This is a genomic window from Rhizobium sp. P1_E1 (assembly GCF_056406015.1).
Genome location: NZ_JBFUAY010000050.1, coordinates 1 through 53603 on the forward strand (window position 1 = coordinate 1; position 53603 = coordinate 53603).

At 60.8% G+C, this 53603-nt stretch carries 60 protein-coding genes and 1 tRNA gene (1 of these 61 running past the window's edge); 32 read left to right on the forward strand and 29 right to left on the reverse strand.

All coding sequences use genetic code 11. The features are described 5' to 3' along the window. The first annotated feature begins 14 nt into the window (after nt 1-14). The 8 genes from AC1D1Z_RS17945 (at nt 15) to AC1D1Z_RS17980 (ending at nt 7708) form a co-directional block, all read left to right on the forward strand. Nucleotides 15-638 carry a TadE/TadG family type IV pilus assembly protein gene (locus AC1D1Z_RS17945; protein ID WP_047621478.1) on the forward strand — a complete coding sequence of 208 codons (624 nt, stop codon included), beginning with the start codon at nt 15-17 and terminating at the stop codon, nt 636-638. Between the two features lie 28 nt (nt 639-666). Next, nucleotides 667-1809, forward strand: a complete 1143-nt coding sequence (locus AC1D1Z_RS17950) for a pilus assembly protein (protein WP_047621479.1) — start codon at nt 667-669, stop codon at nt 1807-1809. Next, on the forward strand, nt 1806-2378 hold the full coding sequence (locus AC1D1Z_RS17955; protein WP_047621480.1) for a L,D-transpeptidase: 573 nt from the start codon (nt 1806-1808) through the stop codon (nt 2376-2378). Before AC1D1Z_RS17950 ends, AC1D1Z_RS17955 begins: the two co-directional genes overlap by 4 nt. Nucleotides 2379-2397: 19 nt before the next feature. Further along, complete coding sequence (locus tag AC1D1Z_RS17960) at nt 2398-3846, forward strand: TadA family conjugal transfer-associated ATPase (protein ID WP_047621481.1); 1449 nt, start codon at nt 2398-2400, stop codon at nt 3844-3846. After that, nucleotides 3843-4796: a type II secretion system F family protein gene (locus tag AC1D1Z_RS17965; protein WP_047621482.1), complete on the forward strand. Its 954-nt coding sequence runs from the start codon at nt 3843-3845 to the stop codon at nt 4794-4796. Before AC1D1Z_RS17960 ends, AC1D1Z_RS17965 begins: the two co-directional genes overlap by 4 nt. A 7-nt stretch (nt 4797-4803) precedes the next feature. Next, on the forward strand, nt 4804-5748 hold the full coding sequence (locus tag AC1D1Z_RS17970) for a type II secretion system F family protein (protein WP_047621483.1): 945 nt from the start codon (nt 4804-4806) through the stop codon (nt 5746-5748). A gap of 15 nt (nt 5749-5763) precedes the next feature. After that, nucleotides 5764-7068, forward strand: a complete 1305-nt coding sequence (locus tag AC1D1Z_RS17975) for an ATP-binding protein (protein ID WP_047621484.1) — start codon at nt 5764-5766, stop codon at nt 7066-7068. Nucleotides 7069-7147: 79 nt separating this feature from the next. Beyond that, complete coding sequence (locus AC1D1Z_RS17980; RefSeq protein ID WP_018241353.1) at nt 7148-7708, forward strand: hypothetical protein; 561 nt, start codon at nt 7148-7150, stop codon at nt 7706-7708. Between the two features lie 118 nt (nt 7709-7826). On the opposite strand, the gene AC1D1Z_RS17985 is transcribed toward AC1D1Z_RS17980, so the two are convergent. Continuing rightward, the gene (locus tag AC1D1Z_RS17985; RefSeq protein WP_028734305.1) at nt 7827-8348 is read right to left on the reverse strand and encodes a tetratricopeptide repeat protein; all 522 of its coding nucleotides are present in this window, start codon (nt 8346-8348) and stop codon (nt 7827-7829) included. A gap of 261 nt (nt 8349-8609) precedes the next feature. On the opposite strand from AC1D1Z_RS17985, the gene AC1D1Z_RS17990 reads away from it, so the two are divergent. Together AC1D1Z_RS17990 and AC1D1Z_RS17995 are read left to right on the forward strand one after the other, a co-directional pair. Next, nucleotides 8610-9110 (forward strand): hypothetical protein, encoded by a 501-nt coding sequence (locus AC1D1Z_RS17990; RefSeq protein ID WP_018241355.1) that lies wholly within the window; start codon nt 8610-8612, stop codon nt 9108-9110. A 266-nt stretch (nt 9111-9376) separates the two neighbouring features. Further along, on the forward strand, nt 9377-10744 hold the full coding sequence (locus AC1D1Z_RS17995; protein ID WP_026188333.1) for an aspartate aminotransferase family protein: 1368 nt from the start codon (nt 9377-9379) through the stop codon (nt 10742-10744). 5 nt (nt 10745-10749) lie between these two features. On the opposite strand, the gene AC1D1Z_RS18000 is transcribed toward AC1D1Z_RS17995, so the two are convergent. The 4 genes from AC1D1Z_RS18000 to AC1D1Z_RS18015 all read right to left on the reverse strand — a co-directional run bounded on the left by AC1D1Z_RS18000 (nt 10750) and on the right by AC1D1Z_RS18015 (nt 16398). Next, complete coding sequence (locus AC1D1Z_RS18000) at nt 10750-12237, reverse strand: ArnT family glycosyltransferase (protein ID WP_477851431.1); 1488 nt, start codon at nt 12235-12237, stop codon at nt 10750-10752. Between the two features lies 1 nt (nt 12238). Further along, nucleotides 12239-13738, reverse strand: a complete 1500-nt coding sequence (locus AC1D1Z_RS18005) for a glycosyltransferase family 39 protein (protein ID WP_477851433.1) — start codon at nt 13736-13738, stop codon at nt 12239-12241. A gap of 12 nt (nt 13739-13750) precedes the next feature. Then, nucleotides 13751-14767, reverse strand: a complete 1017-nt coding sequence (locus AC1D1Z_RS18010) for a glycosyltransferase family 2 protein (protein WP_018241359.1) — start codon at nt 14765-14767, stop codon at nt 13751-13753. Nucleotides 14768-14904: 137 nt separating this feature from the next. Then, nucleotides 14905-16398: an ArnT family glycosyltransferase gene (locus tag AC1D1Z_RS18015; protein WP_446983270.1), complete on the reverse strand. Its 1494-nt coding sequence runs from the start codon at nt 16396-16398 to the stop codon at nt 14905-14907. Nucleotides 16399-16578: 180 nt separating this feature from the next. Here AC1D1Z_RS18015 and AC1D1Z_RS18020 point away from each other — a divergent pair, with 180 nt between their 5' ends. Next, entirely contained in the window at nt 16579-17541 is a 963-nt protein-coding gene (locus AC1D1Z_RS18020; protein ID WP_446952706.1) for a lysylphosphatidylglycerol synthase domain-containing protein, read from the forward strand. Here the strand turns inward: AC1D1Z_RS18020 and AC1D1Z_RS18025 are convergent. Genes AC1D1Z_RS18025 through AC1D1Z_RS18040 form a run of 4 tightly spaced genes read right to left on the reverse strand, consistent with a single transcriptional unit; the run spans nt 17509 to nt 19852 of the window. Then, nucleotides 17509-18750, reverse strand: coding sequence for an RNA polymerase sigma factor (locus tag AC1D1Z_RS18025; protein ID WP_477851437.1), 1242 nt, complete (start codon nt 18748-18750; stop codon nt 17509-17511). The genes AC1D1Z_RS18020 and AC1D1Z_RS18025 overlap by 33 nt on opposite strands. A 9-nt stretch (nt 18751-18759) precedes the next feature. Next, complete coding sequence (locus tag AC1D1Z_RS18030; RefSeq protein WP_018447350.1) at nt 18760-19119, reverse strand: YciI family protein; 360 nt, start codon at nt 19117-19119, stop codon at nt 18760-18762. 3 nt (nt 19120-19122) lie between these two features. After that, nucleotides 19123-19482: a YciI family protein gene (locus AC1D1Z_RS18035; RefSeq protein ID WP_018447351.1), complete on the reverse strand. Its 360-nt coding sequence runs from the start codon at nt 19480-19482 to the stop codon at nt 19123-19125. 10 nt (nt 19483-19492) lie between these two features. Beyond that, nucleotides 19493-19852, reverse strand: coding sequence for a YciI family protein (locus tag AC1D1Z_RS18040; protein ID WP_018447352.1), 360 nt, complete (start codon nt 19850-19852; stop codon nt 19493-19495). Nucleotides 19853-20007: 155 nt separating this feature from the next. On the opposite strand from AC1D1Z_RS18040, the gene AC1D1Z_RS18045 reads away from it, so the two are divergent. Next, the gene (locus AC1D1Z_RS18045; RefSeq protein ID WP_245268222.1) at nt 20008-20223 is read left to right on the forward strand and encodes a hypothetical protein; all 216 of its coding nucleotides are present in this window, start codon (nt 20008-20010) and stop codon (nt 20221-20223) included. Nucleotides 20224-20232: 9 nt separating this feature from the next. On the opposite strand, the gene AC1D1Z_RS18050 is transcribed toward AC1D1Z_RS18045, so the two are convergent. The 3 genes from AC1D1Z_RS18050 to AC1D1Z_RS18060 form a co-directional block, all read right to left on the reverse strand. Next, nucleotides 20233-21735 (reverse strand): AMP nucleosidase, encoded by a 1503-nt coding sequence (locus AC1D1Z_RS18050; RefSeq protein ID WP_026230822.1) that lies wholly within the window; start codon nt 21733-21735, stop codon nt 20233-20235. Between the two features lie 87 nt (nt 21736-21822). After that, the gene (locus AC1D1Z_RS18055; protein WP_018241368.1) at nt 21823-22002 is read right to left on the reverse strand and encodes a hypothetical protein; all 180 of its coding nucleotides are present in this window, start codon (nt 22000-22002) and stop codon (nt 21823-21825) included. A gap of 269 nt (nt 22003-22271) precedes the next feature. Further along, a complete protein-coding gene (locus AC1D1Z_RS18060) occupies nt 22272-22565 on the reverse strand; it encodes a DUF2147 domain-containing protein (protein WP_477851441.1) in 294 nt (97 codons plus the stop codon). A 111-nt stretch (nt 22566-22676) separates the two neighbouring features. On the opposite strand from AC1D1Z_RS18060, the gene AC1D1Z_RS18065 reads away from it, so the two are divergent. Continuing rightward, nucleotides 22677-22943, forward strand: a complete 267-nt coding sequence (locus tag AC1D1Z_RS18065) for an SEL1-like repeat protein (protein ID WP_018241371.1) — start codon at nt 22677-22679, stop codon at nt 22941-22943. Nucleotides 22944-23065: 122 nt separating this feature from the next. Here AC1D1Z_RS18065 and AC1D1Z_RS18070 read toward each other — a convergent pair whose 3' ends face one another. From AC1D1Z_RS18070 to AC1D1Z_RS18080, 3 genes are all read right to left on the reverse strand, one after another. Then, on the reverse strand, nt 23066-24181 hold the full coding sequence (locus AC1D1Z_RS18070) for a pyridoxal phosphate-dependent aminotransferase (protein ID WP_446983272.1): 1116 nt from the start codon (nt 24179-24181) through the stop codon (nt 23066-23068). Nucleotides 24182-24276: 95 nt separating this feature from the next. Continuing rightward, complete coding sequence (locus AC1D1Z_RS18075; RefSeq protein WP_477851444.1) at nt 24277-24678, reverse strand: PilZ domain-containing protein; 402 nt, start codon at nt 24676-24678, stop codon at nt 24277-24279. A 234-nt stretch (nt 24679-24912) separates the two neighbouring features. Next, a complete protein-coding gene (locus AC1D1Z_RS18080; RefSeq protein WP_477851446.1) occupies nt 24913-25314 on the reverse strand; it encodes a DUF2177 family protein in 402 nt (133 codons plus the stop codon). A gap of 162 nt (nt 25315-25476) precedes the next feature. Here AC1D1Z_RS18080 and AC1D1Z_RS18085 point away from each other — a divergent pair, with 162 nt between their 5' ends. Further along, nucleotides 25477-25923 carry a baeRF12 domain-containing protein gene (locus AC1D1Z_RS18085; protein ID WP_026188334.1) on the forward strand — a complete coding sequence of 149 codons (447 nt, stop codon included), beginning with the start codon at nt 25477-25479 and terminating at the stop codon, nt 25921-25923. Between the two features lie 65 nt (nt 25924-25988). Here AC1D1Z_RS18085 and AC1D1Z_RS18090 read toward each other — a convergent pair whose 3' ends face one another. Further along, the gene (locus AC1D1Z_RS18090; RefSeq protein ID WP_446983274.1) at nt 25989-26855 is read right to left on the reverse strand and encodes a LysR family transcriptional regulator; all 867 of its coding nucleotides are present in this window, start codon (nt 26853-26855) and stop codon (nt 25989-25991) included. A 91-nt stretch (nt 26856-26946) separates the two neighbouring features. Here AC1D1Z_RS18090 and AC1D1Z_RS18095 point away from each other — a divergent pair, with 91 nt between their 5' ends. Continuing rightward, the gene (locus AC1D1Z_RS18095; protein WP_026230823.1) at nt 26947-27210 is read left to right on the forward strand and encodes a hypothetical protein; all 264 of its coding nucleotides are present in this window, start codon (nt 26947-26949) and stop codon (nt 27208-27210) included. On the opposite strand, the gene AC1D1Z_RS18100 is transcribed toward AC1D1Z_RS18095, so the two are convergent. Next, on the reverse strand, nt 27161-27493 hold the full coding sequence (locus AC1D1Z_RS18100) for a hypothetical protein (protein WP_018241377.1): 333 nt from the start codon (nt 27491-27493) through the stop codon (nt 27161-27163). The two genes, AC1D1Z_RS18095 and AC1D1Z_RS18100, sit on opposite strands and share 50 nt — an antisense overlap. A gap of 42 nt (nt 27494-27535) precedes the next feature. Further along, nucleotides 27536-27769: a hypothetical protein gene (locus AC1D1Z_RS18105; RefSeq protein WP_477851450.1), complete on the reverse strand. Its 234-nt coding sequence runs from the start codon at nt 27767-27769 to the stop codon at nt 27536-27538. Between the two features lie 79 nt (nt 27770-27848). Here AC1D1Z_RS18105 and AC1D1Z_RS18110 point away from each other — a divergent pair, with 79 nt between their 5' ends. Continuing rightward, nucleotides 27849-28289, forward strand: a complete 441-nt coding sequence (locus tag AC1D1Z_RS18110) for a glyoxalase superfamily protein (protein ID WP_018447361.1) — start codon at nt 27849-27851, stop codon at nt 28287-28289. An 85-nt stretch (nt 28290-28374) separates the two neighbouring features. Beyond that, on the forward strand, nt 28375-29742 hold the full coding sequence (locus tag AC1D1Z_RS18115; protein ID WP_446983276.1) for an MATE family efflux transporter: 1368 nt from the start codon (nt 28375-28377) through the stop codon (nt 29740-29742). Between the two features lie 91 nt (nt 29743-29833). On the opposite strand, the gene AC1D1Z_RS18120 is transcribed toward AC1D1Z_RS18115, so the two are convergent. The 8 genes from AC1D1Z_RS18120 to AC1D1Z_RS18155 form a co-directional block, all read right to left on the reverse strand. After that, a complete protein-coding gene (locus AC1D1Z_RS18120) occupies nt 29834-29995 on the reverse strand; it encodes a hypothetical protein (protein ID WP_165548340.1) in 162 nt (53 codons plus the stop codon). A gap of 199 nt (nt 29996-30194) precedes the next feature. After that, a complete protein-coding gene (locus tag AC1D1Z_RS18125) occupies nt 30195-31031 on the reverse strand; it encodes a helix-turn-helix transcriptional regulator (RefSeq protein WP_477851453.1) in 837 nt (278 codons plus the stop codon). A 66-nt stretch (nt 31032-31097) separates the two neighbouring features. After that, nucleotides 31098-31307, reverse strand: coding sequence for a DUF1127 domain-containing protein (locus tag AC1D1Z_RS18130; protein WP_182566290.1), 210 nt, complete (start codon nt 31305-31307; stop codon nt 31098-31100). A gap of 89 nt (nt 31308-31396) precedes the next feature. Beyond that, nucleotides 31397-32194, reverse strand: a complete 798-nt coding sequence (gene iolB, locus AC1D1Z_RS18135; RefSeq protein ID WP_018241383.1) for a 5-deoxy-glucuronate isomerase — start codon at nt 32192-32194, stop codon at nt 31397-31399. A gap of 210 nt (nt 32195-32404) precedes the next feature. Then, nucleotides 32405-33325, reverse strand: a complete 921-nt coding sequence (iolE, locus tag AC1D1Z_RS18140; RefSeq protein ID WP_446983277.1) for a myo-inosose-2 dehydratase — start codon at nt 33323-33325, stop codon at nt 32405-32407. A 64-nt stretch (nt 33326-33389) separates the two neighbouring features. Next, entirely contained in the window at nt 33390-35240 is a 1851-nt protein-coding gene (iolD, locus tag AC1D1Z_RS18145) for a 3D-(3,5/4)-trihydroxycyclohexane-1,2-dione acylhydrolase (decyclizing) (RefSeq protein WP_334542973.1), read from the reverse strand. 206 nt (nt 35241-35446) lie between these two features. After that, complete coding sequence (locus AC1D1Z_RS18150) at nt 35447-37381, reverse strand: bifunctional 5-dehydro-2-deoxygluconokinase/5-dehydro-2-deoxyphosphogluconate aldolase (RefSeq protein ID WP_446983278.1); 1935 nt, start codon at nt 37379-37381, stop codon at nt 35447-35449. A gap of 92 nt (nt 37382-37473) precedes the next feature. Further along, entirely contained in the window at nt 37474-38349 is an 876-nt protein-coding gene (locus tag AC1D1Z_RS18155; protein WP_027685308.1) for a MurR/RpiR family transcriptional regulator, read from the reverse strand. A gap of 207 nt (nt 38350-38556) precedes the next feature. On the opposite strand from AC1D1Z_RS18155, the gene AC1D1Z_RS18160 reads away from it, so the two are divergent. The 5 genes from AC1D1Z_RS18160 (at nt 38557) to AC1D1Z_RS18180 (ending at nt 44304) form a co-directional block, all read left to right on the forward strand. Further along, nucleotides 38557-39672, forward strand: coding sequence for a Gfo/Idh/MocA family protein (locus AC1D1Z_RS18160; protein WP_477851458.1), 1116 nt, complete (start codon nt 38557-38559; stop codon nt 39670-39672). A 185-nt stretch (nt 39673-39857) separates the two neighbouring features. Next, entirely contained in the window at nt 39858-41075 is a 1218-nt protein-coding gene (locus AC1D1Z_RS18165; RefSeq protein WP_283186359.1) for an NAD(P)/FAD-dependent oxidoreductase, read from the forward strand. 168 nt (nt 41076-41243) lie between these two features. Further along, nucleotides 41244-41334, forward strand: a tRNA-Ser gene (locus AC1D1Z_RS18170). Nucleotides 41335-41890: 556 nt separating this feature from the next. After that, complete coding sequence (locus AC1D1Z_RS18175; protein WP_477851461.1) at nt 41891-42955, forward strand: porin; 1065 nt, start codon at nt 41891-41893, stop codon at nt 42953-42955. Between the two features lie 452 nt (nt 42956-43407). Continuing rightward, nucleotides 43408-44304, forward strand: a complete 897-nt coding sequence (locus AC1D1Z_RS18180; RefSeq protein ID WP_130652555.1) for a LysR substrate-binding domain-containing protein — start codon at nt 43408-43410, stop codon at nt 44302-44304. 30 nt (nt 44305-44334) lie between these two features. On the opposite strand, the gene AC1D1Z_RS18185 is transcribed toward AC1D1Z_RS18180, so the two are convergent. Both AC1D1Z_RS18185 and AC1D1Z_RS18190 read right to left on the reverse strand, forming a co-directional pair. After that, entirely contained in the window at nt 44335-45018 is a 684-nt protein-coding gene (locus tag AC1D1Z_RS18185) for a DNA alkylation repair protein (protein WP_130652554.1), read from the reverse strand. Continuing rightward, the gene (locus AC1D1Z_RS18190; protein WP_130652553.1) at nt 45015-45884 is read right to left on the reverse strand and encodes an NAD(P)-dependent oxidoreductase; all 870 of its coding nucleotides are present in this window, start codon (nt 45882-45884) and stop codon (nt 45015-45017) included. The genes AC1D1Z_RS18185 and AC1D1Z_RS18190 overlap by 4 nt, the downstream gene beginning before the upstream one ends. Nucleotides 45885-46048: 164 nt before the next feature. Between AC1D1Z_RS18190 and AC1D1Z_RS18195 the strand changes: the two genes are divergently transcribed. The 10 genes from AC1D1Z_RS18195 (at nt 46049) to AC1D1Z_RS18240 (ending at nt 53125) form a co-directional block, all read left to right on the forward strand. Further along, nucleotides 46049-46465: a hypothetical protein gene (locus AC1D1Z_RS18195; RefSeq protein ID WP_130652552.1), complete on the forward strand. Its 417-nt coding sequence runs from the start codon at nt 46049-46051 to the stop codon at nt 46463-46465. Nucleotides 46466-46615: 150 nt separating this feature from the next. Further along, entirely contained in the window at nt 46616-47581 is a 966-nt protein-coding gene (locus tag AC1D1Z_RS18200) for an aliphatic sulfonate ABC transporter substrate-binding protein (protein ID WP_477851465.1), read from the forward strand. A gap of 384 nt (nt 47582-47965) precedes the next feature. Further along, entirely contained in the window at nt 47966-49156 is a 1191-nt protein-coding gene (gene ssuD / locus AC1D1Z_RS18205; RefSeq protein ID WP_130652551.1) for an FMNH2-dependent alkanesulfonate monooxygenase, read from the forward strand. Nucleotides 49157-49242: 86 nt separating this feature from the next. Next, a complete protein-coding gene (ssuC, locus tag AC1D1Z_RS18210; protein ID WP_047621396.1) occupies nt 49243-50079 on the forward strand; it encodes an aliphatic sulfonate ABC transporter permease SsuC in 837 nt (278 codons plus the stop codon). Between the two features lie 10 nt (nt 50080-50089). Further along, entirely contained in the window at nt 50090-50914 is an 825-nt protein-coding gene (locus AC1D1Z_RS18215) for an ABC transporter ATP-binding protein (protein ID WP_477851467.1), read from the forward strand. A 209-nt stretch (nt 50915-51123) separates the two neighbouring features. Further along, entirely contained in the window at nt 51124-51447 is a 324-nt protein-coding gene (locus AC1D1Z_RS18220; RefSeq protein ID WP_018242337.1) for an ArsR/SmtB family transcription factor, read from the forward strand. Beyond that, the gene (locus tag AC1D1Z_RS18225; protein ID WP_018242336.1) at nt 51444-51854 is read left to right on the forward strand and encodes an SRPBCC family protein; all 411 of its coding nucleotides are present in this window, start codon (nt 51444-51446) and stop codon (nt 51852-51854) included. The genes AC1D1Z_RS18220 and AC1D1Z_RS18225 overlap by 4 nt, the downstream gene beginning before the upstream one ends. A 53-nt stretch (nt 51855-51907) precedes the next feature. Beyond that, on the forward strand, nt 51908-52129 hold the full coding sequence (locus AC1D1Z_RS18230; RefSeq protein WP_047621467.1) for a hypothetical protein: 222 nt from the start codon (nt 51908-51910) through the stop codon (nt 52127-52129). A gap of 11 nt (nt 52130-52140) precedes the next feature. Continuing rightward, on the forward strand, nt 52141-52611 hold the full coding sequence (locus AC1D1Z_RS18235) for a DUF1801 domain-containing protein (protein WP_130652549.1): 471 nt from the start codon (nt 52141-52143) through the stop codon (nt 52609-52611). A 46-nt stretch (nt 52612-52657) separates the two neighbouring features. After that, on the forward strand, nt 52658-53125 hold the full coding sequence (locus AC1D1Z_RS18240) for a DUF1801 domain-containing protein (RefSeq protein WP_130652548.1): 468 nt from the start codon (nt 52658-52660) through the stop codon (nt 53123-53125). A gap of 55 nt (nt 53126-53180) precedes the next feature. Here AC1D1Z_RS18240 and AC1D1Z_RS18245 read toward each other — a convergent pair whose 3' ends face one another. Then, nucleotides 53181-53603, reverse strand: the 3' portion of a protein-coding gene (locus tag AC1D1Z_RS18245; protein ID WP_018242332.1) for an SRPBCC family protein. 54 nt of this gene lie beyond the right edge of the window; only the last 423 of its 477 coding nucleotides appear in the window; its start codon lies off the right edge, out of view — the gene reads right to left on this strand; its stop codon occupies nt 53181-53183.

Here is a 53603-nt window from a genome sequence, read left to right on the forward strand (position 1 = left end):
GAGAGATACATCGGATGGTGACCTCTAGGGCGATCAAGACCTTCTGGCAGGATAGCAGTGGTGCCAGCCTTGTCGAAGCATTGCTGACCTTTCCGATCGTCATGCTGGTATTCGCCGCCTTCATCGAGTTCGGCTATGCCATGTCGCAGTGGAACCAGACCGTCAAGGCACTGCAATATGGTGCCCGTCTGGCGGCCGTATCCGATCCGGTGACGACGAATTTCAATGCCGTTTTCCCGATCGGAGCTGCCGATCCACTCAACAACGGTAAAGCGGCGCCGAACGATGCCACGATATCCTCGACCTGCGGGCCGGCTCTGGCGAACTGCACGGCGGCGTTGAACCGGATCGTCCTGGGAAGTGACGGCCTTTGCAACGCGGGAACTGATCCTCACCCCGGCATTTGCGACCTCAATTGGCGCATCACGCCGGATAAGCTGATGGTCACCTACCAGCGATCGGGGCTCGGCTACTGGGGCCGGCCGGACGGCCCCGTGCTGACGATGCGGCTTGAGGTGCGCAACATCACCTTCGATCTGCCGATCCTCGGCGGGCTGTTGGGACTTAACGACATCACCATCCCGGCCCATCCGGTGACGATCACGACGGAAGATCTAAAGACGTGCTCAACCTGCTGACTCCTTAAAGTATGCGTAGGAAAGCGAAATGACAGCGCACATGAACATTGCCGCATCCACCAAGATCCTGGTTCTCTCCGACGACGCGGCTGCAGCGAGCTTCATGCTCGATACGTTTGGGTCGCTTTCGCGTTACGATGTCCGCCATCTCTCGCTGAAGGCGCTCGGAGAAAAGGGCCGGTTCGATCCGACGCAGTTCGACCTGATCGTTCTCGACGTCGACAACGGGAAATTGCTGCACCAGCCGGAGCTCTTCGCGTTTCGCACCAGCTATCGGGACATTCCACTCGTCGTCGTTTCGGAAGACCTGCCGGACGACATGCTGCGGCTCCTCTTCCGCCTGAACGGCAATGACTGGCTGAAGAAACCGCTCGAGCGCCGCGCACTGATCGACATGATTTCGACCCATGCGCCGGGCACTGGGGCCAGCGACAGCCGGGTGCATGCCGTGGTCTCTGCCGTCGGTGGCGCGGGCGCCAGCATGATCGCTTCGTCGCTTGCGCATGCGCTGGCCCAGCCGACCAAGAATTCGACGCCGCGGGTTGACTTGTTCGACACGGATTTTTGCTCCGGGATGCTTGGCTATTATCTCAACCTCGTCAACGACTACGACTTAAAACCAGTCATCGCCAATCCTTCCCGGGTCGATCTGGAATTCATCGATCTGGTCCGAAAGCGTCATTCGGGCGGCTTTTCACTGCTGTCCTTCAAGCAGCCATCCGTTCTTATGGCGCCGAAGGGCCGGGAACTCGTGCTGCGCATGCTCGATGTCGCCGCCTTCGAGAGCGACCACACGATCATCGACGTTCCCTATTATGACACGCCGTGGAAATACGAGGTGCTCACTTCGGTCAACAGCATCTGCATCGTCACCGAAATGACGGTTCCAGCGCTTTCTCAAGCCAAGGATTTGTTTGCCAATCTGGTACGGCTGCGCGGCAGTTCGGATCAGATATTCATCGTCATCAACAAATACCGCAGCAAGCTTTTCGGCCTCGGCCTGCGCCGACAACAAACGGAGAAGATCTTCAAGGAGATCCCGACGCATGTCATTGCGGATGACTGGGATACTCTGAGCGAGGCAGTCAACCGCGGCGTGCTGCCAGCTCAAGTGAATTCCCGGGCGCGCTTCTGCGGCGCGGTCGGCAAACTTGGAGCACTGGTGCGATGACGGCGATCGACAGTGGGCGCATAAGGTCCCGCGCCGCCGATGTTGCTCTTGCGGTTTTGGCAATTCTGGCCGCTGTCGGGAACGCTGCGGCAGGCGGGCTTGTGCCGCGAAGCCTTGGGCCGACGACAAGCGCCGTGGTGACGATCGAAAAAAGCTATGCGGCTGGGACAATCGTCATTCTCAGCGGCAATCGTACGCTGGATCTCGTCATCTCCGAAGGACGCGCGATCCGCTACAAAATCGGAGTCGGACGAGACGGATTTCGCTGGAGCGGTACCGTCAAGGTTGGACGCAAGGCAGAGTGGCCTGACTGGCGCCCGCCTGCCGAGATGAAGGCGCGCTCAGCCGGACTTCCGGACCTGGTACCGGCCGGACCGCTTAATCCCTTGGGTGCCCGCGGGATCTATCTCTACAAGGGCGGGACCGACACGCTCTATCGCATTCATGGAACAAACGAGCAGTCGACGGTCGGCGGTTTCGCGTCATCGGGCTGTTTTCGCATGAGCAATGCCGACGTCATCGATCTCTATGAGAGGGTGAAAGTCGGTTCCACGGTCATTGTAAAATAAGCGTTCAGGGGCGGGAAACATGGCGAACGGTATCATCGGGCGTTTCTACAAGCAGCGGGAGCCGGAAAGCCGCGAACATCTGGAGGCGGCCGAACTGTCTTTGGTCGGCGCAGTTGAGAACATGCCTGCCCAACCGGCCTCCGACAGCGCCACGGCGAGTGGCGAAGAGGCTTCGTTCGGGCCGGACATGGTTTCCGAGCGGGTCAATCTGCACCGCTACCTGCTCGACCGCATCAATCTCGGGATCCTCGACACACTCGACAACGAGGAGATCGCCACCGAGATCCGGCCGTTGGTCAAGGACTATATTCGGAGCAACAACTTTCCGCTGAATGCCAAGGAAATCAATGATCTGATCCGCGATATCACCGACGAGATGCTTGGGCTTGGACCGATCGAGCCGCTGCTGGCCGATGACACGATCGCAGATATTCTCATCAACGGCTACAACAGCGTCTATGTCGAGCGGAGCGGCAAGCTCGAGAGCACCGCCGTGCGGTTCAAAGACGAGGATCACCTGCTTCGGGTGATCAACAAGATCGTCTCGGCGGTGGGCCGCCGCGTGGATGAGTCAACGCCGATGGTTGACGCCCGCCTCAAGGATGGCTCGCGTGTCAACGTCGCCATCAGGCCGATCTCGGTCGATGGACCGCTCGTTTCCATTCGCAAATTCACGCGCAAGCCGCTGACAATGGAGCGCCTCGTGCAATATGGCGCTATGGCCGATGCGATGCGCATCCTTCTCAGCGCAGCGGTCAAGGGCAAGGTGTCCATGGTCATTTCAGGCGGCACCGGTTCTGGCAAGACCACCTTGCTGAACGCTCTCTCGTCGCAGATTTCTCCAAGGGAGCGCCTGATCACCATCGAGGATGCGGCCGAGCTTCAACTGCAGCAGCCGCATGTCGGGCGTTTGGAAACCCGGCCGCCGACGCTCGACGGACGCAACGAGATCCGGCAACGCGAACTTTTGAAAAACGCCCTGCGCATGCGTCCCGACCGCATCATCGTCGGCGAAGTGCGCGGCGACGAGGCGTTCGACATGCTGCAGGCGATGAATACCGGTCACGAGGGGTCGATGACGACCATTCACGCCAACACGCCGCGCGACGCCGTCGGCCGGCTTGAGCAGATGGTCGGCATGGCAGGGATGCCGATGTCGCAGTTGAGCATTCGCTCGCAGATCTCGTCCGCCATCACCATGATCGTGCAGGTCCAGCGCCTGAGCGACGGCAGCCGCAAGATCGTCTCGATTTCCGAGATCACCGGCATGGAAGGCGAAGTCGTGCAGATGCAGGAGATTATGAAATTCAAGAAAATCGGCACCGATGAAGGTGGGCGGATCCATGGAGAATTCCGCGCCACCGGCATCCGGCCGCGGTTCGTCGAGGAATTTGCCGAACTCGGGATCGAGATCCCTGTGGCGATTTTTGATCCCGGCAAACCGCTGCAAACGGGACCTGTCCAATGACCCTGACTCTCCTTTACGCCGCCGTTTTCACCGCCGCCCTTGTCGCTGTCGAAGCGATCATGCGCAGCTACTTCAAGAGCTCCGAACGACACCGCGCCGTGAACCATCGGCTGAGCTTGCTCGAGGTCAGCGATGATCATCGCAAGACCTATAGCGATATGCTGAAGGAGCGCGGTGCCGGCGGCGGTTGGCGGCAAACCCCCATCACGCAGCGGCTGCTGCAGTTCTACGCCCAGTCGGGAATCAAGTTCGATGCCAGGCGATTTGCTCTCTTCGCGATCGCGGGCGCCCTTTTGACGTGGCTGGCCGTGGGGTTCCTCGTGCCCAGCACTCTGTTCAGGATCCCCGTCTTTCTCCTGATCTGTCTCCTCATCCCGGCGCTCGTCGTCTGGCGCGCCCGGGCGCGCCGCATGCGGAAGTTCGAACTGAAGCTTCCTGAAGCGCTCGATGTCGCCAATCGCAGCTTGGCCGCCGGCCACCCGCTGCCGGCGGCGATTTCTTTGGTGGCACGTGAGATGCCCGATCCGATCGGCACCGAGTTCGGCCTCCTCTCGGATGAGCTCACCTACGGCGTGACGCTGGACGATGCCCTTGTCAACTTGGCGAACCGGGTCGGCGTCGAGGATCTGAACCTGCTTGCGATATCGCTGAGCGTGCAGGCCGGAACCGGCGGAAACCTCGTGGAGATCCTGCAGAACCTTTCGAAGACGCTGCGCGACCGGTATATGCTGAAGGCAAAGGTCAAGGCGATTTCCTCGGAAGGACGCATCACGGCGATCTTCATGTCGGGCTATCCGTTCCTGCTTTACGCGATGATCAAGGCGTTGTCGCCGACCTACTTCGATCCCGTCTGGGATAGCGGCCACGGAACCATGGTGGTGAGCGTGCTGCTGGCCGTCATGGCGATCGGGAACGTCATTCTCTACAAGATGGTCAACTTCGAGTACTGAGGCTGTTATGTCGAGTGAGTATGGAATTTACCTCATCGTCTTCTTTGCAGTGCTGATCTTTTTTACAGCGGCATCGGAATTGTTTTTTCGGCAGCGTGAGGTTTCGGTTCGGGTGTCGAAGAGCTCGGCGGCATCAGGCGAGGAATTCCACCTTGGCGATACGACGATTGCCGATCTCGGTGAGGCGGAAAACCGCCTGATCCGTCGCTATTTCGAGATTACCCGACGTGACACGAATGTGAACTCCACCCAGAACCGGCTGATCCGGGCGGGGTATTTCGCTGCCGGCGCCGTGACTGCCTTCCAGGTGGTTCGCGCGATGGTCTGTATCAGCGTGCTGGTCGCGGCGGTCTGGGCCTTAAACCGGTTCGCGCCTGATATGTCGCAGATAGTGACGCTGATCCTTGCCATGTTTGCTGCGGGCATGACCTTCATTCTGGTCAACATCTATATCGACCGGCGTGGTGCCGCCAAGGAGAGGGAGTACCGCCGCCTCTTTCCCGATTTCATGGATATGCTGATCGTCTGCCTCGATGCGGGGATGAGCATCGAGGCGTCGGCGAACCGTGTTGCCCGGGAATTCGTTGCCAAGCAGCAGGACTTCGGCCTGCATCTCTCGATCATGATGCTGGAAGTGCGGGGCGGCCGGCGATTGCGCGAGGCGCTCGCCAACCTCGCCATCCGCCTGAGGATTGACGAAGCCCGGGCCCTTTCCGTTCTGTTCCGCCAATCGGAAGAGCTCGGGACCAGCGTAACGCAGACGCTGCGGGTCTACTGCAAGGAAATGCGCGACCTCCGGATTATTCGCGCGGAGGAAAAGGCAAACGCCCTGCCGGTCAAGATGCTGCTGCCGCTCGGCGCGTTTCTTTTTCCGGTAAGCCTTATCATCGTTCTCGTTCCCATTGTTATCCGTGTCATCAGTCTTCTCATCGGCATGAAACCCGGCGGTTGAGCCAAGCGAGGTCATATGCAGTATTCGCTCGAACAGAATCGTAAGGATGCCATCATTTCCCTCGATCCGCGTATGCCAATGGCACCGGCAAGCATAGAACAAGCCGGACTGGATCCGTCGTTCCTGCTTCGGCTGGCGTCAAAATGCGCGGCCGAGCAGGACACCACCACGGCATCCCATCTCGCTGACCGAATGAAATTGCCGAAAGTGATCGTCAATATCCTGATCAAGGAGCTCGTGAAACTCGCCTATCTCGAGGCGCGCGGCTTGGCTGGTGAGGATGTAAGATCCGATATTCGATATGCGCTTTCCATGAAGGGGTTCGAATATGCCCACGCGGCGTCGCGTCAATGCCAATATGTCGGCCCGGCGCCGGTGTCGCTGGACGCGTTCTGCCGGCAAGTCGGTTTGCAGTCCATCCATCACGAGCGCGTGACCCCGGAGCGGCTGAACGACAGCCTTGACGGGCTGGTGCTCTCGGATGCCTTGGTCGAAAAGCTCGGCCCGGCCATCAACTCCGGTCGCTCTATCCTGCTTTACGGCCCACCCGGCAACGGAAAGACGAGCATCGCCGAGCGGACGTCGCAACTGTTTCGCCAAACGATCTGGGTGCCCTATGCCATCGAGGTCGGCGGCCATGTCATCAGTTTCTATGACGAAGCAGTGCATCACCCCGTATCGGAGGCTGACACGGAATCCCATCCGAAAGCGGATCAACGATGGATCGAATGCCGCCGTCCGGTGATCAAGACGGGCGGGGAATTGACCCTCGATCAGCTCGACCTCACTTTCAACGAAGGACCGAATGTCTATGAAGCGCCCATACACTTGAAGGCATCAGGCGGCGTTTTCATCATCGACGACTTCGGGCGTCAACAAGTGGCGCCGCAGGCGCTCATCAATCGCTGGATTGTGCCGCTCGAGCGTGGATATGACTTCCTGACGCTGCACACCGGCAAGAAGTTCAGGGTTCCCTTTGACGAATTGGTGGTGTTTTCGACGAATATCGCACCGAAGGACCTTTCCGACGAGGCGGGCTTGCGGCGACTCAAGTATAAGATCTTTGTGAACACGCCGTCGCGTGACGAATATATCAGAATTTTCAAATCCTATGCCAGCAGCACCGGATTGGCTGTGTGTGATCCAGACCTGAACCTGTTCTACGATCGCAAGTACAAAGGCGATGTGCTGGCGTCTTGCTACCATCCGAAATATCTTCTGGATTTCGTCGGTTCTTATTGCGAGTTCAACGGCATAGCCGGAAACGCGTCGTTCGATATGCTCGAACGGGCGTGGGAAGGCGTGTTTACATCGGAGTGATTGCGGGCTTGTCACTGACACGGCGTGTTCCTGGACAATATGTCCAACGCAGATTTGATGACTTACGGGGAGTAAACGAATGACTAGCATTCCGGGCATTGAGGTCGAAGCAGACCGCGCAAAACCAAGCAATTTGCGAGTGATAGAGCAGCGGGGCTCGAAAAGCTCGCTACTCGTCGGTTTGCTGCTGATGCTCTTGCCTGTGAATGCTGGCGTTCTCATCTATACCGCCAAAAACTCAGCCGATGTTCGCGAGAGCCGCGAGACCATCGCCGCGCTTAAGAGGTCCATCGATGGTCTGAGGGGACAAATGGAAAAGCAGTCGGGCAACATCGCGGATAATGCCAAGGCTGACGAAGTCGCACTTATCCGCCAGGGGATGGATGAGCTGCAAAAGACTATGATGAACGAACGGCGAAACGACACAAGTGGTCTTCGGATGGGTTCAGCTTTGGTCCTTAGCGCACCCGGCAAGGAGCCAGCACAATTTTTCGCACCCCGTGCCGTGCCGGCGGAAGCTCAAGCTTCGGATAGCAGCCTTGCGTCCCTCGAAGCCGGGGGCATTGCCGTCAGTGACCTGCCGCGTTACGAGCGCACACTCTCGCCGGAAGGCCAGCTCATCCTTCGGAAGGCCCGGTAAACCCCGCGTTCGCCGAAATCTCCAAAGCAATCGGTGGATGCTGCCAGGGGGCGCCGATGCTCGCAATGCGCAAGGGCAATCTCATCTCGACCCAGATTGTCGATCGCTGCAGGGCCTATCACCGCTGAGCGTAATTTACGCTGTTCTTCATCAATTCGAGATTACGGGCAGTGACTTCGTTTCCGGGATCAAGCTCATAGGCTTTCAGGAAATACCGCCTGGCCGTGCGCAAGTCACCGCGCAACAGGTGAGAATATCCGATATTGTTGTAGTAGACCGGGGTGTTGCCGATCATTCGCGAGAGTTGCTGGTAGGCGCGGTCGGACGTGTCGAAGCGGGCAACCATGTCGGCGGAGGCCGCCAAGCCTAACCAAGCAGCCGGATCCTGCGGAAAAACGTCAACCGCTCGCTTGTAAATGGCATAAGATTTTCCGTAGTTCTTTTCCTGAAACTGCAATTTGCCGGTGGTTATCAACTCGTCGTTCTTATAGAAGGCGACGGCTGAGTCATCCTCAAGGGTCTTTGCACTATCGCCATAAGCAGCCAGGCCATCAGCGCCGGATGACTGGCAACCAGCTAAAATCGCTCCAGTCGCTATCAAAAGCGCAATGCATTTAGTCCCAGCTCTGATCTGCAATATTGGCAATTTGATCCCCATCAGACACTCTTACCTAAGACTCGGATGCGTTCACCGGCGATCATCGTAAAAAAAAGCTAACAACTCAAGAATTTAAGCACATACTCACAAAAAAGCGACAGAGGCGATCTTCGCCGGAACGCGACAGCGTGATAAAAATGCCTGCTATCCAAGGTAGGCATCATCTTCCCCCCGGTGACTCCCTGAGTGGAAATCAATCAACGTCGCCTATCCCCCTCCTCAGGTCAAAGGATGGAACGCCGCATGCGGATCGCTATTTTCACGCTGATGCGACTCGGGCCATCGCTGACTTACGCGACAGCATCGATCTTCGTTCTCAGCATACCGCTCCTGGAAAGCCACGCCTCAAGTGCCTTCGCCTGGTGGCTTTATATGACGATACTTCCGGTCATGCGCGAGCCTATCTATCTGCTTTTGGCGATACCCGGCGTTGGAATTTGGAGCGCCACGGTCCTGTTGATGCTGGCATCGATTTTCGGGATTCGAGTGGCCATGCAGCCGCAAAGACACCGCCGGTCAGGATTCATCCATGCCCATATCGCGCTGATCGCGACCGGTCTAACCATGGTGCGGGGAGCCGTTGCGCAAGCCGGCCTTTCGGAGTTTGCGCTGCCTCAATTTCAACGGGGCGACTGGTCGTTCCTGCCGCTATCCCAACCGCTTGGGACCTTCCTTTTCATATCCGTGTTTTTGGCCTGCATCTGCAGCCATTTAACAGTCATCAAGCGTGCAATATCGGCGTGATAGAAAAGGGTTGAACCGCCCCGCCGGAGGCGCGGCAAGACGCACCTCGAGTTGCGGCAGCGCAGGCAGGACCGGCTCGAGCCAAGGCGCAGGAGAAGCCGAAGCTTGGCGCAGCCGCCTTGAAGATTTTCGGTTTCGCCCGGGTCGCCGCCTTCGGCCTTGCTGTCCATCCTGTCGCTCGCCATGACCTTGAAAATCCTCCGGGACAAGGCCAAGCTCCCATCCCATCGACATCAGCCTTTCAATCCGCGAGGGTCTTTACCACCATGCCCGATACCTACCCACCCTCGAACCTTGCCGCGATCGACGCCGCGCACCACCTGCACCCTTTCGCCGACATGAAAAAGCTGAATGCCGAAGGAACGCGCATTATCCAGCGCGGCGAGGGCGTCCACATCTTCGACAATCACGGCAAAAAATATCTCGACGGTTTCGCCGGCCTCTGGTGCGTCAATATCGGCTATGGCCGCCGGGAGATCACCGACGCCGTGGCCAGGCAGATGAACGAGCTGCCCTATTACAACACCTTCTTTGGCACGACTTCGACGCCGACGACGCTGCTGGCACAGAAGGTCACCTCGCATGCCGGCGAGCGTTTCAACCATGTCTTCTTCACCGGCTCCGGCTCGGAGGCGAACGACACCTGGTTTCGCATGGCGCGTGTCTATTGGAGCGCCGTCGGCAAGCCGTCGAAGAAGATCATGATATCGAGGAAGAACGGTTATCACGGTTCGACCGTTGCCGGCGCCAGCCTCGGCGGCATGAAATACATGCACGAACAGGGCGACCTGCCGATACCGGGTATCGTCCATATCGGCCAGCCCTACTGGTACGGCGAGGGGGGCGATCTCACGCCCGCCGAATTCGGTCTGAACGTCGCCCGCGAGCTCGAAGCGAAGATCGATGAGCTGGGCGAGGAGAATGTCGCAGCCTTCGTCGCCGAGCCGGTGCAGGGGGCGGCCGGCGTCATCATCCCGCCCGAGACCTACTGGCCGGAGATCGATCGCATCTGCAAGGCGCGCAATATCCTGCTGGTGACCGACGAGGTGATCTGCGGTTTCGGCCGGCTGGGCGCCTGGTTCGGCCACCAGCATTTCGGCGTCGAGCCCGATCTGGCGCCGATCGCCAAGGGGCTTTCCTCCGGTTACCTGCCGATCGGCGGCGTGCTCGTCAGCGACCGCATCGCCGATGTGCTGATCAACGAGGTCGGCGAATTCAATCACGGCTTCACCTATTCCGGCCACCCGGTCTGCGCCGCCGCCGCACTCGAGAACCTGCGCATCATCGAAGAGGAAAGACTGGTCGAACGGGTGCGCGATGATATCGGACCCTATTTCGGCAAGGCCTGGGCAGCGCTCGCTGAACATGATCTCGTCGGTGAGGCCGACAGCATCGGCCTGATGGGCGGCCTGCAGCTTGCCGCCGAGAAGAGCACGCGCACCCGTTATGCCAAGCCCGATCAGGTCGGTGCGCTGGTGCGCAACCACGCGCTGGCGAACGGCCTCGTGCTGCGCGCCACCGGCGACCGCATGCTCGCCTCGCCGCCGCTCGTCATCAGCCACGCAGAGGTGGACGAGATGGCGAGGATCACCCGATTGGCGCTGGATTTGGCCTGGAAGGAGCTGAAATCCTGATTCGCTCAGCCCGGCTGATTGACCCAGGCATAGCCGAAACGGTAGCTGTCGCCGCCGCGCCGATAGAAATAGGGCACGTCGATCACCGACGCCTGCGGTGCGGACGCGCCGAGATTGGCCTGCAGCCATTCAGCCATATCAGGCGGAAGCGCTTCGCTTCCCCCCTTCTGCGGGAGGAGCCACACGAGGAGAAGCGGTCGCCGACCCGCAAGATCCGGGTGGAAGCCGGGATAATCGACGGAGAGGACCGGCACACCGGGAATATCTTGCCTGACATTGCCGGCAAGCAAGCTGTCGCCGGCAAGGACCGCCGCCGGTTCGGCCTGTCTGCGCAAGATTTCCAGCATGCCGGCATAAGGCCTGTTCAGCCGCTCGTAATGACCGGTGAAGCGTGCAGTCGCGACGCTTCCGTAAAGGGCCGCCGGCACACCGATCATGATGACGGCGACGATGGGCATAAAACGCCGGAACGCCCTGTCTGTCGCGACGCCTGCCGCCTCGATCTTCAGGCAGAAATAGAGCGGCAGGATGAAGAGCATCGGCACCAGCCAGCGATCCTTGATGCCGGCCGCGCCGCCGAAGACGATCAGAAGCAGAATGCCGGCCAAGAAGACGAGCATCATCCGCTCGAGCAGCCGCGTCCATTCCGAACCGGAGCCGAGTGTCGGACGAAGGCTCCTGCCGAAGACGAGCGCGAATACCGCCGCGGTCAATCCGGCAAAGCTGATGATGGCGAGAGCCAGTGAACTGACGCCCATGGCCACCTGGGTGAGATAGCTCGCATGGCCGCTCGCGGTCATCTTCTCCAGGGTGCGTGCGGTGGCGAAATCGAGATTGTCCTTCAGCCAGAAGAGATGCGGCAGGATGATGACGAGCGCCACCGCTGCCGTCAGCATCAGCCGCCAGTCGAAGATCCGCGGCCGCAGGCGCGCATCCGAAAGCGCGGCAATCAGGGCTGCCGCCGGCAAGATCGCGAAATTATATTTAGCAAGCAGGCCGAAACCGATGCCGATGCCGGCGATGAGATAGGAGGCGAGGCTCGGCTGCTTCAGGCTGCGGATGAAACCGTAGAAGAAGATGCTGGCCGAGAAGAACACGGCGACCGTATGCGTCAGGTCGCGCTGCATCTCGAAAGCCATCTGCGGGATCGTCAGCAGCCCGAGCGTGGTGATCGCCACCAGCGCCTTGTCGCGCAGGATAAGCCGCGCGGTCAGGCCGTAGAGCACGTAGGAGCTGAACAGCAGTAGGTTCTTCACCACCGAAAGGGCGGTTAGCGAGACGCCGGCGAACTGGAAGACCGTGTATTGCAGCCAGTTGTAGAAGGGCGGCTGCGGGCCGTAGCCGGCGGCAAGCCATTGCGAGCGGAAGACCTGTTCGGCCTCGTCGAGATCGAGAGAATGCGAGGTTGCGAGCCGCACGCCGACCTGAAGCACGAAATAGGCCGCCAGCAGGGCAAAGATCCAACTGATGTCGCGACGGTTGCTCTCGGTCATTCTATTTGCTCTCCGGCCGAACCCAGGCGTAACCGAGCGCGAAATTGTCGCCCTGGCGGCCGAAATAATAGGGAAGCGACAGCGAGCCGATCTCCTGCAGCGCGATGCCGGCCGCCGTCAGCGCTGATGAAAACCGCTCCGGCATGATCGCATCGGCAGCCGTCGCCGTTTTCTTGCCGCGCCAGACGATCAGCACCGGCCCCTTGGCCTCGGCATAGGCCGGAATGCCCGGTGCCGGAAAATCCGGGATCACCACCGGCACATCGGGAAATTGCAGCCGCATGTTTCCGCCGATATAGGGGTCGGAAGCGATCACAAGTGCGGGTTGCGCCTGTCGCGTCATTTCGCGCGAAAAGCCCGCCATCGGCACATTCGGCCGGCTGTAGGTGCCGATCAGCCCGGCGCCGACGACACGGAAACCGAGGGCGATCAGCACGCAGGCCATCAGCACCGGCAGCACCGGCCGGAAGCGGCGCAGCCCGGCGGAAAGGTCGAGCCCGGCCGCCTGCATCTTCGCCAGGAAATAGATCGGCAGCACCAGCAGGAACGGGTCGAGCCAGCGCTCGCGAACCGTGGTGGAGCCGGTGAAAAGCACGATGAGAGCAATGCCGGCGAGACTTGCGAGCATCATCCGCTCCATCATCCCCGTCCAGCGGTTGCCCGCCGAAAACGCCCGGACAAAATCCCGGCGAAAGGTGGCGGCGAAGATCAGCACCGGCAGCGCCGCAAAGGCGATGATGGCGACGAGAAAGGCGACAAGGCCTTTGCCGATCCGCACGGCGCCGGCCGGTTCGCTGCCGGCGGCCATCTTGACCAGAGTGTCGGAGGAGGCGAATGCGAGATTGCCCTGCAGCCAGACCGCGTGCGGCAGGACGATGACGAGTGCGACAGTGATCGCCGCCAGCATGCGCCAGTCGAGCGCCCTGCGCCGCCAWTCGGCATCGGGCAGGATGGCGATCAAAGCGACGACAGGCATCAGCGCGAAATTATATTTCGAGATCAGCCCGATGCCGGTCGCAAGCCCGAGCAGGAGATAGCTGCCGATATCGGGCCGGTCGAGCGTGCGGAAGAAGCCGTAGAGAAAAAGCGAGCTGGCAAAGAGCAGCGCCGTCGTGTGGGTCAGGTCCTGCTGGGCCATGTAGGAGACTTGGGGCAGGGTGATCAGCGCCAGCATAGCGACGGCGGCAAGCGCCTGATCCTTCAGCGCCCGCCGCCCGGCAAGGCCGTAGAAGAGATAGGATAGGAACAGCAGGATGTTCTTCGGGACCACAAGCGCGCCGATCGACATGCCCGCCACCGAAACGACGGCATATTGCATCCAGTTGTAGAAAGGTGGCTGCGGGCCGTAGCCGGCCAGCAGATATTGCGAGAAGAAGGACTGCTCGGCCTCATCGAGCTCCAGCGAATGCGGAAGCGCGATGCGTAGCGCGATGTTGAGCACGAAATAGGCTGCAAGCAGCAGGCCTGCGGTTCTGATCGTGCTCGTCACGCGCTCCAGCATCGTGCTGCCGGCTTAGGCTTGGCTTTGATCGTCGAAGATCTGCCGCACGATGTAGTTCGGAGAGGCGTCGTCGCGATAATAGGTGCGCGCGATCATTTCCGCCAGGATGCCGGTGGTGATCATCTGCACCGACGACAGCAGCAGCACGACGCCGACCATCAGCATCGGGCGCGTGCCGATATCGTTGCCCATGATGAACTTGTCGAAGCCGAGATAGAGCAGGATCAGCATGGCGAGCGCGCCGAGACCTAGGCCGAGCGAACCGAAGAAATGCCCCGGCCGCGCCTTGTAGCGCATGAAGAACATCACCGACAGCAGGTCGAGGATGACGCGGAAGGTGCGCGAAATGCCGTATTTCGAAACACCGTGCTCGCGGGCATGGTGGGTGACGGCCATCTCGCCGATGCGCGAGCTCGGAACGACACCGGCGACCCAGGCCGGGATGAAGCGGTGCATCTCGCCCATCAGCTTCACCTGCTTGATGATCGAGGCACGGTAGATTTTCAGGCTGCAGCCGTAATCGTGGAGCTTGACGCCGGTGATGCGGCCGATCAGATAGTTGGCGCACCAGGAGGGGATCTTGCGCAAGAACAGACCATCCTTGCGGTTCTTGCGCCAGCCGACCAAGAGGTCGAGTTCACGCCGTTCCAGCTCGGAGACCATCGAAGGAATGTCCTTCGGATCGTTCTGCAGGTCGCCGTCCATCGTCGCGATCAGGCGGCCCTGGGCCGTGTCGATGCCGGCCTGCATGGCGGCAGTCTGACCGAAGTTGCGCTGCAACTCGACGATCCTGAGCGCCAGCCCCTCGCGTCCGACGTACTTGCGGGCGTTGACGAGCGTCGCATCCGTGCTGCCGTCATCGACGAGGATCAGCTCCCAGCGATGGGGGTAGCTAACCATCGCAGCCACGACACGCTCGATGAGCGGGCCGACGCTTTCCTCTTCGTTGAAAATGGGTACGACCAGCGACAGCTCGAGCGATTGTACCGGGTCATTCGTACCGCGAATGGGCTCTACCGTTGTCTGCAACTTTCATCTCCAAAAGGCCGGACGGCCGAGCAATCTTTAATGCTGCCGCCGCACTTGCGGAAGGCTACTACATGAAGTGTCCGCCGGTTGCCAGCGGGCAATGCCGGTTTCCCGCAATCGGCTGATCTGCCTGGGCGCTATTTCGCGCCGCCTTCCACCCAGGAGTAACCAATGGAGAAGCTGCGTTTGCCGTCACCGAAGAGATAGGGCAGCGTCAGCGTCTTCAACTCTTGCAGATGAATGCCCGATTTGACGAGGTCATTGGCGAAACCGGGGGAAATTGTTGGATCATCTGCGGTCTCGCCGCGCCAGATAACCAGCACCGGCCCCTTCGCGTCCGCATATTCGGGAACCCCTGGACCGGGGAAGAACGGGATCACGACGGGAACATCGGGAAACTCCAGCCGCATGTTGCCGGCCACGAACTTGGTTCCCGCCACGATGAGAACCGGCTTGCGGGTCGCGGTCAATTCAGCCACGTAACCGGAAAAGGGTACGTTCGTTCTTGTATAAGTGCCGATGTATTGAATGCCGACGATCCGGAAGAGAAGGATCGACAGGATGACGACCATGAAGACCGGCAGCACGGGCCGGAAGCGCGCAAGACCGGCGGAAAGATCGAGACCTGCGGTTTCCAGTTTCAGGAAAAGATAGATCAGAAGGACGAGCAGGCATGGGTCGAGCCAGCGCTCGTGGATATCGCTGGCGCCGGCGAAGAGGACCACGCCGACGAAGGCGAGCAGGCTGATGATCATCATCCGCTCGATCACCCGGATCATCGGGCTGGAAGAGGAGAGCGCGCGAAGGAAGTCGCGCCGGAAAGCGGCCGCGATGAGAACGATCGGCAATGCGACGAAGCCGAGGACGGCGATGATGAGAGACAGCAGTCCTTGCCTGATGCGGGGGAGGCCGGCCGGGGCCAGGTGTTCGGCGGTCATCCGCTCCAGCGTCGGCGCAGACGCGCTGGCGAGATTGTCGGGCAGCCAGAGCGCATGCGGCAGCACGATCAGAATGGCAAGGACGGCCGCCGGCAGCAAACGCCAGTCGATGAGACGGCTGCGCCATTCCCGCTCCGGCAGCACGGCAATGAGGGCGGCAAATGGCAGGATGGCGAAATTATACTTCGAGATGAGCCCGATGCCGGTGGCGATGCCGATGAGGAGGTAGCTCCCGATCGTCGGCTGGCGCAGCGTGCGGAAAAAACCGAAGAGGAAGAGCGAGGTCGCAAACAGCAGGGCAACCGTATGGGTCAGTTCGCGCTGCGCCATCAGGCCAACCTGCGGCAGGGTAATCAGGCTCAGCATGGCGACGGCTGCGAGCGAACGGCTCTTCAGCACCTCGCGGGCAGCAAGCCCGTAGAAGAGATAGCAGCCGAAGAGAATGATGTTCTTGGGCACCGAGAGCACCCACATCGATATGCCGGTCACCGAAACGATGGCATATTGGATCCAGTTGTAGAAGGGCGGCTGCGGACCGTAGCCGGCAAGCAGATATTGCGAGTAGAAGGACTGCTCCGCCTCGTCGAGATCGAGCGTATGCGGCAAGGCGATGCGAAGCGCGATGTTCAGCAGGAAATAGGCTGCCAGAAAAATGCTTGCGCTGGTAATGCTTTTGGTAATCCGCTTCAACATCGATCTCCACGTCAAGCCGGCAAGGCGCCATCATTTACCGGTCGGCCGCTCGGATCGTCGGCGTGGAGGCGTTTTCACCACCATCGCCATCACTCCGCCGTTGTGCGCAACCTTCATTTCTCTTAAAAGGCCTGGCGATGGTATCGGCCCATGCCGACCCAAGCGAGGAATGCCTACTACATGAAGACTTCGATCGTTGAAAGCCGGCAATCCTGGTTTATGCGCAATCGCATGACGGTGCTGACGGTCGCCATCGTCGCAGCCTATGGCCTCTTCATCCAATGGTTCTGGGGTTGGCCTGTTATCATCAGGCAGTGGGCCGATGTCGGCGCGGGTCCGGTGATCGGCGCGCTCGTGCTATTGACGAGCACCTATTTCCTGCGCACCTGGCGCATCTATGATTATTTTCCGAACGAAACGGCCGGCCGGTTCGCGGTCCTCTTCCGCGTCACGCAGATCCACAACCTGCTGAACATCATGCTGCCCTTCCGCACCGGCGAGACCAGCTTTCCGCTGCTGATGCGCACCGAATTCGGCATTCCGCTGACGCGCGGAACCTCGGCGCTGTTCGTCATGCGGCTGCTCGACCTGCATGCCCTCCTGGCCGCTGCCGGCATCGGTTTTGCCGTTGCATCAGCCGATCCGGCTGTGGCCTGGTCGCTCTGGACAGCCTTCCTGCTGTTGCCGGTCGCAGCCTTCGCCGCCCGCAAGCCGCTGCTGCGCCTTGCCGCCAGGCTGCTACCGAAGAAAGCGCAGAAATTCGTCGCCGAGATCGAAAACGGCTTGCCGCTCGATGCCATCGCCTTTGCGCGCGCCTGGGCGATGACCATCGTCAACTGGCTGGTGAAGGTGATGGTGTTGGCATGGGCGCTCGGCCTGATGGGCGTGCTGCCAATGGCGGCGAGTTTCGGCGGCGCGCTCGGCGGTGAACTCTCTTCCGTGTTGCCGATGCATGCGCCCGGCGGCGTCGGCACCTATCCGGCCGGCATCACCGCCGGCGCCATCGCCTTGGGAGCATCGAGCGAGCGGCTGGCCCTTGCCGCGCTGGCACAGGCGAGCGTCAATGCCCACCTGCTGATCATCGTCTCGGCGTTGACCGGCACCGCGATCTCACTGCCGCTCGGACGTCGCGGCAAGCTCTGAAATCCGTTTTCGCAGAAACGCCTGCTCCGGCTCCTGCCGGCAGAGCAACAGCGCCGTTTCATAGGCCGCGATCGCCTCTTGATTCCGGCCGAGACGGCGAAGGAAATCGGCACGTGCCGAATGGGCGAGGTGATAGGCCTGCAGCTCCCGGCGTGCCAGAATGGCATCGACCAGTTCCAGCCCCTTTGCCGGCCCTTCCGCCATCGCGATCGCCACGGCGCGGTTGAGCTCGACGATCGAGGAGGGCTGCGCCGCCAGAAGCAGATCGTAATAGAAGGCAATCCGTCGCCAGTCGGTCTCTTCCGCAGCCGGCGCCTTGGCATGCTCGGCGGCGATCGCCGCCTGCAGCGTATAGGTGCCGACCTCTCCCGTCCGCATTGCTTCTGTGAGCAGCGCCAGGCCTTCCGCAATCTTCGCACGGTCCCAGAGCGAGCGGTCCTGATCGGCAAGCAGCACCAGCGATCCCTGCTCGCCGCGGCGGGCGGTGCGACGGGAATCCTGCAGCAGCATCAGCGCCAGCAGGCCGGAGACGTCGGGATGCGGCAGGAGCGCCAGAAGCAGCCGCGCCAGACGTATCGCCTCTGCAGTCAAGTCGGCCCGGACCACGTCTTCACCCGAAGAGGCGGAATAGCCCTCGTTGAAGACCAGGTAGATGACGTGCAGCACCTGGTCGAGCCGCGGCGGCAGCGCCTCGCGGCCCGGCACCTCGTAGGGGATCTTCGCAGCCCGGATCCTGCTCTTGGCGCGCACGATCCGCTGGGCTACCGTCGGCGCCGGAGTGAGGAAGGCGTGGGCGATTTCTTCGGTGGTTAGCCCGCAGATTTCCCTGAGCGCCATCGCCATCTGCGCATCGGCCGGGATGGYCGGATGGCAGCAGGTGAAGATCAGCCGCAGCATGTCGTCCTCGATCGGTTCCATGTCGCCGATGTAAGTTGCGTCGGGCGAGTAGAGGCTGTCCTCGATGTGATGCTGTGAAGCATCGAAACGCGCCCGCCGCCGGATCGTGTCGATCGCCTTGAAGCGCCCCGTGGAAACGAGCCAGGCGAAGGGATTGCCGGGAATGCCGTCCGTTGGCCATGTCCGGGCAGCTGCGGCGAAGGCGTCGTGAAGCGCTTCCTCCGCCCGGTCGAAATCGCCGAGCAGGCGGATCAGCGTCGCCAGCACCCGGCGCGATTGCGTTCGGTAGATCTCCTCGATGACGCGTTCCAAAAGGGCACCTCAGTCCGGCAGGGTCAGCATTCGCACGGGCCTCAGTTCGACGGCGCCGTAACGTGCCGAAGGGATCCGACCGGCAATTTCCCTAGCCTTCACCATATCCGGTGCCTCGATGACATAGAAGCCGGCCAAATGCTCCTTCGTCTCGACATAGGGGCCGTCGGTGGCCGACAGCGTGTTGTTCCGAACGCGCAGCACGGTCGCCGTCTCAGGCATCTCCAACGCATCGGCATGGATCATGATGCCGTCGCGGCGCAGCTCCTCGTCGAAGGCGAAATGCGCTTTGACGAGTTCATCGGTCTCTTCCGATGTCAGCGTGCCGTCGGTGTCGGCGCAATTGTAGATCAGGCAGATGTAACGCATGGCTCAGCATTCCTCCTTGATCGAATAGGCTGGCCGCACTTCGATGGAGCCGTATCGCGCTACGGGAAAAGTGGCGGCGATATCAGTTGCCTCTTCCATGTCTTTCGCCTCGATCAGCACGAAGCCGCCGAGATGCTCTTTGATTTCGGCGAAGGGGCCGTCGGTCGTCGTCACCGCATCGTTGCGGACCCTGACCGTCATTGCCGTCGAAGGTTCGCGTAGCGCCAACGCCACCAGCAGGTGGCCGCTGTCGCGTAGCCTGTCGTCGTTGATGATCGAATCCCGTGTCAGCTTTTCGCCGTCCTCGGCTGAAATGGCACTGATCTTTGCGGTTTCGAACCAGACCTGGCAGAGATATTTCATCGCCGTCTCCTCACGCGTCTTTGCCGAAGGAATGAATGGGTCGCACCTCGATCGCGCCGAGCCTGGCGAGCGGGATGCCGGCGGCAATGCGGATCGCTTCGTTGAGATCCTTGGCCTCGATCAGGATGAAGCCGCCGAGCGCCTCCTTCGTCTCGGCGAAGGGACCGTCCGTCACCGACATCTCGCCGTTGCGCACTCGGACAGTCACTGCCGATTTCGGCGACTGCAGCGCCTGGGCGACGATCATATGCCCGCTTTCGACGAGGTCCTTGTCATAGTTCAAGGAATTGGTGTCGAGTTCGGCCTTCTCTTCTTTCGTCATGGCGTCGAGTACCCCGCCATCGAACCAGACCTGACAGAGATATTTCATCGCGGACAGCCTCCTTGTGAGCGTTTCAATAACCCTGGACGACCGAGCTCCACGCATTTCGACAGCGGCGGCAAAAATCTTTGTGCCGGCCGGCTGTCGAAATCGCAAGGCAGCACTCGACAAGGCTTCATCGAAACCTGTCGAGGAGACCTGTAATGAGCATTCTTGAAATCGCCCTGGCAAGCCACATCTGGGCACGCCGTCGTGAAAAGCGTCAGCTCGTACTCGACGATGCCGATGCGCTGAAGGTTCTTCTGCGCATCGCTTTCGTCTTCGTGGCCTTCACCCTGCTGATATCAGGGCTGAACCTCGCCGCCGGCAGGCCGCAGATGCTGGCAGACGGTTCGTCGCCTGTCGTGACGGGCAGATGAGCAAACGGCCTATTGGAAGGCCGTTTCGAAGAAGCTGCGCAGCTTGCGTGAATGCAGCGCTTCCTTCGGCATGGCGGCAAGCTTCTGGACGGCGCGGATGCCGATCTGCAGATGCTGGTTGACCTGTGTACGATAGAAGGCCGTCGCCATGCCCGGCAGCTTCAATTCGCCGTGCAGCGGCTTGTCGGAGACGCATAGCAGCGTGCCGTAAGGCACGCGGAAGCGGAAGCCGTTGGCGGCGATTGTCGCCGATTCCATGTCGAGCGCGATCGCGCGCGCCTGGGAGAGCCGCTTCACCGGCCCGCGCTGGTCGCGCAGTTCCCAGTTGCGGTTGTCGATCGTGCCGACGGTGCCGGTGCGCATGATGCGCTTCAGCTCGAAACCCTCATAGCCGGTGATTTCGGCAACGGCGGCTTCGAGCGCCACCTGCACCTCGGCCAGCGCCGGGATCGGGACCCAGACCGGCAGGTCGTCGTCGAGAACATGGTCCTCGCGCATATAGGCATGGGCCAGAACATAATCGCCGAGCCGCTGGCTGTTGCGAAGACCGGCACAGTGGCCGAGCATCAGCCAAGCATGCGGACGCAACACTGCGACGTGGTCGGTGATTGTCTTGGCGTTGGACGGGCCGACGCCGATATTGATCATGGTGATCCCGGCATGGCCCTTCTTCTTCAGATGGTAGGCCGGCATTTGCGGCAGGCGGGTGAGGGCGGCATCCGTTTCCGGTGCCTTCGAGCCGGGCAGGGTGACGACATTGCCGGGCTCGACGAAAGCAGTATAGCCGTCGCCGTCCTCCGCCATCATCTTGCGCGCCCAGCTGCAGAATTCGTCGATATAGAACTGATAGTTCGTGAACAGCACGAAATTCTGGAAATGCTCGGCATGCGTCGCCGTATAATGCGACAATCGGGCGAGCGAGTAGTCGATGCGTTGCGCGGTGAACGGCGCGAGCGGCGAGGGCTCTCCCGGCGGCGGGATATATTCGCCATTGGCGATCTCGTCGTCGGTGGTATTGAGGTCGGGCGTGTCGAAGATATCGCGCATCGGAATGTCGACGAATGCGGTCGTCGATGCTTCCACATGCGCACCCTCGCCGAAGGCGAAGTGCAGGGGGATCGGCGTCGTCGATTCCGAGACGATGACAGGAACATTGTGGCTCTTCATCAAGAGCGCCAGCTGCTCCTTCAGGTAATGCTTGAAGAGCTTCGGCCGCGTGACTGTCGTCGTATAGATGCCGGGTGCCGTGACATGGCCATAGGAAAGCCGCGAATCGACATGGCCGAAGCTTGTCGTCTCGATGCTGACCTGCGGATAAAAAGCGCGGTAGCGCGAGGAGATCGGAGCGCCCTGCGCAAGTTCGGCGAAGCTCTTGATCAGGAACGCCGTATTGCGCTCGTAAAGCGCCATCAGCGTCTCGACCGCCTTGGCGGGATCATCGAAACTCTCAGGCTGGAAAGGTGGTGGAGAGGATATTTCGAGGGGCGACAAAGGGGAGATTCGTTTGTTCATGACGCATTATAGAGAGTTGTTTTTGACAAGCAAACGACGCGCGCCGGCGGATTTCGATTTTTTATCCTTTTCCGTGTCGGATTCCAGTTATCGCACCGTAGGCGCGCAGAAGGTGCCGTTTCTCTCCAGGCAGGTATAGCTCGCCCCGAAATGCGACTGCGCCCCGCCGCCACCCTGGTGCACCACGACCGCCGAAAACGTGATAGCGAAGATCGCCGCAAACAGCGTGATGATGCTAAAGCGTCTTGCCAGAATATAGATGTTCATCCCCTTGTCCCCGATACGCAACTCTATCGTGACAATAGTTTTGGCATGCGATGGCTGAACGAGTGCTGAGATGCCGGTTCATCAGCCGTTCAGCTTCCCGGGCAGGCTCGGCTAGGTTGCGGGGAGGATTAGAAGGGGTCGCTGGGCGAATTCGACGCCATTCGACTTCGCCGGCTGGCGTAGCGGAGGAGACCGCAAAGGGCTTCGAGGCATGCCGGCGCGCCGGCATGCCTCAGCGTTTGGGATGATCGTTGCGCCTTCTTATGGCCTCAGAGCCGCGTCCAGGTCTGCGACTTGCAGAGGATCTTCATCACGCAGCCCTGCATCCTCAACGAATTGCCGGAAACCTTGCCCGCGCCGCTATAGGTCTTTTCGGCGGCCGGGTCGGTGATCTCGCCGGCATAGCTGCCGCCGGTTCCCGCCAGTGTGCCGATCTTCCGGCCGGCATATTTACCGGTTTTCAGTGTCACGCAGTAACTGCCGCCGCAGGATGCGATCACCGCCGTATCACCGGCGGCCGTCTTCCAATTGCCGACGATCGGCTCCTGGCATAGTGAACCCATCAAACGAGCGGGGCAAACCCGCCGGACCGCAAGGGCCACAAGCCGCGATAGACGGCAAGGCCCAGAGGTAAAACAGGGTCAGTCATAAACAGGCTAACAGGGATAAAACCGATGGCACGCTTTGAAATGCACAATGCTGAAACGGCCACCATGGGTGGCGACAACAGCGCCGATGTCTTCTGCGAAATGGGTCTGATGTATGCGACCGGCCGCGGCTGCGAAGTCGATCTCGTCTCAGCCCACAAATGGCTGAACATCGCCGCAATCAAGGGCAACGATCGCGCCGCCGAGCTTCGTGCCGACGTGGCCGCCGCCATGGACAAGATGCAGCTCGCAGCAGCGCTGCGCGCCGCCCGCGAGTGGATGACGGTTCACTAAGGAATCGACAAGAGCAGCAATAACAATCTCAAAAAGAGGGGCTGGCGGGGCGCTTTGGACGGGGCCGACGCCGGGAGAACGGAACCGCGACCGGATCCTCCACCGGCCGCGGTTTTTCCGTTTTATCGGCCGATCTCTTTCAGGACCTGCGGCAGCGTCTCTTCGAGCAACGCCATATCCGCTTCCGGCCCGACGCTGACGCGAATGCATCGATTGAGCGGCGCCACGCCAGGCATGCGGATGAAAACCCCGTGCTCCATCAGCCCGTCGACGATCGCCCTGGCATAAGCACCGTCGCGGCCGGTGTCGATCGCCACGAAATTCGTGGCCGAGGGCAGGGGCTCAAGACCGTTCGCCCGGGCGATACCGCCGATCCGCTCCCGCGCCGCATGGATTTTCCCGACCACCTCGACGAGATAGGCCTGGTCCTTGAGGGCGGCGAGCGCTGCGGCCGTTGCCAGCCGGTTCATGCCGAAATGATTGCGGATCTTGTCGAAGGCCTGCGCCGTGCCTGCTGTCGAGATCACGTAGCCGGTGCGTGAGCCGGCAAGTCCGTAGGCCTTGGAGAAGGTGCGGGTGCGAACGACGTTCGGCAGCTCGATCAGCGAGGAGATCGACGGCAGTGAACCTGCCGGCCCCGTTTCGCTATAGGCCTCGTCGAGCACCATCAGTGTCGTCTCGGGCAGCGAACGGGCGAAAGCAACGATAATGTCGGCATCCCACCAACTGCCCATCGGATTATCAGGATTGGCGAAATAGACGAGCGGCGCATTCTCGCGCTTGACGGCATCGAGCAGGCCGTCGAGATCCTCGCGGTCGTTTGCGTAGGGAACGGTCACCAGCCGACCGCCGAAACCGGCGACATGGAAATTGAAGGTCGGATAGGCGCCGAGCGAGGTGATGACGGGCGCGCCCGGCTCGATCACCAGCCGGACGATCTGACCGAGCAATTCGTCGATGCCGCTGCCGATGGCGATATTGGCGGCCGAGACGCCGAGATGGGAGGCTAGCGCTTCCCTGAGCGCGAAGTTCTCCGGATCGTTGTATTTCCAGATATTGCCGGCTTCCTCGCGCATCGCTGCAAACACGGAGGCGGCTGGGCCGAAGCCGTTCTCATTGGCGCCGATGCGCGCCGAAACGGCAAGCCCGCGCTGGCGCTCGATCGCCTCGGGGCCGACGAAAGGGACTGTGGAAGGCAGGGCGCTGGCAAGAGGTGTGAAGCGCGAAAAGGCGGACATGCGACGGCAGTTTCCCGGACATAATGACAATTGGCGAAACAATAGGCCCRGACACGGCCAACGCAAGCAAGATTATTTCCGCAACTGCGGCCTGTTCAGGCCCGGAAGATCGGCGCACGCCGGGCAGCAATTGCTTCCATGTTGCCGACGAGGAAATCGGTGCGGACGACGCGGCGCAGAACCTCGGGGTCCATGATGTTGATGAACCGCACCCCGATGCGTTCCTTATGGCGATAGACCTCGGCGCAGCCGATGCGATAGGCGAGGCCAAGAATGTTGAGATAATAGTGCTTTGGCAGGCCGGCCGTGGTCGAGACGACGAAGGTGGCGCCACCCTGGGAGATATCGATGATCTCTGCGCTTCGCATGGAGACGCCTGTGAGGCACGGCCGGACGGCGACGATGYGGGCTGGCCGTTTGACGCTGAATTCTTCCCAGCGCAGGTCGTAGACGGCGGACTTGACCGTGGCAAGGTGTGTAGCGCGGAGCATAGTCATTCACATTCTCCGTCAGTCAGGACGCATTGGGGGTTTATCTCAATCAAGCTGACCTTGATCTCATTCAGGCTGGCTTGATCGAGCAACTGGTCTTGATCGCAACCAAGGTCACATGAATGTTTTGCACATTCGTCAAACATAAAATTACAATTTTAACGATTTCAAACTTTGTTCCCAAGCGGGACGCCTTCATGTTCATTATCGGGACGCGGTTTCCATTCCGAGCCTCCCGTTTCAGCCAAAAAATCTGACGGTAAGATATCCGCCGGCGGCGGTCAGCGCCGTCAGAGCCGTGCCCCAGGCCATGTCGACCAGGCTCATGACGACTGGCCAATTGCGAAGCGTGGCAAGATTGGTGATGTCATAGGTGCCATAGGCCGCCAGTCCCAGAATGGCACCGTGGAGAAATGCGGTGGCGATCGAGCCTGCCGACAGCGCCGGAAGCACTGCAAGCACAACCACTGCGGCGGCGAAGAACAGGTAGAACAGTGCGCCGACCGCAAGATTGGGCGAGGGCAGCATCAGCCTTCCCAGTTGGTCGCGGTAGAAGTTGCGGGCGATGAGGCCGAGCCATATCCCGTCGCAGATGAGAAGGGTGAGAAAGGCGCCGGCATAGGCGAGCATTGATGTCTTCATTGTCAATCTCCCGAACTTGGCCTTTCTACGCAGCAAGGACCGGCCCGATCGCCGCCCCGTTCGATTTCGGCGCAATTTTCCCGAACTCTTTCAATGGCCGAGCGTTGTGCCTTGACCGATGAAGCACGGCGCGCTTCGAATGACGACAGCGAGGAGTTGAAGATGACTGATGTCAAAATCCCTTGGGAATCATGGGTCGTGGTCTGCGATGGAGCCAAGGCTCTGATCATGCAGAATGCCGGCGATGCCCAACTGGTGAACCTGAAGGTGCTGGAAACCCTGACGCAGCCGAGCGCGCCGGATCGCGAGATTGGCGCCGATAAGCCTGGCCGAACCCATGCTGCAGACGGACTGAGCGGCAGCGCTGTCGAGGAGACCAGTTGGCAGGATCAGGCCGAAGCCGAATTTCTGAAACAGGTGGCGGGAAAGCTCGACGACTTGGTGCAGGAAAAGAAGGCCCGTCGCATCGTCCTCGTTGCACCGCCGAAGGCGCTTGGCACGCTGCGGCCGGCACTCCGCGCCGATACGCAGGCGGTGATCACCGCGGAAGTGGCGAAAGACTATACCAATATGCCGGTCGACGAGATCGAGCGGCATCTCGCCGCCTGAGCCGGCAAGAGCCTACCTATTAGTGAACGCGGGTCGAAGGGCCCGCGTTTTCTTATTCCGCCGCGTCAAGCGGACGGTCTCTGCCCGGCAAACAGCTCTTCATGATCTGCAAAGAGCGCCGCCAGACGGTCGATGACGATCCTGACCTCCGGCCGTTGCCGTTCGTCGTCATGCGCAACGATCCACATCTCGTAAGTCAGTTCGTCGATCACTGGCCCGGCGCGGACGAGCCTGCGCTCCTGATCGCCGATGAAACAGGGAAGCACGCCGCGGCCGGCACCGCCGCGGATGAGGTAAAACAGCATATGCGGCGTGTTCGTCCAGCTGGTGATCCAATAATCCGGCTGCTCGAAAGTCCATTTGTCGGCCGGCGTGACGGCGGTATCGGTGCCAAGCGAGATCCAGTTGCAATTCGTCTCGTCATAACTGGCCGCCTGATAGGCCGCATGCGCCACCTGGACCGAACGGCGGATGGCGACGTTGCCGCTCTCCGGCCGGCTATGGCCAATGGCGATATGCGCCTCGCGGTAAGTGAAATCGACGCCCGTGTCGCGGGTCTTGTAGCACATACGGAAACTGTCCTTCGGCGTCCAGACGTTGGCCAGATGGTCGGCGACGAAGCGCGAGGTCCAGCTGTCGGCGGCCGTCGAGACGATCGGCAGCGTCAGCACCTCGCCGCGCCAGTCGGAGATCGCGCGCGCCGCATCCTGCATCAGCCGGACGCGATCGAGCAACGCCTGCCCATCCTTGGCCAGCAGATAGCCGGTAGGGCCGCGGCTGAACAGCGAGCGCCCCGTCACCCGTTCGAGCGCCAGCATGCGCCGGCCGATCGTCGGCGCGCTGAGTCCAGTGCGGGCCGCCGCCGCCGAAAGCCCGCCGCCTGTCGCAACATGGAAGAAAAGTTGCAGGTCGTCCCAGCTCGCATCTTTCATGGATGAAAACCCCCTTTCTCCGGCGCCTCTACATCGGAAGGGCGCGAAGGCTTAGCTCAAGTGCTCCAGGAAATAGATGGAGGATGAAGCTATGGATCTCAACTGGGTTGTTCTCTTCAGGGAAATCGAAATCCGCAATCGGCGGATCCGCCGCGGTCCCTTGACCGATCCGCTTGCCGACCCGCTTGATCGTCCAGAATGGCGCGGATTTCTCTGGGCCGTTCCGATCATCGCACGTCTCGCCGCAAGACGAAGCGGCGAAACAAAGGAGACGCGCCGCGATGATTCACGGATCGGAAAAAGCCTCAGGTTTCGAAGTTCAATCGCAACACGTGGTGCAGGAATTCCGGATTGATCAGCATGTTGAAGCTGATCGTCACCAATTCGCCTTCGCGTTTGACCACGGTCGCGCCGATCTCGTCATGGATGCCGAGGATTTCGAGGAAGAAATGGCTCGGTATTTCCAGGTTCGGGCTGACTTCGAGCAATGCGCCGGCAAGCGTGATCGTGCGGATCAGGCAGCGCACCTGCGTTCCGGTGCTGAGGTGATGGCCGACGAAGATGATGTTGCCGGGTCTGTCGAGATTGAATTCCCTGTAAGCACGTTCCGGCTTAGGGTGTTCTGTGTCGAGGTGCATCTGAAAGGCCCTTTTAGCCTCCGCTTGTTATACGACAAGATATTAGCGGAAGAATGCTGACACTTGCTGAAGAACATTGGTAAAATTGAATGCTTCTGTGAAACCTGCGGGAAAATCGCATCGATTTCGTGCAGATTTGCCCCAAAGTTGCGCATTCCCCAGCGCATCCGTGCCGTTCTTGACATGTCGGCGGCGTTCGCGCATACAAAGGCCGGTTCGAGGCACCGGCCGCTCGCGGATGAAAATCCATGGTGAAGCCCTCGCGATCATGGTCACGGCCCCTTGTGCATGCTGACTGGCGGCAATGCGAGCTCCCATCCACAGTCGAAGAGCATGCCTTGCGAAGGCTCACGCCATGACGACGACCTATCCTGCCATCGACGAATTGAAGGCTCAGGCCAAGCGCCTGCGCCAGGCGATGAACGATCGCGGCACCCCGCTCACCCACAGTGCTGCCCTGGAAATGATCGCCCGCCAGCACGGCGCGCGCGACTGGAACACGCTCGCGGCCCTGGCGGCAAAGCCCAATGCCGCTCCGAAGACGCCGCTCTTCGTCGGCGCGCATATTCGCGGCCGTTATCTCAATCAGCCGTTCACCGGCGAAGTTCTGGCGCTTTCGGCCCTGCCGGGCGGCGATCTGCACAGGATCACCATCCATTTCGACGAGCCGGTGGATGTCGTCACCTTCGAGAGCTTTTCGGCCTTTCGCCAGCGTGTGAACGCGCAGATCGATGCCGACGGTATCTCGCCGAGGAAGACCTCGAACGGCGTGCCGCATCTGGTGATCGATCTCTAGATTGTTTTTGTCCTTTTGAGGCCGTCCGGATCCGCATGACTTTTAAGCCGGATCGGACCCTGCCTCATATCGCACGGATTTCTCCATGACCGATCTTTCCCAAGGCAATGCTTTTCTTACCGGCTGGCTGCTGGGCGTCTTCATCAAAACGGCGGCACCGATCGTCGCGATCACCACCGTCAACGGCCTGTTCACCGTCGTCGACGCCTATTTCCTCGGCGCCTATGTCGGCCCGGACGCGCTCTCTGCCGTCAGCCTGATTTTCCCGGGGCTGATGCTGCTGATCGCTCTGCAATCGTTGGTCTCGAACGGCATGGCGAGTATCCTCGCCCGCCGGCTGGGTGCCGGCAATCGCGATGGGGCACGTCGGGTATTTGCCGGCGCGCATGCGCTGGCGCTCGCCGTCACCCTCATCCTCAATCTGGTCTACTGGAGCGTGGGCCGACAGATCATCGGTACCGGTGCTGCCGGCAATGCCACTGTTGCCCAGGGCGCGATGCTGTTCATGGGCGCGATGATCGCTTTTGCGCCGATCAGTTTCTTCCTATCGCTGCATCTCGACGCATTGCGCTGCGAAGGCAAGATCGGCTTCATGACGCTGGTGACGCTGTCGGCCTCGCTGCTCAATATCCTCGCCAATTGGCTGTTCATGGCTGTGATGCATTGGGGCGTGCTCGGTTCGGCGGTCGGTTCCATCGCGTCGCAATTCGTCTGCCTAGCAGCGGTGCTCGCCTATCGCTGGCGCCGGCCGGCGGCACTAAGACCTTTCCCGGGGTTGGCTCTCGCCGAATGGCGCGGCATCGTCGCCTTCGGCGCGCCGATGAGCCTCGGTTTCATCGGCATATCGCTGGCCTCGGCCGCCATTCTAATCAACGTCTCGCTCTGGAGCGCGCATGACTATGTCGCGACGGTGGCCGCCTACGGCATCATCACCCGGATCATGACCTTTACCTATCTGCCGCTGCTCGGACTCAGCATCGCCCTGCAGACGATTGCCGGTAACAATCACGGTGCCGGCCTCGGGCTCCGCGTCGGCCGCAGCCTGCAGATCGCCATGCTTGCAGCACTCGTCTATTGCACACTGGTGGAGATCACCGTCGAATTGCTGGCTAGCCGCCTCGGTGCGGTCTTCGTCACCGATCCCGCGATCATCGCCGAGGTCAGGCGAATTCTGCCCTGGACGATCGGCGCCTATTTTCTCTTCGGGCAGATGCTGATCCTGTCGTCCTATTTCCAGTCGATCGGCGATGCGCCGCGCGCGGCGATCTTCGGTCTGTCGCGGCCCTATCTGCTCACCCTGCCGCTCACCTTCCTGCTGCCCTTCGTCTTCGGCGAACAGGGAATCTGGATGGTGCCGGTCTTTGCCGAGGCAGGCATGTTCATCCTTGCTTTCCTGGTGCTGTCGCAGAACGCGAAACGCCGCGGCTGGCGCTACGGGCTTCTGCCCGTCTAGAGCAATTCCAACAAAAGTGCGCAGCGGTTTTGTGTCCGGAATTGCGCAAGGAAAAGCCGCGCTCCGGAGCGCGGCTTTTGTCGATTGTCGGCTATTCCTTGCCATTCGAAGCGGCCGATGTCGCAGCTTCCGCCTCATTCAACGCCTCGGCGCATTCCTGGCAGCAGACTTCGACAGTCTTGCCGCCGAGCTTGACGGTGATGGTCTCCGTGCCGAGTTCGCAGTCGCAGGCAGCGCATGTAGTCTTCTTCATCTGGTGATCCTCCTGTTGGTCGTCCCCGGATCGGGACAGGCTCATAAGATCATCGAAGACCGCATTGCCGCTGTCGAAATCTTTAGCGATCGACCCCGCATAATTCCTTAAATCGTGATCGATTCAAGGCATTATGCGGGGATTCAAAGTGCTACAGCGTCCTTTGCGCGTCTGAAAAGACGCGCGGCGCTGTAGGCTTTCACCTGCGCCGCAGCTGCGCCGAACGCTGGAATTCGGCCGGAGTCTGCCCGAAGGACTGCTTGAAGGAAGCGCTGAAATGGCTGTGGCTGGAAAAGCCGAGATCGAGACCGAGCGCGGTCAGATCCTCATACTGGCCGAGCAGATCGAGTGCACGGGCAAGCCGCAGCCGCAATTGGTAGCGGTAAAGTGGCGTCGCCTCGACCTGTTGGAAGACCTGGGTGAGGTAAACCGGCGAGACGCCCACTTCTGAGGCGATTTCTGAAAGTGTCCAGCGCCGCGCGAGATCGGAGGAAAGCACCAGCTTTGCCCGGTCGACGAGTTTCTGCCGGCCGGCGCTGGCGCCCGCCGCATGCGATGTGCGCTCGCCGAGCGAGCGGCGCACCAGCGTCAGCGCCAATATTTCCGCTTCCAGCGTTTCGGCGACGTTGCGGCTGAGACCATGACGCAGGAGCGCGACCAGCGCCTGCGCGCGTGGATCGATCCGCCGGCGCTGGCGGCGGAAGGAAAAGACCTCGCCGGGCTGCGCCTGCTCCTTCGGCGTAAGCTCTTCGAGCATGGTCTGGTCGATCGCCAAATCGATGCAGGCGTCGCCACCCTCGATAGGGTGGCTGATTCGATATCCCTGGCCGGCATTGAAGAACAGGACCTGATTGGCTTCGGCCACCGTATCATTGCGGCCGACATGCCGCATGAAGACGCCGCGATAGGGATAGACGAGGCTCGTCCTGTGGGCGCATTCCTCGTCGCYCCTGTGGCGGCATTCGCCATTGCAGACGATGTCACGAATGGTGACCGTCTTCGTTTTCAGGAGCGGTGCTGTTGAAAACTGGGACATTGCATCTTCCAGGTCAGACAGGCCGCCCGATGAGGCGACCTGGCGGCACAATATCACGCTTAAGTTTCAGTAGCGACTATAGACGTGGACGTCGCTTTCCGTCTGCCCCCTGGAAAGGCCGATATCCTTCAGCTGTTCGTCGGAAAGCTCCATCAACGCATTGCAGTTGCGCCGTTCGTTCATTTTGCGCGCCAGCCACTGTGCTGCGGTGACTATAACAAGGAACAGGCCGGGCCGCATATTGCGGGCCGAGATTGTGGAATTCGAGTTATGCATTGTGATCCTCCATCCGTGTTTGGATGGAGGCAGTGAACCATCAGCGGCAGTTTCGCGCTGTCAGATTATTTAGCGATCTGAGGACGCCTTCACGCCTTCAGCAGCCACTCATGCTCGGCGGCATTGTGGAATTTCCAGATCCGCTGCGGGCCGGCCATGACGTTGAGGTAATAGAGATCATAGCCATGGCAGGCAGCGCAGGGGTGGTAGCCCTTCGGCACCAGCGTCACATCGCCGTCCTCGATCGCCATCGCTTCGTCGAGCGAGCGGTCGTCGGTGTAGACGCGCTGGAAGCCGAACCCCTGCGGCGGGTTGAGGCGATGGTAATAGGTCTCTTCCAGGAAGCTTTCGTTCGGCAGGTCGTCCTGGTCGTGCTTGTGCGGCGGATAGGAGGAGGTGTGGCCGCCTGGCGTGATCACCTCGACGACGAGCAGCGAATGCGCCGAGCTGTCGTCTTCCGGCATGATATTGTTGACATAGCGCACGTTCGTGCCCTTGCCGCGCGTCACCTGCGGATGCGTGCCGGGCGGGATTGCCTTTGCCTGATAGGTACCGCCGCCGGGCGCCGAGCAGACGGCGAGTTCCAGATCGGTCTCCGCCGTCACCGACCACGTCGATTCCATCGGGATGTAGAGCGCATGCGGCGCACCATCGAACGGGCTCATGCGACCGCCGAGCGTGCCGAAATCCTTGGTGCCGGCAGATGCCTTGCCCTTGCCGGTTACCCAGACGAGGCAGACTTCGCGATCGCCCGTCTCTCCCGAAACGGTCTCGCCCGGCTTCATCCGATGCAGATCGAAGCCGACATAGGTCCATCCGGCATTTTCCGGAGTGACATGCGTGACACGGCCGCGCGTGCCGGACGGTTTCACCTTGAGATTTGGCATTGGTGTTTTTCCTCGTAAGTTGGCGGGTGCGGCTCCCTCATCCGGCTGCCGCCACCTTTCTCCCCGAGGGGAGAAGCGACATGCCGCGCCCTTTCCGTTCCTCTTCTCCCCACCGGGGAGAAGCTGCCCGGAGGGCGGATGAGAGGGCTTCTTGCTCCAGCGGTCCGGAAAGGCGAGCCCCTTGTGGGAGGACGCCCGGACAACCAGGCTTTACGACCCCTTGGGGAAGCCTTCCGTTTCCACGGTATAGCCAGCAGCCGTCATGACGCGCATCAACTCGGCGTGACCGATCTCGGCCATCTTCTGCGGCGGGGCCTTGCGCGGATCCTGTTCGGCCTCGACGACGAACCAGCCTTCATAGCCGTGATCGGCCAGCCGCTGGACGATGGCACCGAAATCGAGCGAGCCGTCGCCCGGCACGGTGAAGGCGCCAAGTGCCACCGCATCGAGGAAGGACTGCCGGCTGCGGTCCAGCCCATCCACGACAGGCTTGCGGATATCCTTGACGTGAACATGGTTGACACGGGCGTGGTGGTTCTCGATGGCGCGCAACACGTCGCCGCCGGCAAAAGCAAGATGTCCGGCATCAAGCAGCAGCGGAATACCTTCGCCCGAGTAACGCATGAAGGCGTCGAGTTCCGGCTCGGTTTCGACGACGGCGGCCATGTGATGGTGATAGGAAAGCGGCATGCCCTGCTCGGCGCACCATTCCCCGAATTCCGTGACACGGCGCGCATAGGCCTTCATCTCGTCATCGGAGAGGCGCGGCTTGGTCGCGAGCGGCTTGGAACGGTCGCCCTGGATCGAGCAGCCGACTTCGCCATAAACGATGCAAGGCGCATTGACCGCCTTGAACAGCGAGATCATCGGCGCGATGCGGTCCTTGTTGGCGGAAAGCTCCTCATTGACCAGCGTGCCGGAGAACCAGCCGCCGCATAGCGTCACGTCGGCGGCGCGCAGGATCGGGAGCATCTCTTCCGGATTGCTAGGGAAACGGCGGCCTTGCTCCATCCCGGTAAAGCCGGCACTGCGCGATTGCCGCAGGCATTCCTCGAGGGACACATCGTCGCTGAGTTCAGGAAGATCGTCGTTCCACCACGCGATGGGCGACATGCCAAGTTTGGCCTTCATCAACATTCTCCTTAAAAGCATTGCGGAAGAGCGGCTCCGCTCTTCCGAAAAATGACGGCGATAATTAGCCGATGCGCTGGGCGGCGCGTGCTTCGACGTAGCCCTTGCGCGCTTCGTTGACCTGTTCGCGCGAGCTGACCTCAGGCACCACGACATCCCACCAGTGGCCGCCGGCCTCCGTGGTAACAAGCGGATCGGTGTCGATGACGAAGACCGAGGTCCGGTCGTTCTTCTTCGAGTCGGCGATCGCCTGCTCCAGCTCGGCGATCGAGGCGACCTTGACGGCGATGGCGCCCATGCTTTCGGCATGCGCCCGGAAATCGATCTCCGGCATCACCTCGTGATAGGAGTCCTTCAGCAGATTGTTAAAGTTGGCGCCGCCGGTTCCCATCTGCAGCCGGTTGATGCAACCATAACCGCGATTGTCGAGCACGACGATATTGAGCTTGAGGCCAAGCATGACCGAGGTGGCAAGCTCGGAATTCATCATCATGTAGGAACCGTCGCCGACCATGACGACGACATCCCGTTCAGGATGCGCCATCTTGGCGCCGAGCCCGCCGGCGATCTCGTAACCCATGCAGGAAAAGCCGTATTCCATGTGATAGCTGCCCGGCGCCGTCGCCGGCCAGAGCTTGTGCAATTCGCCGGGAAGGCCGCCCGCAGCGCAAAGCACCGTCGTATTCTCGCCGCCGAGCGTGCGAGCCACCGCGCCGATCACTTGGGCATCGGAGGGCAGGGCGGCATTGGTCGTCGCCATCGCCTTGGCAGCGGCCTCCATCCAGACCTTCTTCTCCGCAGTCGCCTTCTCGGCGAGTGCGGCCGGCGCCTTCCAGCCCGAAAGCCCTGCCGAAAGCGCCTTCAACCCTTCGCGGGCGTCAGTCACCAGCGGATGGCTGTCGTGCTTCACTGCGTCATAGGCGGCGATGTTGAGGCCGATCATCTTCAGGCTGTCGTTCTTGAACAGCGCCCAGGAGCCGGTGGTGAAATCCTGGCAGCGTGTGCCGACGGCAATGACAAGATCCGTCTCTTCGGCGATCGCATTGGCCGCCGACGTGCCGGTGACGCCGACCGAGCCGAGCGCCAGCGGATGGGTCTCGTTGATCGCCGACTTGCCGGCCTGGGTGGCGACGACGGGAACGCCATGCGCCTCGGCAAAGGCAGCAAGCTCCTTCGTCGCCTGAGAGTAAAGCACGCCGCCGCCGGCAACGATCACCGGCTTCTGCGACGCCTTGATCAGTGCGATGGCATTCGCCAGCTCGTCCGCATCCGGCTGCGGCCGGCGGGTCGTCCAGACTTTTTCATCGAACAGGCTTTCCGGATAATCGTAGGCTTCTGCCTGGACGTCCTGGCAGAGCGACAATGTCACCGGGCCGCAATCCAGGGGGTCGGTCAGGACCTGCATGGCGCGCTTCAGCGCCGTGATGATCTGCTCGGGTCGGGTGATGCGGTCGAAATAGCGCGAAACCGAACGGAAGGCATCATTGGCTGAAACCGTGCCGTCGCCGAAATCTTCGATCTGCTGCAGCACCGGATCCGGCGCGCGGTTGGCGAAGACATCGCCCGGCAGGAAGAGAACGGGAATACGATTGACATGCGCCACGCCGGCGGCCGTCACCATGTTCAGCGCGCCGGGGCCGATCGAACTCGTGCAGGCCATGAAGCGCGTGCGGAAATTCGCCTTGGCATAGGCGATCGCGGCATGCGCCATGCCCTGTTCATTGTGGGCGCGATAGGTCGTCAATTCGCCGCGCACCTGATAGAGCGCCTCGCCGATGCCGGCGACGTTGCCGTGACCGAAGATCGCCCAGACGCCACCGAAGATCGGCACCTTTTTGCCGTCGACGATCGTCATCTGTACTTTCAGGAAATGCGCGACGGCCTGCGCCATCGTCAACCGTATCGTCTTGCCCATCGGGTCCTCCCGGACTTTTGACTCTCTATCTGTTTTCCCCTTCCCAACTCCTCTCCACGAGGGGAGGGGCTAACCTGCCGGGCTCTCTACATTCTCGCCGCAACGTCTTGTCCAAAAGGACGCTCGTTCACGGCGTGAGGTAGTGCCCCAAGTTAAGTCCCTCCCACCTTATGGGGAGGGGTTGGGGAGGGGTCTCAATTCGGTTTCTACTGATGTCCGCGGGTCTTCAGCCACGCCTCCGTCAGTTGCCGGAATCGACCGGCCATGTCGGCGATCGCCTCCTCGTCGTTCATTTCGCCCGAAAGCCAGGCGCGTGCCGGATCGGCAAAGATCGTTCGGCCGACGGCGAAACCCTTCACGGAGGGAGCCGCCAGCGTCGCCTCGAAGCAGGAGATCAGCTCGTCGGCGGGCGCCTCGAGCCCCAAGAGCACGATACCGCGGCACCATGGATCATTTTTGGTGATCACCGCATCGATCTTTTTCCAGGCTTCACGGGATGCCTGCGGCTCGAGCTTCCACCAGTCTGGCTTGATGCCGAGCGCATAGAGCTCCTCCAGCGCGGTCGCAATGGTATCGTCGGTGAGCGGCCCGTTCTTACCGGCGATGATCTCCACCAGCAGCTCGCGCCCGACTTTGCGGGCAGCCTCGAACAGCGTGCGCAGCTTCTCCTGCTGCTCCGTCTTCAATTCAGCCGGATCATCGGGATGATAGAAGCACAGGCACTTGATGCAATGAGCGAGCGGCCATTCCACCAGCTGCGAGCCGATATCCTGGCTGAATTCGAAGCGCAGTGGCTTCGAGCCAGGCAATTCCACCGGCCGGCCGATCCAGGAGAAATTCTTCGTCGCCGCATCGAAGAAGGCGTCGCGGCCGAAACGTTCGTCGATCAGCATGCCGTAGCCGTCGCGGCCGTTCGAAACCCGCGCCGCTGCCGCGACTGCCAGCCGCTTGAAGGCGACGATCTTCTCGTGGCCGACGCCGAGTTCATCGGCGACGCTGACGAGCTGCGAACGATGGTCGATCGCCAGTGCCATCAAAAGCGGGATTTCGCCGCGCCGGGTTGATGCCCAATGAATATGGTTGATCTCCTCGTCCTTGCGCAGCGCCCGATGTTTGCTGCCGGTCGTCAGGAAGAAGTCGAGTTCCGCCCAGGTCGGATATTCCGGCGAGCAGAGCAGTCGGGAGACCGCGAAGGCGCCGCAGGCATTGGCCCAGGTGGCGCAGGTCTTCAGAGGCTCGTCGCGCAGGAAGCCGCGCAGGAAGCCGGACATGAAGGCGTCGCCGGCGCCAAGTACGTTGAAGACTTCGATCGGGAAACCCTGACCGATGATGCCGGCTTCAAGATCGTCGGCGATCGGCCCGTCATAGACGATGCAGCCCATGGCGCCGCGCTTGAGCACGATCGTCGCCGGCGAAAGGCGGCGGATCTCCTTCAGCGCGCCGAGCACATCGTCGGCGCCGGACGCGATCAGGATTTCCTCTTCGGTGCCGACGATGAGATCGCAATCCGGCAGCGTCTCCTTCATCTTCGAGGAGACCCGGTCGGATTTCACGTAGCGCTCGAAGCCTTCCGCATGGCCGGCAAGGCCCCAGAGATTCGGCCGGTAATCGATGTCGAAGATCACCTTGCGGCCGTTCGCCTTGGCGATGCGGATCGCTTTGCGCTGGGCGGCCTCGGTATTCGGCCGCGAGAAATGCGTGCCGGAAACGAGAACGGCGCGCGACGATCTGATGAAATCTTCGTCGATATCGCCTTCATCGAGCGCCATGTCGGCGCAGTCCGACCGGTAGAAGATCATCGGCGACACGCCCTCGGCCTCGACCGCAAGCAGCACCAGCGCCGTCAGCCGCTCCTTGTCGGTGACGATGCCGTCTGTCGCCACACCTTCGCGCGCCGACTGCTCGCGGATGAAGCGTCCCATTTGTTCGTCGCCGACGCGGGTGATGAGGCCGGATTTGAGGCCGAGCCGTGCCGTGCCGATGGCGATATTGGCCGGGCAGCCGCCAACGGACTTGGCGAAGGAGCCGATATCCTCCAGCCGCGAACCGATCTGCTGGCCGTAAAGATCGACCGAGGAACGGCCGATGGTGATCACATCAAGCGCCGGCTCCGGCTGTGAACCCGGATTCGATTGTACCATGATGTCCTCCCGCTAGATTTTGCGCGGCTTCCAGTGCCTGCGAATTTTCAATAATGAAACATTGGTTCCGATATTTTGTCAATTCGGAATGTTTATTCCATTTTGCCTTTTACAGGTTTCGACTGTTGATGCTTGCGCCGGCGCTCGGCAATTGCAACCGGCAGTGCCATGGTGAGCGCCATCGAGGCCGAAAGCGAGCGGAAGCCGGCGAAATCGGCTTCCGCCACCTCGAACCAGTGCGTGGCGCAGGCGGCAAGCGGCGAGAAAGCCGAATCGGTGATCGCGATGACGGGGACGCCGCGGTCGGCAAGCTCCTGGCTCTGGTTGAGGCTATCGGCCGCGTAGGGCGAAAAGCTTGCCGCGATCGCCGCATCCTTCGGTGTTGCGAATTGCACCATCTCAGGGTCAACGCCGTTTGGCGAGGCGACGATCTGGTGGCGGATGTTGAGCTTGGAAAAAGCGTAGGTCATGTGCGCCGTCAGCGGATAGGAGCGCCGTTTGGCGATCAGATAGATCGTCTCGGCGTTAGCCAGGATATTCACGGCTTTGGTGAAAGTATCGCTCTGCACCGTCGCCGCCAGCCGATTGACCGACTGGTTTGCCGCGGCGATGAAGCCGGAGAGCAGATTGGCGTCCTCATCGTCGCCGCTCGATTGCTCCAGCGTGACGAGGCGCTCTTCGTAGCTTAGCGTCCGGTCGCGCAATCTTTCGCGAAAGATGCTCTGCAGGTCGGAAAACCCTCCATAACCCAGATGATGCGCCAGGCGCACCAGCGTCGAGGGCTGGACGTCGGAGGCGGCCGCGATGCTCGCCGTCGTGCCGAAGGCGATCTCGTCGGGATTGCCGAGGGCGAAGGCGGCGACCTGCGCCAGCCGCTTCGGCATGTTCGCCTTGCGCTCGATGATGGTACTGCGCAGGCTTTCGAAATCGCGCGGTACGCGCGCGTGCCTCTGAGGATCGTTATCCATGCTTGCAGCTCGGGAGATGAAACAAATATTCCATATTATCGAACATAAACGATTTCAAACGGCACGGCTAATTGTTTTTAATCCCCTGTAATTGAAGGCTTTTGAACAGTTCCATTCGGGAATGGCGCAGAAATGCTTGTGATAGGTCCCTTGTCAAAATGATCCAAATATTCCAAAAATCCGCGCGCAGCTCTGGAGGAGACGGAAATGAAGCCACTCGGCATCGGTTTGATCGGCACCGGTTATATGGGCAAGTGMCATGCGCTGGCGTGGAATGCGGTAAAGACGGTGTTCGGCGATGTCGAGCGTCCGCGTCTTGTGCATCTGGCCGAAGCCAATGCCGGGCTCGCTGAGACTCGTGCCGGTGAATTCGGTTTCGAGAAGGCGACGGCCGACTGGCGGGCGCTGATTGCCGACCCCGAGGTCGACGTCGTCTCCGTCACCACGCCCAATCAGTTCCACGCCGAGATGGCGATTGCTGCCCTTGAGGCCGGCAAGCATGTCTGGTGCGAAAAGCCGATGGCGCCGGCCTATGCCGATGCCGAGCGCATGCTGGAAACGGCGAAGCGATCCGGCAAGGTTGCCGCTCTTGGCTATAATTACATTCAGAATCCCGTCATGCGGCATATCAGGACGCTGATTGGCGAGGGCGCCATCGGCACGGTCAATCATATCCGCGTCGAGATGGACGAGGATTTCATGGCCGATCCCGATGTCTTCTTTTATTGGAAGAGCGAGCTTTCCGCCGGCTACGGCGCGCTCGACGATTTCGCCGTGCACCCGCTGTCGCTGCTCTGGTATCTCTTCGGCCATGTGGAGGCCGTCATAACGGATATGGTAAAACCCTATGCCGACCGCCCGCTGGGCGAGGGTGGTCGCCGTGCCGTCGAAAACCACGATGGCGCCAACGTGCTGATGCGGCTTGGCGGCGGCATCTCAGCCGTGTTGATGGCGAATCGCGCCGCCTGGGGTCGTAAGGGCCGCATCGCCCTGCAGATTTTCGGCTCGAAAGGCTCGATCGTCTACGATCAGGAGCGCATGAACGAATTCGAACTCTATCAGGCCGAGGGTCGCGGCTCCGAACAGGGTTTCCGCAAGATACTGGCGGCACCCGCTCATCGGCCTTATGATCGGTTCATTCCAGCGCCCGGCCATGGCCTCGGCTTCAACGATCTGAAGATCATCGAATGCCGCGAGCTGATCCGGGCAATTTCAGGCGGACCGTCGTCGATCGTGACATTCGAAGACGGTCTCAGGATAGAGAAGTCGGTACATGCCATGGCACAGTCCTTCCACGAGCGCCGCTGGATCGAGATCGCCTGAATGTAAGAGGCCGCTTTCCGTTGACGGCGCACGGGCTACTGCATAATCCCTGAAATCGAAATCGATTTCAGGGATTATGCAGAAACTCAAAATGCGACAGCGTCGTTCGCGCGTCTGAAAGGCGCGCGGCGGTGTAGGGGATAGGCCTTGGCGTGGTTGTCGGGCGCAGCTTCAGGAGTGAGATCGTGACGGATAGACTGGTGATCATCGGCGCGGGACAGGCCGGTTTCGCATTGGCGGCCAAGCTGCGTGCGTTGAAGGATACGCGCCCGATCACCCTCATCGGCGCGGAAGACGTCGCGCCCTATCAGCGCCCGCCGCTTTCAAAGAAATACCTGCTCGGCGAAATGGCCTTCGACCGCCTGCTGTTCCGTGCCGAGCATTGGTATGCGGACAATGACGTCGACCTTCGCCTGTCGACCTGGGCCGAGCAGATCAAGCCGGACAGCAAGCAGGTTCTGCTGCAGGACGGCTCCGTTCTTGACTACGGCACGCTGGCGCTGGCCACCGGCTCGACGCCGCGCCGGCTGCCGGCCGCAATCGGCGGCGATCTCGAAGGCGTCTATGTTGCCCGCGACAAGCGCGATGCAGACCTGCTTGCTGACGAGATGCGCCCCGGTCGCCGCGTCCTCATCATCGGCGGCGGTTATATCGGTCTCGAGGCGGCAGCCGTTGCCCGCCATCGCGGCCTGGAAGTCACCGTCATCGAGATGGCCGACCGCATCCTGCAGCGCGTCGCGGCGAAGGAGACCGCCGACATCATGCGCAGGATTCACGAGACCCATGACGTGGTGATCCGCGAGAAGACAGGGCTCAAGCATCTGGTCGGCAAGGATGGCCGCGTCACCGGTGCCGCACTTTCCGACGGATCGGTCATCGACATCGATTTCGCCGTCGTCGGCATCGGCGTCGCGCCGAACGACCAACTCGCCAAGGAAGCCGGCCTCGAGGTCGCCAACGGCATTGTGGTCGACGAATTCGCGCGCACCTCCGATCCGGCGATCTTTGCGGCCGGTGATTGCGCCGCACTTCCCTGGGAGGGCGGCCGCATCAGGCTCGAATCGGTGCAGAACGCCGTCGACCAGGCCGAAGCAGCGGCGGCCGTCATCGCTGGCGGCAGCGAGCCTTATGCGCCGAAGCCGTGGTTCTGGTCCGACCAGTATGACGTCAAGCTGCAGATTGCCGGCTTCAATCTCGGCTATGACGAGACGCTGCTGCGCCCCGGCACCCGCGAAGGCGCCCATTCGGTCTGGTACTTCAGGGAAGGCCGGCTGATCGCCGTCGATGCGATCAACGACGCGAAAGCCTATGTGACCGGCAAAAAGCTGCTGGAATCCGGGACCAACCCCGATAAAACGATTCTCTCCGACCCCTCTGCTGACCTCAAGAGCCTGCTCGGCTGAACTCGGCTTCCTCATCACGAGAACGAAGCGCGATCAAATTCCGCGGATCGCGGCAGGAAATGTGCTCTGTTTGCGTAACCGGCCGAAATGGCAGCCGCTGCATTTCTTCTGGTGAAAACTCAAAAAACCCTTGCATTCACAGATCGGTCGCCATAGTTAGGCCGCACCGGAGAGGTGGCCGAGTGGTCGAAGGCGCTCCCCTGCTAAGGGAGTATACGTCAAAAGCGTATCGTGGGTTCGAATCCCATCTTCTCCGCCATTCCGATTTCCTGAGTGTGCGTCGATCGTTAGTTTCCGGCAGGGAATCACGTTCGCTTAGTCGGCTAGACCGGCGACGAAAAATCTCTCTGCCTTGAGCAAGAGAATCGCCTGCGGGAATCACCTCCCGCGCTCAAGCCACCGGCAGGTGGCGAAAGTGGATCGGTGCACGTCCGGTTACGCTTTCGGCAATCCTGAATCCCCGCAAGAGCCGCATTTTGTCAAAAAAGTGTCACGAAAGTGTCGCAGAGCGCATGTCCAATTCTTTGTTGGCTGGACCTAAGCCTCCGCAAAATCAGGGTTTTCTTAACAAAGCATAAAGGAAATCGAGGTCGGTTGCCCGACTTGTGTCCTTTCAGCAACAGAATGTCGGGAAGGCTCCCTCAAATCCCCCATCCGAGTAAGTTGGTGATTGCGTGACGGCTTCCGTCTTGTATTTTCAATCTCGGAAGCAAGGGCGACTGATCGTCCACTTCTTGAAACACGGGGATGGGGCAGGGAACGCTGCTCAGCGAAAGATCCCAAACCCGATCGAAACTTTGAATTGGAGGTCATTTATGAACATCAAGAGCCTTCTTCTCGGCTCCGCTGCTGCTCTCGCAGTAGTTTCCGGTGCTCAGGCTGCTGACGCTATCGTTGCTGCCGAACCGGAACCGGTTGAATATGTTCGCGTCTGCGACGCCTACGGCACCGGCTACTTCTACATCCCGGGCACTGAAACCTGCCTCAAGATCAACGGTTACATCCGTTTCCAGGTTAACGTTGGCGAAGACGTCGGCGGCGATTCGGATTGGGATGCTGTCTCCCGCGGTCAGGTTCAGTTCACGGCCAAGAGCGACACCGAATATGGTCCGCTGACCGGCGTCATCGTCATGCAGTTCAATGCTGACAACGCCACGGTTCAGACGTCCAAGCTCGACTCCGCTTACCTCGACATCGCCGGCTTCCGCGCCGGTCTCTTCTACAGCTGGTGGGACGATGGTCTCTCTGGCGAAACCGACGACATCGGCTCGGTCGTAACGCTCCACAACTCGATCCGCTATCAGTATGAAACCAGCGATTTCTACGCTGGCATCAGCGTCGATGAACTGGAAGACGGCGTTTATCAGGGTGACGTGGATCCCGTCACCGGCCTCCTTGTTCCGAACGATGGTCCGAACAATGTCGGCGTTGCCGTTGGTATCGGTGGCAAGGCTGGTGCCTTCAGCTACCAGGTCACTGCCGGCTGGGACGTCGACAACGAAGACGGCGCTGTCCGTGCAATGGGTACGGTTGACATCGGTCCCGGTACGCTCGGCCTCGCTGCTGTGTACTCTTCCGGCCCGAACTCCTACTACTCGACGGCTGAATGGGCAGTTGCTGCCGAATACGCCATCAAGGCAACCGACAAGCTGAAAATCACCCCGGGTGTTCAGTACTACGSCAACTACATCGGCGGTGCCAGCGCGTTTGACACCGTTCCTASCGATTACGACGGTGCCGGTGATGCATGGAAGGTCGGTCTGACCGTTGATTACCAGATCGTCGACAACTTCTACGCCAAGGCTTCGGTTCAGTACCTCGATCCGGATGATGGCGACGACTCCACGACGGGCTACTTCCGTCTGCAGCGTTCGTTCTAATCCACTTGGTGGATATGCTCCCGGTCTTCGGACCGGGAGCACTTAAATCAGTTTCTGATCCGAGTGACCTCCGATCAGCTACGGGGACGGGTCCGGTCTTCCCTGCCGGACCGTCCTTGCAGCGTTTTTGACGCACAGTCTTCAAGGCAGTCTTTCAGGATCGTCTTTTCAGGTGAGCCGAACAGGTACGTTGCGTATCGCACGTCGGCATCTGCCCGCCTCGTTTCTTGAGGCACCCCGTTTTCAATCTTTCAAACGAGCTGGATCCACCGATAGATTTATCGCGCGGACGGCTGTTGGTCTGTCTTCCTATGCGGTGTTGGCTGGCTTTGTCGCAACAGGTCGCGAAAAGAAAATCCAATGCCGACAATGTGATCACCGCTTTTTGGGAGAGAGGATACAACCCTTGCTGGGGGCCGGCATTCATTCCTACTCGCGGATAGCTTGTTCTTATGGACGATCTCAACGACTACTATTATTTCGCCGCTGTCGTCTCCAGCGGCGGTTTCGCTTCTGCAAGTCGCGATCTCAAAATACCACGTTCGAAACTCAGCAGGCGGGTCAGCCGGCTTGAGGAAGGGCTTGGTGCAAGGCTCATAGAACGCTCGACCCGTCACTTCCGGGTGACTGAGATCGGCCAAGCTTTCTACGAAAGATGCCAGACCATCCTGCAGGAGGCCGATCGCGCCAAGTCGATCGTCAGCGAGGCTCAGTCCGACCCGCAAGGTGTGGTGCGCATGGGCTGCCCGCTTGGCCTCGTCGACATCTCGGTCGGGGGAATCCTGCCCGAATTCCTGGAACGTTATCCGAAGATCAAGCTGCAGATCATCGGCTCCGACCGGCGGGCCGACCTCATCAACGAACGAATCGACCTTGAAGTGAGAGCGACCAACGAGCCGGAGACGCAGACGAGTCTGACGATGCGCAAGCTCGACCGTATCAGGCGTATCCTGGTTGCAAGTCCGTCGCTCGTCGAGCGCACCGGCACCTTGCGTTGCGTGGACGAACTCGCCGACCTGCCGACGCTGGCAATGACGTCATGGGTATCGTTCCATACCTGGGAACTGGTCGGTCCGAATGACGCCAAGCGGGTGATTCGGCATCAGCCACGGCTCACCTGCCGCAGCATGACCGCTATCCTCGACGCGGCCCGTGCCGGCCTCGGCTTCGGGCTTTTGCTCGAAAGTGCCTGCGAGGCCGATCTCCAGGCCGGCAAGCTGGTGCGGGTGCTGCCAGAATGGCAGTCGGAGGAGAGCCAGTTCTATATCGTCTTCACGACAGCCAAGGGCATGCCGCCGGCGGTGCGGGTCCTGATCGATTTCCTGGTCGAAAAATCCAAACAGCATTGACTTACAGCGCCACGCGAGCCGGCATTCGCCTTATATCAACCGTGCCAATAGCTTTTCGCCGGCCAACTCCCTGACGGCATCCTTGCCGATCCAGCGGGCAGTTTTGTCAGGGCTTTCCGCCAGGGCCTTTGCGAGCGTCAGTGCCGGCGCATGGCAGGTGAGATTGCGCTTACCGATGCTGCGCAGCGCCCAGTTGACCGCCTTGCGCACGAAGTTTCGCGGGTCGCCGGCATGGGCCTCGATCAGCGGCAACCAGGCAAGGATGGTCGCATCAGGTTCCTTTTTTAAGTGAACCGCGGCACCGGCAATCATGGCGAAGGCGGTGCGCCTGATAAATTCACGCTCGTCTGCGGCGAAGTCTGAGATGAGCTCGTCCAGCCGGGCTTCAACGAAGAGATCGGCGGCGCAATCGACGATCTCCCACGAGTTGAAATCATTGGCCCAACTTCGAGCCTCTTCCATGGTCAACCGCTTCGGCTCGGCGGTGTAGAGGGCGAGCAGGCGGGCCTCGCGGATATCGCTTCGCCAGAGCTGCATTGCCCTGGCGTGATCCTTCTTCGCCAGTCCGGCGACCGCCCTGATATCGGGATTGGAGATACCGAGGGCGCGATCGGTGACGATGCCAAAGCGCGCCATGCCGGCAACATTCTCCTCCGAGCGCAGCGTTTGGAGATGCGCGATCAATTCGGCCGCATCGGAGGAGGGGCCGATCATTTTTCGAGGCGGGCGAGCAGCGAGGATGTGTCCCAGCGATTGCCGCCCATTGCCTGCACGTCGCCATAGAACTGGTCGACGACGGCGGTGACCGGCAGCTTGGCGCCGTTGCGGCGGGCTTCGGTGAGCACTATGCCGAGATCCTTGCGCATCCAGTCGACCGCGAAGCCGAAATCATACTTGCCTGCGTTCATGGTCTTGTGGCGGTTTTCCATCTGCCAGGAGCCGGCTGCCCCCTTGGAGATCACCTCGACCACCTTTTCGATATCGAGGCCAGCACGCTTGCCGAAATGCAGCGCTTCGGCAAGTCCCTGGACGAGGCCGGCAATGCAGATCTGGTTGACCATCTTGGTCAACTGGCCCGAGCCTGCCGGTCCCATCAAACCAACCATGCGGGCATAGGCGTCGATGACAGGTCTGGCGCGTTCGAAGACGGCCTCGTCGCCGCCGCACATGACGGTCAGGACACCGTTTTCAGCGCCGGCCTGGCCGCCGGAGACAGGAGCGTCGATGAAATCGACACCTTTTTCCTCTGCCGCGGCATAAAGTTCGCGGGCGACTTCAGCGCTGGCGGTGGTGTTGTCGATCAGCACCGAACCTGGCTTCATGCCGTGCAGGGCGCCGTTCTCGCCCAATGTCACCGACCGGAGATCTTCGTCATTGCCGACGCAGACGAAGACGAAATCGGCACCGGCGGCGGCCTCGGCCGGGGTGGAGGCGGATTTGCCGGAGAATTTCTCGGCCCAGGCGGCGGCTTTTTCGGCGGTACGGTTGTAGACGGTAACATCGTGGCCGCCCTTCGTCTTCAGATGGCCCGCCATGGGGAAACCCATGACACCGAGACCGATGAACGCGACTTTAGCCATATGTCCTATCCTTTTCCTCAAGTGCAAGTTCGAGGATTAACCGAAACGGTGGGAGCAGAAAAGCCCGTGAAGACGGACTTCCTTCGGATTGACGCATATGAGGCTGGCCACCCTTCGGAGCAGCCCTAGATCGGGGAGAGGGCACAATGTTTCCGGAGGGTGACATGAGCGAAATTCCGACGATCAAGCCGCGGCGCAAAGGCCGCAGCGGAATGCAGGCTATGCTCATTCCATCGCTGCAGATGGTCGCAGAGCAGATTCGATCAGCACCGGAAGGTGTCCTTACCGATGTCGGCGTTCTCCGCCGTCGTCTCGCTGACCAATATCGGGCGGATGCCTGTTGCCCGGTGACCGTGCAGCGGCATTTGCGCTCGATCGCCGAACTGTCCTTCGGCGCATTGGAGAAGGGTGAGCCGGTTTCGACGGTCACGCCCTATTGGCGCATCGTCGATCCCGCAAGCCTGCTTGCGAACCGTCTTGCCGGCGGCCCCACCTTTATCCGGGAGCGTCTGGCCGCCGAAGGTTGGGAAGGAAGCGGAATAGTAGCCGGCATAGCGGACGCGCGAAAAAAATCCGCTTAAGGGCGATTTCCGGGCCGCAAAATTTCAGCAAAGGCCGAATCTCGCAAATAAAATTGTCGATATAAATTATAGATTTCATCATCATGGCATTCATCACTGACAGGTCGACCAGCCGAAAACAGGCTTGGCACCATGAAAAAGGGGAAAGTCATGATTTCACGTCGACAAACGCTCGGGCTTTTCGCAGCGGCCGCGGCCACGGCAATCCTGCCGGCTGTCAGGCCGGCACGCGCTGCTGCCAGCGAGTTCCGTATCGGTTGGCAGAAGAACGGCGTGCTGGCGCTCGCCAAGCGTCGCAGCGCACTTGAGAAGCGGCTTGCCGATCGCGGCATTACCGTCAGCTGGTCGGAATTCACCTCCGGCCCGCCGCTTCTCGAAGCATTGGGCGCCGGCGCTCTCGATTTCGGCGCGACCGGCGATGTGCCGCCGCTCTTTGCCCAGGCGGCCGGCGGGCAGCTCTATTATGTCGGTCTCTACAAGGGTAGCCCGGCAGCCTCGGCCATCCTCGTGCGCAAGGATTCGCCCATCAAGACGCTTGAAGACCTCAAAGGTAAAAAGGTCGCTTTCAAGCGCGGCTCCAGCGCGCATAATGTAACCGTCAAGGTTCTGCGCAAGGCAGGCCTGAAGCCCGAAGATGTCGAGCAGATCGATCTTTCGCCGCCGGATGCTGCCGCCGCGTTCAAGAATGGCAGCATCGACGCCTGGTCGATCTGGGATCCTTATCTGGCGATTGCCGAAGCTGATCCGGAGACACGTATCCTGACGACCGCCGAAGGCATCGTCGACTCCTACAGTTTCTTCCTCGCCAACCGTGATTTCACCGATGCCAACGGGCAAGTGGTCGTCGACGTGATCGATGAGCTTGCCAAGGTCGGAAAGTCGGCACAGAGCAATCTCGACGAAACGGTGAAGGAGCTTTCCGAAATCACCGGCGTGCCGGCTGACGTGACGCGCGTGACATTGACGCGCAAGGGCGCCGATCTCGGCAGCGTCTCGACGATCACCGATGYCGCCGCCACCTATCAGCAGGCGCTCGCAGACGAGTTCTATGGACTCGGTATCCTGCCGAAGAAGCTTACGACCGGCGACATCGTCTGGCGTCCCAAGGCGAGCTGATTTTTCGACCAGGGCTAAGATTTCCGCGAGGCGGCATGGAGAGGGTCTTCATGCCGCCGAACCGGAAAAATATTCTCCAAAATGGATTATAATAGCAAATTGATATTGTCGATCTAATTAGTGGTCTATGTCAGTATCCTGACGATCGACGCGGACACTGAAAGGCGTCGGCCAGCCACCATCCGATCGACAAGGATATTTCAGATGCTCACGCATAGATGGACAGCCGGCCTTACTACAGCCTCCGCCGCCACCGCGATCCTCCCAAGCATTCGCGCGGCGGCGGCGCCGAGTGGGCAGACAGTCTGCTTGTTGCCGCTTGCCAGCGGCCATCTCCACCGCGCGAGTTGATTTTCGAATTTCGCAGCTAAAGGACCGTCTTCCATGACCACCACCTCCCATACAGGTAAATCCGAACCTATCAATTTCCTCTGGTTCATCCCGACATCGGGCGACGGCACCTATCTCGGCTCCTCCGAGCTCAACCGTGCGCCAGAGATTGGTTATCTCACGCAAATCGCCCAGGCTGTCGACCGGCTCGGCTATTCCGGCGTACTGCTGCCGACCGGGGTTGCCTGCGAGGAATCCTTCGTGACCGCCGCCGCCCTTGCCGCAAAGACCGAGAAGCTGCAGTTCCTGGTGGCGATCCGCCCCGGCACGGCATCGCCTGCCTATTACGCGCGTCTTGCGACGACGCTCGACCGCATCTCCAACGGCCGGCTGCTGCTCAACATCGTCGTCGGCGGCAGCCCGGCGGAGCTTGCCGGCGATGGCATCCATCTCGAGCATGACGAGCGCTACGCCCATGCCGAGGAGTTCTTCACCGTCTTTGAGGAGCTGCTGGAAAAGGGAACGGCAAGCTTCGACGGCAAATATATCAAGGCGACCAATGCGCGCCTTGGCTTCCCCTCGGTGCAGAATCCGCGCCCGCCGCTCTATTTCGGCGGCTCGTCGGATGCCGGTATCGATTTCTCCGTCGGCCGCGTCGACAAGTACCTGACCTGGGGCGAGCCGCCGGCACAGGTTGCCGAGAAGATCACCAAGGTGCGCAAGGCCGCCGGCGAACGCGGCCGCGAGGTGAGCTTCGGCATTCGTCTGCACTTCATTGTGCGCGAAACCGATGATGAGGCGTGGGAGGCAGCCGAGCGGCTGATCCGTCATCTCGACGACGATACGATCCGCGAGGCGCAGGAGCGCTTTGTCCACGAGTCCGACTCGGTCGGCCAGAAGCGCATGGCCGCCCTTCATGGCGGACGCCGCGACAAGCTCGAAGTCTCTCCGAACCTCTGGGCCGGCGTCGGCCTGGTGCGCGCCGGTGCGGGCACGGCGCTGGTTGGCTCGCCGAAGACGGTGGCCGCGCGCCTTCGCGAATATCAGGAGATCGGCATCGATACGGTGATCGGCTCCGGCTATCCGCATCTCGAAGAGGCCTATCGCGTCGCCGAGCTGCTTTTCCCCGAGCTTGGCATCACTCGCGAGCAGCAGCGCCTGGGCTTCAACAACGAGTTCGGCCGCAAGCAGATATTCGCAGGCGGCAGCCATGGCGGCAATCTGAAAGTCGTCTCCGGCTCCTGAGTTCGAACGAAGACGCAGAGCGTGACACCGCCGCAAGCCGCTTACGGCTTGCGGCATCCTGCTTTCGATAAGCGCGAGGACAATGCATGTCGACTTTCGATACTCCGTTCGTACGGTCGGTCGCTTCCGAAAAGGTTGGAAAGGCGGGTTTGCGCCTGCGGCTGCCCGGCCTGGACAAGCTGACGCCCTATCTGGTGCCGGTGGCGATTGTGGCGTTCTGGCAGCTTGCCTCCTCGGCCGGCTGGATCTCATCGCGCATCATGCCGTCGCCGGCCGATGTCGGCCTGGCCTTCTGGTCGACGACGGTTTCCGGCCAGTTGCCGAATGACGTGCTGGTGAGCGCCGGCCGCGCCTTTGCCGGCCTTCTCGTCGGCGGCTCGATCGGTTTCCTGCTCGGCATCGCCAACGGTGTATCGCGCATTTCGGAACAACTGACCGATACGACGCTGCAGATGCTGCGCACCATTCCGCATCTGGCGATGATCCCGCTCGTCATCCTGTGGTTCGGGATCGGCGAGGAATCGAAGCTGTTTCTCACCTCGCTCGGCGTGCTCTTCCCCGTTTATCTCAACACCTATCACGGGGTGCGCAATGTCGATCGCGATCTGATCGAGATGGGCAAGGTCTATGGCATGGGCAACTGGACGCTGTTCCGCAAGGTGATCTTTCCAGGCGCGCTGCCGTCGATCTTCGTCGGCCTCAGATATGCACTCGGCATCATGTGGCTGACGCTGATCGTATCGGAATCGATCGCCGCATCCTCGGGCATCGGCCATATGGCCAACAATGCCCGCGAATTCATGATGACCGACGTCGTCGTACTCGCCCTCGTCATCTATGCCGTGCTCGGCAAACTTGCCGATGTCATCGCCCGAGTGCTGGAGAGGCGGCTGCTCGCCTGGAACCCGGTCTATCAGAAATAGGAGAGACGCCATGACATCGATCGCGCATGAGCGTTTTCACGCCGTCGCCGAAGAGCCAGCCTATACACCTGCGGCGGAGCGCAATGCGCCTGCGGGGGCAGCGGCGATCAGCCTGACGGGGCTTGAAAAGAGTTTCGGGGCCAACCGCGTACTGCGCGGCATCAATCTGCATATTCCGGCCGGCCAGTTCGTTGCCGTGATCGGAAAGAGCGGCTGCGGCAAGAGCACGCTGCTGCGCATCCTGATGGGCCTTGACGCGCCGAGTGCCGGCGAGCTGCATTTCGAGGATGCCGACGGCGCACAGGCCAGCCCCAATGCGCGCATCGTCTTTCAGGAGCCAAGGCTGCTCCCCTGGCTCAGTGTCGCCGACAATGTCGTCGTCGGGCTCGGCGACGGCATCGATAGACGGGCGGCGCTGAAGGCGGCCGACGCCGTGCTTGCCGAAGTCCAGCTTGGCGAGAAGGCCGGAGAATGGCCGGYGCGCCTTTCCGGCGGTCAGCGGCAGCGCGTGGCACTGGCGCGGGCGCTGGTGAGCCGGCCGGGCGTGCTGGCGCTTGATGAACCGCTCGGCGCTCTCGATGCGCTGACGCGGATCAGCATGCAGGAACTCATCAACCGCGTCTGGCGCGAACTCGGTTTCACCGCCGTGCTCGTCACCCATGATGTCAGCGAGGCGGTGCATCTCGCCGACCGGGTCATCGTGCTCGACGAGGGGCGGATCGCGCTCGATCTTCCCATTCCTTATCCCCATCCGCGCCGGCACGGCCATCCCGGCCTCGCCGAGCTCGAAGGCCGGCTGCTTGCCGCGATCCTCGGCACCGACGGCGGGCATTGATCCCAGCGCCGTTTGCGAAGCTGCATGATCAATGGCGGAAATGCATAGGCGCCTGGGTATGAGACATTCACCCGTCTCTGCCGAGGCGCGCTGCCACGTGCGCTAAAATCAGCAACAACAGTTTCCCTAAGTCGTCTCACGTCCAGCTTGACTCACCTATACCTCTATGGCTATACGTTAATCCATAGTCAGTGGGGTATGGATTGTAGATGTCAAACGCTCAAGACTTGCTCTTCAGAACGCTCGCCGATCCGACGCGGCGGGCTCTTTTCGAACGGCTGTGCCGCGAAGGAGAGAAGACGGTCGGGGCTTTGACGGCACGCGCTGGGGTCTCGCAACCGGTCGTCTCGAAACATCTCGGAATCCTGAAGCAGGCCGGATTGGTGCGTGACCGTCACGAAGGTCGCCAGACGCATTATAGCGCGCAGCTCGGTGCGCTGGCGCCGCTGGTCGACTGGACAAGTGAGATGGCTGGTTTTTGGCAAAATCGGTTCGACCAGCTGGAAGATCTACTGAAAAGGATGGACCAATGACCGAAACATCGACTGAAACCCGTTCCGTCGTCGTCGAGCGAGAGATCCCTTTTCCGCCGGAAAAGATCTGGCGCGCGCTCACCCAGCCGCATCTGATCGCGGACTGGCTGATGAAGAATGACTTCGTGCCGGTCGTGGATCACCGTTTTAAGCTCAGCGCGGATTGGGGATCCGTCGATTGCCAGGTCCTGGAAGTCGAGCCGAACAAAACCCTGTCTTACACGTGGGCTGCCTATGATCTGGCAAGCGTCGTCACCTGGACTCTCACGCCTACGGGCGCGGGCACGCACCTGCGTATGGAGCAATCGGGCTTCCGGCCGGATCAGCGGCAGGCTTACGGGGGCGCCAGGAGCGGCTGGCAACAATTCTTCGCAAAGCTGGAGCAGGTGCTGGCGCGGATCGAGTGAGACAGATGCCAACGGATACGCCCCGCTTCGGCTCGTTTTCGCAGGAGGTTCCCGTGAATTGGAATAACTGGTGTCGACAGATCCACCGTTGGCTGTCCATTGCCTTTACGCTGGCCGTCATAATTAATATCATCGCCATGGTGCAGGAGAGATCCTCCGTCGGGGTGGGGCTTTTGGCGCTTCTTCCGTTCGCCTTGCTCCTGCTCACCGGTCTGTACTTGTTCGTCCTGCCTTATGCCGCCAGATGGCGCAGCGCGGGACGCAGCAGCGGATAGGGGTAAACAGAATGGCTGGCAGGACGTCGAGGACCTCTGCGGGAGTCGCAAAAAAGACTGCCGCCGAGGCAGCCATCACAAATCCAGTTCTTCTCTCAGGCGGCAATCCGCAGATCGCCAAGGGTTACGGCGACGCTCCCGTGCAAGCCTACATCGCCGCCATGCCCGGCTGGAAAAGCGATGTCGGGCATCGCCTCGATGCGCTCATCACGCGCACGGTGCCCGGGGTGTACAAGGCCGTGAAATGGAACTCGCCCCTCTATGGCATCGAAGGGCAGGGCTGGTTCCTCGGTGTCCATTGCTTCGCGAAGTACATCAAACTCGCTTTCTTCCGTGGCACGTCGCTCAGTCCCATCCCGCCCGGCGAGTCCAAACAAAAGGAAATGCGTTACTTCCACATCCATGAGGAAGATCAACTCGACGAGGCTCAGCTCGCCGCCTGGGTGGAGCAAGCCAGTCAATTGCCCGGTGAACGAATGTGAGCGGATCCCAAGTCATCAGCACTTAAGCGATGGAGGAGCGATATCGATGAAGAAAGCCACGGCAACCATTAAGAAGAGCGGCTCCAGCGAAGAGAAAGACGAAGACTCTCCTTCGCGTTTGATCGATGCGAGAATCGAGGAGTTGAGCGATTGGCGAGGCCAGACGCTCGCTCGGGTCCGAACTCTGATCAGGCAGGCCGAGCCCGATGTGGTCGAGGAATGGAAGTGGAGAGGGGTTCCCGTGTGGGAGCGCGCCGGCATCATCTGCACCGGCGAAACCTACAAGAGCGTGGTGAAGCTGACCTTCGCCAAAGGCGCTTCGCTGGAGGACCCTTCAGGCCTTTTCAACTCCAGCCTTGACGGCAATATCAGGCGCGCCATCGATTTCCACGAAGGCGATGAGATTGACGAGCAGGCGTTGAAGACGCTCGTTCGCGCCGCCGCAGCACTCAACACGTCAACGCGAGCTGCGGCTCGCCCCGCCAGCTCCCGAAAAAAACCAAGCAGCGCTTGATGCTTGGCAACATCGCCTGAAACGCGTCGCATCGAACTTGATTTGGCGACATGTGTCAGTGAATGGGGCTTTCCTCGCGCTCGAGGAAGAGCTCCAGATTGTCGAGGCCGATTTCGGTACCCTGGAGGCGGGCGCCGTTGTCGGCGTAGCCGTCGAGGAAGACCACCTGTTCGGTGAAGACCATTTTGGTGCCGCCGGGTTCGGCTTCGAAGGCGACGGTTGTGAGCGAGGCGGAGATGCGGGTTTCGCCGAGCTTCATCTCATAGGCATAGATGATGCGGGCATTGGGCACGATATCGATGTAGTGGGCATCATAGGCGTGCAGAAGGCCGTCGGTATCGGCGACGTAGTTCCTTTCCGTGCCGCCGGGGCGGAAATCGAGACCATAGTCCAGCGCCTGCCACTCGCCGTGGCAGGCGAACCATTGGCGTTTGGCCTCCGGCGCCGACCAGGCGCGGAAGACGCGAGCGACTGGCGC

Bases quoted from the DNA above. Each gene is read 5' to 3' on its own strand.
- AC1D1Z_RS17955 (WP_047621480.1), top strand. From the start codon at position 1,806: ATGACGGCGATCGACAGTGGGCGCATAAGGTCCCGCGCCGCCGATGTT.
- AC1D1Z_RS18095 (WP_026230823.1), top strand. From the start codon at position 26,947: ATGGATCTCAACTGGGTTGTTCTCTTCAGGGAAATCGAAATCCGCAAT.
- AC1D1Z_RS17960 (WP_047621481.1), top strand. From the start codon at position 2,398: ATGGCGAACGGTATCATCGGGCGTTTCTACAAGCAGCGGGAGCCGGAA.
- AC1D1Z_RS17965 (WP_047621482.1), top strand. From the start codon at position 3,843: ATGACCCTGACTCTCCTTTACGCCGCCGTTTTCACCGCCGCCCTTGTC.
- AC1D1Z_RS18050 (WP_026230822.1), bottom strand. From the start codon at position 21,735: ATGAACAAACGAATCTCCCCTTTGTCGCCCCTCGAAATATCCTCTCCA.
- AC1D1Z_RS17970 (WP_047621483.1), top strand. From the start codon at position 4,804: ATGTCGAGTGAGTATGGAATTTACCTCATCGTCTTCTTTGCAGTGCTG.
- AC1D1Z_RS18040 (WP_018447352.1), bottom strand. From the start codon at position 19,852: ATGAAATATCTCTGTCAGGTCTGGTTCGATGGCGGGGTACTCGACGCC.
- iolE (WP_446983277.1), bottom strand. From the start codon at position 33,325: ATGAAGGCCAAACTTGGCATGTCGCCCATCGCGTGGTGGAACGACGAT.
- AC1D1Z_RS18155 (WP_027685308.1), bottom strand. From the start codon at position 38,349: ATGGATAACGATCCTCAGAGGCACGCGCGCGTACCGCGCGATTTCGAA.
- AC1D1Z_RS18190 (WP_130652553.1), bottom strand. From the start codon at position 45,884: ATGGCTAAAGTCGCGTTCATCGGTCTCGGTGTCATGGGTTTCCCCATG.
- AC1D1Z_RS18240 (WP_130652548.1), top strand. From the start codon at position 52,658: ATGAAGAAAGCCACGGCAACCATTAAGAAGAGCGGCTCCAGCGAAGAG.
- iolB (WP_018241383.1), bottom strand. From the start codon at position 32,194: ATGCCAAATCTCAAGGTGAAACCGTCCGGCACGCGCGGCCGTGTCACG.
- AC1D1Z_RS18185 (WP_130652554.1), bottom strand. From the start codon at position 45,018: ATGATCGGCCCCTCCTCCGATGCGGCCGAATTGATCGCGCATCTCCAA.
- AC1D1Z_RS18085 (WP_026188334.1), top strand. From the start codon at position 25,477: ATGACTGATGTCAAAATCCCTTGGGAATCATGGGTCGTGGTCTGCGAT.
- iolD (WP_334542973.1), bottom strand. From the start codon at position 35,240: ATGGGCAAGACGATACGGTTGACGATGGCGCAGGCCGTCGCGCATTTC.
- AC1D1Z_RS17990 (WP_018241355.1), top strand. From the start codon at position 8,610: ATGCGGATCGCTATTTTCACGCTGATGCGACTCGGGCCATCGCTGACT.
- AC1D1Z_RS18020 (WP_446952706.1), top strand. From the start codon at position 16,579: ATGAAGACTTCGATCGTTGAAAGCCGGCAATCCTGGTTTATGCGCAAT.
- AC1D1Z_RS18115 (WP_446983276.1), top strand. From the start codon at position 28,375: ATGACCGATCTTTCCCAAGGCAATGCTTTTCTTACCGGCTGGCTGCTG.
- ssuC (WP_047621396.1), top strand. From the start codon at position 49,243: ATGTCGACTTTCGATACTCCGTTCGTACGGTCGGTCGCTTCCGAAAAG.
- AC1D1Z_RS18015 (WP_446983270.1), bottom strand. From the start codon at position 16,398: ATGTTGAAGCGGATTACCAAAAGCATTACCAGCGCAAGCATTTTTCTG.
- AC1D1Z_RS18235 (WP_130652549.1), top strand. From the start codon at position 52,141: ATGGCTGGCAGGACGTCGAGGACCTCTGCGGGAGTCGCAAAAAAGACT.
- AC1D1Z_RS17995 (WP_026188333.1), top strand. From the start codon at position 9,377: ATGCCCGATACCTACCCACCCTCGAACCTTGCCGCGATCGACGCCGCG.
- AC1D1Z_RS18180 (WP_130652555.1), top strand. From the start codon at position 43,408: ATGGACGATCTCAACGACTACTATTATTTCGCCGCTGTCGTCTCCAGC.
- AC1D1Z_RS18150 (WP_446983278.1), bottom strand. From the start codon at position 37,381: ATGGTACAATCGAATCCGGGTTCACAGCCGGAGCCGGCGCTTGATGTG.
- AC1D1Z_RS18110 (WP_018447361.1), top strand. From the start codon at position 27,849: ATGACGACGACCTATCCTGCCATCGACGAATTGAAGGCTCAGGCCAAG.
- AC1D1Z_RS18120 (WP_165548340.1), bottom strand. From the start codon at position 29,995: ATGAAGAAGACTACATGCGCTGCCTGCGACTGCGAACTCGGCACGGAG.
- AC1D1Z_RS18055 (WP_018241368.1), bottom strand. From the start codon at position 22,002: ATGAACATCTATATTCTGGCAAGACGCTTTAGCATCATCACGCTGTTT.
- AC1D1Z_RS18130 (WP_182566290.1), bottom strand. From the start codon at position 31,307: ATGCATAACTCGAATTCCACAATCTCGGCCCGCAATATGCGGCCCGGC.
- AC1D1Z_RS18080 (WP_477851446.1), bottom strand. From the start codon at position 25,314: ATGAAGACATCAATGCTCGCCTATGCCGGCGCCTTTCTCACCCTTCTC.
- AC1D1Z_RS17950 (WP_047621479.1), top strand. From the start codon at position 667: ATGACAGCGCACATGAACATTGCCGCATCCACCAAGATCCTGGTTCTC.
- AC1D1Z_RS17975 (WP_047621484.1), top strand. From the start codon at position 5,764: ATGCAGTATTCGCTCGAACAGAATCGTAAGGATGCCATCATTTCCCTC.
- AC1D1Z_RS18060 (WP_477851441.1), bottom strand. From the start codon at position 22,565: ATGGGTTCACTATGCCAGGAGCCGATCGTCGGCAATTGGAAGACGGCC.
- AC1D1Z_RS18225 (WP_018242336.1), top strand. From the start codon at position 51,444: ATGACCGAAACATCGACTGAAACCCGTTCCGTCGTCGTCGAGCGAGAG.
- AC1D1Z_RS18195 (WP_130652552.1), top strand. From the start codon at position 46,049: ATGAGCGAAATTCCGACGATCAAGCCGCGGCGCAAAGGCCGCAGCGGA.
- ssuD (WP_130652551.1), top strand. From the start codon at position 47,966: ATGACCACCACCTCCCATACAGGTAAATCCGAACCTATCAATTTCCTC.
- AC1D1Z_RS18090 (WP_446983274.1), bottom strand. From the start codon at position 26,855: ATGAAAGATGCGAGCTGGGACGACCTGCAACTTTTCTTCCATGTTGCG.
- AC1D1Z_RS18065 (WP_018241371.1), top strand. From the start codon at position 22,677: ATGGCACGCTTTGAAATGCACAATGCTGAAACGGCCACCATGGGTGGC.
- AC1D1Z_RS18070 (WP_446983272.1), bottom strand. From the start codon at position 24,181: ATGTCCGCCTTTTCGCGCTTCACACCTCTTGCCAGCGCCCTGCCTTCC.
- AC1D1Z_RS18100 (WP_018241377.1), bottom strand. From the start codon at position 27,493: ATGCACCTCGACACAGAACACCCTAAGCCGGAACGTGCTTACAGGGAA.
- AC1D1Z_RS17945 (WP_047621478.1), top strand. From the start codon at position 15: ATGGTGACCTCTAGGGCGATCAAGACCTTCTGGCAGGATAGCAGTGGT.
- AC1D1Z_RS18045 (WP_245268222.1), top strand. From the start codon at position 20,008: ATGAGCATTCTTGAAATCGCCCTGGCAAGCCACATCTGGGCACGCCGT.
- AC1D1Z_RS18220 (WP_018242337.1), top strand. From the start codon at position 51,124: ATGTCAAACGCTCAAGACTTGCTCTTCAGAACGCTCGCCGATCCGACG.
- AC1D1Z_RS18035 (WP_018447351.1), bottom strand. From the start codon at position 19,482: ATGAAATATCTCTGCCAGGTCTGGTTCGAAACCGCAAAGATCAGTGCC.
- AC1D1Z_RS17980 (WP_018241353.1), top strand. From the start codon at position 7,148: ATGACTAGCATTCCGGGCATTGAGGTCGAAGCAGACCGCGCAAAACCA.
- AC1D1Z_RS18000 (WP_477851431.1), bottom strand. From the start codon at position 12,237: ATGACCGAGAGCAACCGTCGCGACATCAGTTGGATCTTTGCCCTGCTG.
- AC1D1Z_RS18030 (WP_018447350.1), bottom strand. From the start codon at position 19,119: ATGCGTTACATCTGCCTGATCTACAATTGCGCCGACACCGACGGCACG.